The sequence below is a fragment of the Streptomyces sp. NPDC041713 genome (genome assembly GCF_055591085.1).
This window is the reverse complement of the sequence record NZ_JBVIZY010000011.1, coordinates 56,551-111,675: the sequence shown is the minus strand read 5'-3', so window position 1 is coordinate 111,675 and position 55,125 is coordinate 56,551. Positions and strand designations below refer to the sequence as shown.

Genomic DNA, 55,125 nt, shown 5'->3' with positions numbered 1-55,125 from the left:
CACCGGCCCCGGCGGCGTCCCGTCGCCGAAGGGCCGCCCGCCGAGCTCCTCCCGGTGATGCGGCGTCAGCCATCCGGAGAGGTCCGGGCCCAGTGGCACGATGGCGGTCGGGTTGATGCCGGTGTGCACCTGGTAGTAGTGCCGCTTGATGTGGTCGAAGTCGATGGTGTCGCCGAACCCCGGGGTCTGGAACAAATCCCGGGCGTACGCCCACAGCACCGGGTCCTCGGACAGCTTCCTGCGGTTGCACTTGAAGTGGCCGTGGTAGACCGCGTCGAACCGCACCAGCGTGCTGAACAGGCGGATGTCCGCCTCCGTGATGGTGTCCCCGACCAGATAGCGGCGGCTCGCCAGGCGCTCCGAGGTGAGCTCCAGACGGCGGAAGAGATCGCGGTACGCCGACTCGTACGTCGACTGGTCGGGGGCGAAGCCCGCGCGGTACACGCCGTTGTTGACGTCGCGGTAGATGCCCTCCATGACGGTGTCGATCTCGTCGCGCAGCGGCTCGGGGTACAGATCGGGCGCCCCCTCGCGATGCAGCGCTGACCACTCCGTGGCGAGGTCCAGCGTGATCTGCTGGAAGTCGTTGGTGACCAGCTTGCCGCTCGGCACGTCTACGATCGCCGGGACGCTGACCCCGCCGGGATACCCGGTCTCACGGGCCTCGTACGCCTCGCTGAGGAAGCGGATGCCGAGGATCGGGTCCCGGTCGTCCGGATCCAGCGTGAACCGCCAGCTGCGGTCGTCCTGCACCGGGTCGGTGACGCCCAGGGAGAGGGCGTCCTCCAGGCCCAGCAGCCTGCGTGCCACCATCGCGCGGCCCGCCCAGGGGCAGGCCCGGCTCACCACCAGGCGGTAACGCCCCGCCTCCACGGGCCAGCCGTCCGCGCCGTCCGCGGTGACGCGGTCCGCGAAATGGCTCTTGGACCGCTTGAACTCCTTGTGCCCGTACGAGGCGTTGCCCTGCTCCGAACTCATGACTGGCTCCCGTCTCGCGCGCAGGACCGGGTCATCGGTACCCGCTGATGACGAGTGTCCCCGCCGGCGGCGCGCGACGGCGGAGGCGGGGCCAGATCGTAGATGCGGTCGATCAGCACCGCCTCGTTGCCCGCCAGGCCCGCGCGGCGCAGCGCCTCGTCGGCCTCCGCGATCGGGCCCGCCAGCAGCGTCGCCGCGGCCACGGGGGAGACCGACGCGGAGTCGGAGAGCGCGGCGCGCGCCGTGTGCAGCAGACGCAAGCAGGCCTGGGCGGCGAGCAGTTCCTCGGACGTCGTGCCGGTCATGTCGTGCGACTCCTCTGCGCTGGGTGGCGTGTACGGCATTGCGGGATGCCACCACCACTCTCGCGCACGGGTCTGACAACGGCGCTCTACGCGGCCGGGGCGCGGCGGGTGAGCCGCAACGTGAGGCCGTCCGGCATCAAGGTGAGCCGCTCCGCGACGCGCAGCCGGTAGGCGGGATCGGCGTGGAGGTCGTAGCGGCGCAGCAGCAGACCGAGCACCAAGGTCGCCTCATGCAGGGCGAACTGACGTCCGATACAGGCGCGCGCGCCGGTGCCGAACGGCTTGAAGACATGGGCGGGCCGGGCGCGCACCGCCGCGGGGGCGAACCGGTCGGGGTCGAACTCCTCGGCGTTCTCGCCCCAGGCCGCCGGGTCCCGGTGCAGCATCGTCGCGAGCACCAGCGCCCACGCGCCTCGGCGCATCGGATGGACGCCCCCGAGAACGGTGTCCCCGCGCGCCTCGCGGGCGAACGCCGGCGCCGTCGGCCACAGCCGCAACGACTCGTCGAGCACCCGGCGTACGTACCGCAGTTTCGCCACTTGTTCGTACGCGGGTTCGCCCTCGGCGCCCCAGACCTCGTCGACCTCGGCCCGCGCGCGGGCGAGCACCTGCGGGTGGCGCGACAAGTAGTGCAGCGCGAACGACAGGGCGCCCGAGGTCGTCTCGTGCCCGGCGACCAGGAACGTGATGACCTGACGGCGGATGTTCTCCGGGGTGAGCCGCTCGCCCGTGTCGGGGTGGGCGACCTCCAGCATGCGGTCGAGCAGATCACCGTGGCCGCCCGCGCCGGCTGCCGCGCGGCGGGCGGCGACCACCGCGTCCACGGTGCGGTTGAGGTAGGCCATGTCGGCGTCGTTGCGCCGGTCGGCGCCGCGCAGCAGCAGCGGGGTCAGCAGGGGCGGCACGACGTTGCGCCGCTGCGCGAAGGAGAGGGTGCCGACCATAGCCGAGACGAAGGGGTGCGGCGCGGACCGTTCGAAGGAGCCGAAGTCGTGCCCGAAACCGGTGCGGGCGATCGTCTCCAGGGTCAGCTTCGTCATGTCGCCCGGCACGTCCACCGCCCGGCCCGCCGTCTCCCGCTCGTCCCAGCGCGCCGTCAACTGCCGGGCCACGTCCAGCATCAGCGGGTGGTAGCCGGCCATCGCCTCACGGCTGAACCCGGGGGCGAGGATGTCGTGGGCCAGCTGCCAGTTGGGCTCGTGGTTGTACGCGGTGAAGAGCCCGTCGCCCGCCACCGGCCGGAGATTGGCCACGCCGAGGCCCACGTGCTTGGCGAACCGCGATTCGTCGGCCATGTCCGCCGCGAGCTCGGCGCCCCACACGAACACGAACTCCTTGCCGAACGCCTTGCGCCGGAAGATGGGCCCCAGAACACGCGCCATCTTCATCGAGTCCTGGAGGGGCGTACGGACGTCGGCGCCCAGGATGTCGCCGAGCAGCGGGGCCCGGCGCGGCGGATGCGGGATCCGGTGCAGCTCGGGCCAGCCCAGCTCGGCGCTGCGGAACCCCTTCTGCGGGGCGGCGGGTGCCCCCTGCCCGCCCGGTCCGCCGGAACCCGGTGCCGCCGCGGACCGCGTCGTCTGCGCCATCTGCCCATCTCCCTTGTCCGACGGGCCCGTTGGGCCTGTTGTACGTGGATTCAACAGGAGATCCCAGTCTGGTACCGCTATTGAATTCGCGTCAAGTAAAGTGCCCGCATGGCCGCGAACCCCCAGGAGCGCACCCGCCGCAGACTGAGCACCGAAGAGCGCCGTGAGCAGCTGCTTTCGGTCGGGGCGCGGTTGTTCGCGCAGAAGCCCTACGACGACGTGTGGATCGAGCGGGTCGCGGAGATCGCGGGCGTCTCACGCGGGCTCCTGTACCACTACTTCCCGACCAAAAGGGACTTCTTCGCCGCCGTCGTGCACCGCGAGAGCGAGCGCATGCTGCGCCTGACCGAGGCCGAACCCGGCCGTCCGGTGGACGAGCAGATCACCGCGGGCCTCGACGCGTTCCTCGGCTACGTGGAGAGCCACGCCGAGGGGTTCCGCGCCTTCCACCGGGCCGAGGCGGCGGGCGACCCGCTGGTCCGCGAGGTCTACCGCAACGGCCTCGCCGCCCAGGAGCGGCAGATCCTCGCGGCCCTCGCCGCGGACCCGGGCGCCGCGGACCACACCCAGGACGTGCCCGCGCTGCGCCTGGCCGTGCGGGGCTGGCTCGCGTTCATGGTGGCGGTCTGCCTGGAGTGGCTGGCGGAACCCGCCGGACTGACCCGGGAGCAGGTGCGGGACCTGTGCGCCAAGGCGTTGCTCGGCGCGATCACCCGCTGAGGGCGGGCGCCGGCGGGCGGAGCCGGGGTCACGTCACGGTGGGGCGAAGCCCGTCAGGAAGTGGTCCAGGAGCGTACGACGGGACGCCTCGGTGGCCAGGCGGTCCGCCGCCCACAGGAAGAAGTCGTCGGCGACCGCGTCGAGCCAGTCGTAGGCCGGATCGAAGGGGCCCGGATCCGGTGCGGGGTAGGGGAGTTCGCACTGCGCGGCGCCGTCGGGCCCGGTCACGGTGAACCGGCGGTCGCCGTCCGGAAGGGAGAGCTGCCGGACGGTCACCGTCGCGCAGTCCCAGCGCCGCGCCCCGTACTGCAGCCAGAGCGCGCCGGCGCCGGGGCCCGTCGCGTACACGGCGGTGGCCGCGTGCTCGTCGTGCCCCGGCAGGTGGACGAACCCGTGGCAGTGTCCGCCGGGCGCGGGGGAGAGGAGCCCCGTCACGGGGGCCAGGTCCCACACCCGGCCGTGCCGGTCGTAGTCCGCCACGAGGGTCATCGGCCGCGGGGCGCCAGACCGAGTTCCTGGTCCACAGCCGCGCTGCTGCGGGTGGCGGCCTCGATGACCGCGCCCCAGCTGCCGTACCGGGCGAACTGCTGGTCCGCCGTCGGGCCCAGCGGGTTGCCGTACTTCTTCATGTTCCGCTCCTCCAGGGCCTTCACCGCCTCGGGGGACATGCCCGCGCGGGTGATGTCCTTCGCGTCGTTGCGCATGTCGACCAGTCTGCGGGCGATCTCCTCGTCCGAGGCGCCCGCGGCCCGCATCTCGTCGGCCACGCGCTCCATCTCGTCGAGGAGCCCGTGATAGCGGATCCGGACCTCACGCGCCTGCTCGCGCTGTTCCGGGGTCATCTCCCGGATCATGCAGACGGCCGGGTCCTTGCTGGTGCAGGGTTCGTCGACGACGGCCGAGACCGTCGACACCCGGTCCACGGCGGGCGCCTGGGCGGCGTGCGCCTGTCCCGGGGCGACGAGGAAGCCGCTCGCCGCGGTGAGCAGGGCGAGGAGGAACAGGGTCAGGGAGCGGGTCAGCGGGGCCACGCGGTGGGCCGGGGGTCCGGCACAAGCGGGTACACATGAGGGCATGGGGGAGGGGTCTTCCTTCGCCTGAGTCACGATGGCCGGGGGAACGAATCGGACGTTACGGCGGGAAGGCGTGGCCCCGCGCGCGTGTCGAGCGGGGCGTCCGGGTGACCGTGTGACCTCGGCAAAGAACGTGCGGCCACGGCGGACGCCGCCCGGCCCCGGGAGGCGGGGGCCGGGCGGCGTCCGCCGTGGGCCGGCCGCTCAGGCCGCCCGGGCCGCGCGGTGGCGGTGGGACCGGACGAGGTCCGCGTAGTGGCGGCCGCTGGACTTCACCGTGCGGCGCTGCGTCGCGTAGTCGACGTGGACCAGGCCGAAGCGCTTGTCGTACCCGTACGCCCACTCGAAGTTGTCCAGGAGCGACCACGCGAAGTACCCGGCCAGCGGGGCACCCCGGCGGGCGGCGCGGGCACACGCCGCCAGGTGCTCGCGCAGGTACTGGGTGCGCTCCTTGTCGTCGACCGTGCCGTCGGCGCCGACCACGTCGGGGTAGGCCGAGCCGTTCTCGGTGACGTACAGCCTGCGTGCGCCGTACTCCTCGGTCAGCCGCATCAGCAGGCTCTCCAGGCCGCCCGCGTCGATCTCCCAGTCCATGCCGGTGTGCGGCACCTCGGGCCGGTACACCTGGCGGGCGAACGGCGCGGGGCCCGCCGGGTCGTGGGCGACCACGGCCGGGAAGTAGTAGTTGAGGCCCAGCCAGTCCAGGGGCTGCGCGATGGTCACCGCGTCGCCCGCCCGCTCCGGCAGGTCGACGCCGTACACCTCCCGCATGTCGGCGGGGAAGCCCAGCCCGTGCAGCGGGTCCAGCCACCACCGGTTGGTGTGCCCGTCGACGCGCCGCGCCGCGGCGATGTCCTCCGGCCGGCCGGAGGCGGGCCGCACCGGGGAGAGGTTGTTGACGATGCCGACCTGCGCGCCCGGGGCGGCCGCGCGGATCGCCTGCGTGGCGAGCCCGTGCCCGAGCAGCAGGTGGTACGAGGCGCGCACGGCGGCCGTCAGATCGGTGAGCCCCGGCGCCATGCGGCCCTCCAGGTGCCCGATCCACGCGGAGCACAGCGGCTCGTTGAGCGTGGCCCAATGGCCGACCCGGTCGCCGAGCCGCTCGGCCACCACCGCGGCATAGGAGGCGAAGTGCTCCGCGGTCTCGCGCTCCGGCCAGCCCCCGCGGTCCTGCAGCGCCTGCGGAAGGTCCCAGTGGTAGAGCGTCGCGCTCGGGGTGATGCCCGCCGCCAGGAGGGCGTCGACGAGCCGGTCGTAGAAGTCGAGGCCCACCGCGTTGACCGGTCCGTCGCCGCCCGGCACGACACGCGGCCAGGCGAGCGAGAAGCGGTAGGCGTCGACGCCCAGCTCCCGCATCAGCGCGATGTCCTCGGGCCAGCGGTGGTAGTGGTCGCAGGCCACGTCGCCGGTGTCACCGCCGTCGACGGCGCCGGGCACACGGGAGAAGGTGTCCCAGATCGAGGGCGCCCTGCCGTCCTCGTCGACGGCCCCCTCGATCTGGTACGCCGAGGTGGCCACGCCCCACGCGAAGTCCTGCGGCAGCGCGGAGAGGTCCAGGGACGAGGGCTCGGTGAGGGCGGAGGGGTCGGTCACGGAATTCCTTTCGGGGAGGGTCACTTGACGGCTCCTGCGGTGAGTCCGGCGACGAGGTAGCGCTGCAGCAGCAGGAAGCCGGCGACGACGGGGACGCTCACGACGAGCGAGGCGGCCATGACCTGGTTCCAGTACACGTCGTTCTGGGTGGCGTAGCCCTGCAGGCCCACGGCGAGCGTGCGCGTGGTCTCGTTGGTCATGACGGAAGCGAAGAGCACTTCTCCCCAGGCGGTCATGAAGGCGTAGACAGCGACGGCGACGATGCCGGGGATCGCGGCGGGCACCACGACGCGGAACAGCGCGCCCAGCGGCCCGCAGCCGTCGACCAGCGCCGCCTCGTCCAACTCCCGCGGCACCGAGTCGAAGTAGCCGATCAGCATCCAGATGGAGAACGGCAGGGAGAACGTGAGGTAGGTGAGGATGAGTCCGGCCCGCGAGCCGAACAGGGCGATGCCGGTGGCGTCGCCGACGTTGACGTAGATGAGGAACAACGGCAGCAGGAAGAGGATGCCGGGGAACATCTGCGTCGACAGGACGGTCACCGTGAACACCCGCTTGCCGCGGAAGCGGTACCGGCTGACGGCGTACGCCGCGAACACCGCGACGACCACCGAGCACAGCGTCGCCGCGCCCGCCACGATCAGCGAGTTCACGAAGTAGTCCGCCAGCGGCACCGTCTTCCAGATGTCGAGGTACGGCCGCACGGTGAACCCGCTGGGCATCCAGCGGAACGACCCCGACACGTCCTCCAGCGGCTTCAGGGAGCTGCTCACCATCACGTACACGGGCAGCAGGACGAAGCCGGTCAGGAGAGTCAGGAAGATCCGCCGTGACCACACAAACGAACGGGGCGCGGCCATCGGTGAGCGGCTAGACATCGGCGGTCTTCCTTCCCCGCGAGGTGACCAGCAGATAGCCGGCCGTCACCACGAGCAGGAAGAGCAGCAGCAGGACCGACATGGCGGAGCCCGTACCGAAGTTCCAGGTGACGAACGACGACTGGTAGATGTGGATGGAGATGAGGTCCGCCGCCTCGGGCGCCGACTTGCCGAACAGCACGTACGGCGTGTTGAAGTCGTTGAACGTCCACAGGAACAGCACCAGGACGAGCACCTGGTTCACCGGCCGCAGCGACGGCAGCGTGATGCGCCGCACCTGCTGCCATATCCCGGCGCCGTCGATCGACGCTGCCTCGTACAGCTCCCTGGGGATGTTCTGCAGCCCCGCCATGACGATCAGGAAGGCGAACGGCCAGCCCTTCCACACCGAGACGGTCAGCAGGGCGACGAAGCTGTTGTCGCCGATCAGCCAGAACGGCGGGCTGTCGGTGAGCCCCAACTGGTCGTGCACGACGTGGTTGATCAGCCCGGTGTCACGCTGGAACATGAACGACCAGGTGATGACGGCGGCGTACACCGGCAGGGCGTACGGCGTGAGGAAGATGGCCCGCAGCAGGCCGCGGCCGCGGAAGTTCTCCTGCATGAAGACGGCCGCCGCCGTGCCGAGCAGCCAGCACAGCCCCACGGACAGGACGGTGAACGCCACGGTGACGAAGAACGAGTGCAGCAGCGCCTCGCCGACCGGGGCGTCGAAGTCCACCGCCATCTCGTAGTTGTCCAGGCCGCTCCACGGCGCGGAGCCCCAGTCGCGGATGAAGAACTGGGTGAGCTCCTTGAAGCTCATCACGATGCCGACGCCCATCGGCACGAGATGGACGACGAGTTCGAGGAGCAGCGCGGGGAGCAGCAGGAGGTAGGGGAGCGATACGCGGCGCAGCCGGTCGGGCAGCCGCAGGCGCTTCGGGCGTCGGCCGGGGGGCGGCGCGGCGCCCTCCTCGGCCGTCGGGGGAGTGGTGAGCGTGGTCATGGAGCCGCTCTCAGCTCTTCGGCATCTGCTGCTGGGCCTTGGTCAGTTCGGCCGTCACGGAGGCCGTGGTGACCGGCCTGCCGGCCGCCGCGTCGGCGAACAGCGCCTTGATGGCGGTGCCCACCGTCGTCTCGAACTGCGACTCGTTGGGCACCTGCGGCAGCGGCGCCGCGCTCTTGCGCAGGGTGTCGCGCAGCACGGCCGTGTCGGCCCGGTCGAAGGCGGCGTCCTGCTGCGCGGTCTTGACCGGCGGGATCGATCCGTACGCCTTGTTGAGCAGGGCCTGTTCGGCGTCGCTCGTCATGAACTTCACGAACTTGCGGGCGCCGTCGAGGTTGTCGGTGTTCTTGAAGACGGCCATGTTGATGCCCGCGACCATCGAGTTGACCTGCCGGTCCGCGCCGGGCTTGCCGGACGCCACCGGGACCGGGGCGACACCCCACTCGTCGGGCTTCATGCCCTGCGCCGCGAAGGTGGTCGCCGCGGCCTGCCAGAGCACCATCGCCGTCTTGCCCTTGGCGAAGTCCCGCAGCGACTGGTTCTGCGCGTACTCGGCGTTGCCCGGCGCGATGATCTTGTCCTTGGCCATGAAGTCGACGTACTGCTTCACCGCGGCCACCGCCCCGTGCGAGGTGAACGTCGGCTTGCCCTGCGCGTCGAAGAAGTCGGCGCCGTGCTGCTTGCCGAGGGCGAAGGCCTGGTGGATGTTGTTCACCAGGTTCGAACCCTCGGCCCCCAGCGCCCACTTGCCGCCCTTGGAGAGCTTCTTGCCGGCGGTGACCAGCTCGTTCCAGGTGGCCGGCGGCTTGCTGATGCCCGCCTCCTTGAACATCGCCTTGTTGTAGTAGAGGGCGTACGACAGGGAGTACAGCGGCACCGCCGCCGGGTCCTTGCCCGCGGCGCCGGTCGAGCCGAGCGCGGCGTCGACGAAGCGGTCCCGGCCGCCGATCGCCTTGAAGTTCTCGGCGTCCCAGGGCAGCAGCGCGCCGCTGGCCTGGAGCGAGGACGACCAGGTGTTGCCGATGTTGAGGACGTCGGGGCCCTGGCCCGACGTGGTCGCCGCCAGGATCCGGTTGAGCAGATCGGACCAGGGGACCACCTCCAGCTTCACCTTGATCCCCGTCTCCTCCTCGAACTTCTTCAGCTCGGGGGTGAGGATCTTCTTGTCCGCGGTGACGCTCGGACCTTGGTTGGAGGCCCAGTACGTGAGGGTCTTGGGCGAGGCGTTACTGCCCTCGCCGCCGCTGGTTCCGCCGCCGCAGGCCGTGAGGGCGGCACCGGTGAGAGCGGTCACGGTGGCAAGGGCTGCCACGGCTCGGAGTCTGCGCATGGCGGATCCGTCCCTTTCGTGGTGGATGACAGGGAATGAACGGGCATGAGAGAGCGCCGAGTTCGGCGTCCGAACGGATTCACGACTTAATTTAGGACGTGAGTTAAAACCTGAGAGATAGTCGCGTCAAGAGGTGGCGCACGGGTATGTTGCCGAGCGGAGAGGAGCCACATGGCCGAGCGGAGCAGCAGAACGGTGCGCGACCTGCGCGTGGGCAACCGCGCCTCGGTACTGCAACGGTTGTATTTCGACGGCCCGATGAGCCGTCAGGCGCTCGGACCCGCGACCGGACTCAGTTCGGGTTCTGTGAGCAACGTCGTCGCCGAACTCACCGCGGACGGCATCCTGGAGGAGGCGGGCAGCGTCGAGTCCGACGGCGGACGCCCGCGCACCCTGCTCCGCGTCGCGCCGTCCAGCGGACGCCTCATCGGCGTGGACGTCGGGGAGACCCGGGTCCGCGTGGAGGCGTTCGACCTGGCCCTCACCGAACTGGCCCGCACCGAACACCCGTTGACGGAATCCGGCTACGACGTGGCGACCATCGTCCGGCACATCGGCGAGGGTGTCGCGCAGGTCGCGGCGGAGGCGGGCATCGAACCGGACGCCCCCTACGGCTCCCTGATCGGTGTGGGCGTCGGCGTGCCCGGCATCGTCGACCGCGACGACGCGGGCGGCACCGTGGTACACGGGCAGACCATCGGCTGGGACGCCGTCCCGCTGGAACGCATGCTGCGCGAGACGATCGAACTCCCCGCCGACACCGCCTACTTCGTCGACAACGGCGCCCGTGCCCTCGGCCAGGCCGAGATGTGGTTCGGCGGCGGGCGCGGGGCACACGACGCGGCGATCGTGCTGATCGGTTCCGGCGTCGGCGCCTGCGTCGTCACCGGCGGCGTGATCCACGGTGGCGCGCGCGGCGGGCCCGCCGAGTGGGGCCACTTGACGGTCAGCGTCCGCGGCCGCCGCTGCCGCTGCGGGGCGCGGGGCTGCCTGGAGGCGTACGCGGGAGCCGAGGCGCTCCTCGCGCGGTGGCGGGAAGAGGGCGGCAGGGTGCCGGCGGGCGCGGACGAGGAGACGGGCGTGAGCGCTCTGCTGGCGGCGGCCCACCCGCAGGACGGCACCGCGCCGGACCCGGTCGCGACGGCCGTCCTCGACGAGACCGCCGAATACCTCGGCGCGGGCATCTCCGACCTCGTCAACCTCTTCGGGCCCGAACGTGTCCTCGTCGGCGGCTGGGCGGGCCTCCAGCTGGGCCCGCACCTGCTCCCCGCGATCAGGCGGTACGCCGACGCGTACTCCCTGCGCCACCCCGCTGCCCGCGCCACCGTCGCACTGGGCCAACTCGGCCCGGACGCGGTCACCGTGGGTGCGGCGACGCTTCCGCTGGCCGACTTCTTCGCCCGGGGTGGCCGCCGGCGCACGGTTCTGGCCCGGACGGAGTCCTCGGTGGCCGGGGTGCCGGACTGGCAGGCGGTGCTGGAGGGGCGGGGAGCGCGCTGAGTCCTCTGCCATAGGCCCTCCCTATACCCCCTGCTGAATTTACGTCTTTGTCCCGCCCTGTTTCCCGGACGTACCGTCAATACATCGCAGCGGGAACACATACGGAATTGAGAGGGCCGGTGGCATGACCACAATGGAAAGCGTTGAGCGTACGCAGGAACTCGCGGGAAAGCGGGCCTTGGTCACGGGCGGCACTCGCGGAATCGGCGCCGCCGTGGTACGTCATCTCCTCGACGCCGGCGCCGAGGTGCTCACGACCGCCAGGTCGGAGACGAGCACGCTGCCGCAGGGGGCCGGCTTTGTGAAGGCCGACGTAGGGACGCGGAGCGGCGTGGAGGCGCTCGTCTCGGCCGCGGAGGAGAAGCTCGGCGGCATCGACATCGTCGTGCACAACGCCGGCGGAGCACGGCCGTACGAGGGCTCCGTGACCATCCCGGACGAGGAGTGGCAGGGCGCACTGGACCTGAACTATTTGGCGGCGGTGCGCCTGGACGCCCTGCTCGCGCCGGGGATGCGGGAGCGGCGGTCCGGGGCGATCATCCACGTGTCCTCGGCCGCGGTCCTCACCCCGCTGGGACCGTTCCTGCACTACACGGCGGCGAAGGCGGCCCTGGAGAACTACAGCAAGGGACTGGCCCTGGAGCTGGCCCCGTTCGGCATCCGGGTCAACACGGTGTCTCCGGGCAGGACCGCCACGCCCGGCGGCGAGGAGACGCGGGGGCAGTGGGCGGAGGTGTCCGCGCGCACGGGCGGGGGCCCGGCCATGACCAACGCCGACGACAGCACGCCGCTGGGACGCGACGGACTGCCCGAGGACATCGCCCAGGCGGTGCTGTTCCTGGTGTCCGACCGGGCGAGCTGGCTGACGGCGAGCAATCTCGTGGTGGACGGGGGTGAATTCCCCCGGGGGTGAATTCCTCCAGGGGTGACGGGGAGAGGGCGATGGGCGTCGCCGGCATCCCTCTGGATTTTTTGTCCTCAGGAACGAATCCCTATTTGGATGCGGCCATGGCGAATCGGAATTCAGGGGACGAGCGAAGAACTCGGCGACGCCCGCCCGCCTTTCGACCCTCAGGACACCGATGACAAGGAAACCGGAGCGGACGGGGAGCGGGACTCGGACCAGTTCTCCGCACGGAGGAGTTCGAGCAGCGCCGTCTCCGCCGGGCCCGCCTCCTGCCGCAGTACGGCGATGACGGGCTGGAACACGGCCGGCGCCGCCGGACGCACCAGGTGCTCGTACCCCTGCGGCACCGCGGAGGCCGGGACCAACGTCACCCCGAGCCCGTGAGCCGCCCAGCGCACGGCGGTGGCCGTCTGGGAGACACGGGCGGCCGTGACCGGGGCCAGATCGTTGTCCCGCAACACGCTGAGCAGGACGCCGTCGAGCGCGCTGTCGCGGTCGAACCTCACCCAAGGCTCACCGCCCAGGTCGCGCAGCTCGACCCGGTCCGCGGCGAGCTGCGCGTGCCCGTCACCCAGCACCACCACGAACTCCTCCTCGCCCAGGCGGTGGGCGTCGGCGGGGGTGCGCTCACAGGCGGCCATCAGGGCCAGGTCCAGCACACCCTTGCCGCACAGCCGGTCCAGCTCGGCGGAGCTCTGCTCCTCGAAGACGGTGACCTCCAGCCGCGGATAGCGGCGCCGCAGCGCCGCGAGCGCGCCCGGCAGCTGTCGCGTGCCGAAGCCCATCTGCACCGCGACCGTCAGCTCGCCCGTGAGCTCGTCGGCCCCGGCCCGCGCCGTGGCCCGCGCCCGGCGCGACGCGCTCACCGCGACCTGCGCCTCGCGCAGGAACGCCCGGCCGACCACGGTGGGCACGAGGCCCGTCGGCGTGCGGGCGAACAGCTGCACACCGAGCTCCCGCTCCAGGCCGCGGATCTGCTGGGACATCGACGGCTGGGCGACGTGCAGCAGCTCGGCCGCGGCCGTCACGGAGCCCGCCTCGGCGACGGCCAGCGCGTACTCGTACTGACGAAGGCTCATCGGGCTGCCCGCCCCTCTCGACGCAGTGACCTGCGGTGCTCCCGCACCCACGTCGTCATGATAGGTCGAAGGCGCCGAGCGCCCCGGCGGCGCATCCGTGAACCGGCGGTGGCGCGTCCGCAATCTCTCAGCGGCGCATCCGCATTCCCTCGGCGGCACGTCCGCATCGCGTCGGCGGCACCTCCTCAACTGCCGCTGGAGCGCGCCCGGTACCCCGCGATCGGTGGTTTACCGTGACGTCATGACGCGTCCGAGCCCCGCCGCGGCCCACGACCGCTACGCCGACCGAATCATCGACCAGACCGCCCTGTTGACCTCCGCCGTCGCCGACGCCGAGGCCACCGCCCCCGTGCCGGGGTGCCCCGGCTGGACCCTCGCCCACCTGCTGCGCCACGTGGGCGGCGCGCACCGCTGGGCCGAGACGGTGGTGCGGACCCGGGCCACCGAGCCCGTCTCCGACGAGGAGGTCAACGCCGTCACGCCCGACGCGGACGACGACATCCCCGGGCTCTCCGCCTGGCTCACGGAAGGCGCCGCCCGTTTCGCGCAGACGCTGCGCGAGGCGGGGCCCGAGGTCAAGGTGTGGACGGTCGCCCCGGGCGGCACCCCGCTCTTCTGGGCCCGCCGGATGACGTACGAGACCGTCGTGCACCGCTTCGACGCCACGGCCGCGGCGGGCGTCCCGTACACGCTCGACGCGGACGTCGCGCTGGACGGCCTCGACGAGTGGATGGAGTTCAGCACCCTGCCCCAGGCCTACGAGTCCGAGGAGGCGCTCCGTGCGCTGCTCGGCCCCGGCCGCACCCTCCATCTGCACGCGACGGACGCCCCCGAGGGGACGGGGGAGTGGCTGATCGACCTCACCGGGGAGCCGGTCACCTGGTCCCACGGCCACGCCAAGGCCACCGCAGCGGCCCGAGGCACCCTCGCCGACCTGTTGCTCCTCCTCTATCGGCGCCGCGGCGCGACCCTCGCCGACGGCATCGAAGTCCTGGGGGACGAGAAGCTGTTCACGGACTGGGTCTGGGGTGCGGGGGACTGGCTGAGGGGCTGACCCGGGCGCCCGTCCCCTGAGAGTGGGGTTATCCGTACCGCCGCTCAGGGGGGTTCCTCCATGGCCGTCGGCCGCCGCCTCGTGGGTCAATGATCTTCAGGTGGCCACACGGCCGACCGCTCGTACGACGGCCCCAACTCGGCCTGTCAGATGCTGAGTTGGTGGGGGTCGTGCGCCTTCCAGCGATGTGAGGAATCCGCCATGACGCAGCCGCGAAGCTCCGCACCCGTCGCCGACGGCACCCCTGCCGCCCGCCCCCGGCCCGCCCCCGTGCGCCGCCGGCTCGCCCTCGGATCGGTCGCGGCGATCGCCGTCGCCGCGTCGCTCGCGATGCCGGTCTCCGGCGCGTGGGCCCAGTCGGGCCCGGTCGGGGGCGGAGGGTACGGCCGGGCGGAGCTCCAGCGCGGCCTGGACAACATCGTCCGCAAGGACGGGGTGGTCGGCGCCGAGGCGGCCGTCGTGGACGGCGGCCGCCGTACCTCGGTACGGAGCGGGAGCGCCGAGCGCGGCACCGACCGCCCGATGCCGCGCCAGGGCTACTTCCGGATGGGCAGCAACACGAAGACCTTCGTCTCCACCGTCGTGCTGCAGCTGGTCGCCGAGGGGCGCATACGGCTCGACGACACCGTCGACCGGTGGCTGCCCGGAGTGGTGGAGGGCAACGGCAACGACGGCGGGCGCATCACCGTACGCCAGCTGCTCCAGCACACCAGCGGCCTGCCCGACTACGACGACGACCTGCCCCTGACCGACGAGAAGGAGTTCCAGAAGCACCGCTTCGACCCCTTCGAGCCGCGCGACCTCGTCGGCATGGCGCTGCGGCACCGGCCCCTCTTCGAGCCCGGCAAGGGCTGGGGCTACTCGAACACCAACTACATACTGGCCGGGATGATCATCGAGAAGGTGACGGGGCACACCTGGAGCGACGAGGTCCGCCGGCGGATCATCGAGCCCCTCGGCCTCCGGCACACCTTCTCCGCGGGCACGCGCACCGGACTGCCCCGGCCGCACGCCAAGGGCTACCAGCAGTTCAAGCCGGGCGGCCGGCTGGTCGACAGCACCGAGGTGAGCATGACCTGGGGCGGCTCGGCGGGCGATCTCGTCACCACCTCCAACGACCTGACCCGCTTCTGGCGCGCTCTCCTCGGCGGTGAGCTGCTTGCGCCCCGGCAGATGGCGCAGATGCTCGACACCGTGCCCGCACCCGACGACGGCAGCAAACTGGTCCAGCGGATGGGCCTCGGCATCTTCTGGACGCAGCTCAGCTGCGGAGGGGGCTATTGGGGGCACGGCGGCACCACCCTCGGCCACCTGAACTCCAACGGCTTCGTCGACAAGGGTCGGCGCGGCGTCGTCGTGATGCGCTCCACCAATCTCGCGTCGGACGACCGCGACAGCCGCACCGACCGGCTCGTCGACGACGCGCTGTGCGCGCGGAAGTGAGCGCGCCGCAGACAGCCGCCCGCGCGCGCCGCAGGCAGCCGCCCGCGGCCCGGTCGGCCGTCTGGGCGAGCGCGGGCCGGGAGCGCGGGTCACAGTGGATCCGTGAGCGGTCGAGGGACCGCCGGCCCACCTCCGCCCCGGCAACCGAAGGAAGGCGCATGCAGCACGTCACCCTGAACAACGGCGTCGAGATGCCTATCCTCGGATTCGGCGTCTACCAGATCCCGCCGGAGGACACCGAGAGGGCCGTCACCGAGGCGCTCGCCGCCGGCTACCGGCTGCTCGACACCGCCGAGGCCTACGGCAACGAAGAGGCCGTGGGACGGGCGATCAGAAGCAGCGGCATCCCGCGCCAGGAACTGTTCGTCACCACCAAGCTGTGGGTCCAGGACGGCCCCGCGGAGGAGAACACCCGGCGCTCCTTCGACGCCTCACTGAAAAGGCTCGGCCTCGACCACCTCGACCTGTACCTGATGCACCAGCCCTACGGCGACGTGTACGGGCAGTGGCGCGCCATGGAGGCCCTCACCCGGGAGGGCCGGGTCAGGGCGATCGGCGTCGCCAACTTCTACCCCGACCGGCTGCTCGACCTCATCCTCAACAACGAGGTCACGCCCGCCGTCGACCAGATCGAGACCCACCCGTTCTTCCAGCGCTCCGCGGACCACCACCTCATGCGCGAGCACGGCGTCCAGCTCCAGTCCTGGGGCGGCTTCGCGGAGGGCAGGAACGACCTGTTCTCCACCCCGCTGCTGCGGGAGATCGGCCGGCAGTACGGCAAGTCCGTCGCCCAGGTCGTCCTGCGCTGGCTGACCCAGCGCGGCATCGTCGCGATCCCCAAGTCGGTCCGCGCGGAGCGCATGGCGGAGAACATCGACGTCTTCGACTTCGAACTCTCCGACCACCAGATGGCCCAGATCAGCACGCTCGACGCCGGGGAGTCGCTGTTCTTCGACCACCACGACCCCGAGATGGTCGCCCAACTCGCCCGGCGACGCATGGACGGCTGAACCGGCCATCGCCGTTCCGCCAGCGTTTAGGCTTCGAGCATGGAGCAGCGCGAGATCATGCAACGAGTCGTCGGCATCCTGACCGAGGCGCTGGAAATGCGCCGCCAGGCCCGCGAGAACCCGGACGGCGAGATCGAGAACAGCGGCGCGGTGGGGGCGATGCTCGAGGAGATGCTGCCACGCATCGAAATCCCCTCCGACGCGACCCCCATCGAAGTGGCCGCGGTGGTGGGGCAGGAGCTGGGGCCCGTCATCGAACAGATCACGTCCGCCTTCGCCCTCTCCTTCGCCCAGCTGGCCGAGGTCCACGACGAGGGGCACACGGAGGTGTCGTCCGCGGACGTGCTCCGGTCCATCGCCCTGCACTTCGAGCACGAGGAGAACGACGAAAGCGACGAGAGCGAGGAGTAGGGGGAGCACACGCCGACGGGGCGGCCGCGGAGAGATCCGCGGCCGCCCCGTCGGCGCGTTCCGGTCGGCCCTTGGGCCGGGCCGCGCGGGGTTCAGGGGCGGGGGCGCGCCGCCGTGTCGAGGTAGAAGGCGTCGATGCTCTGGACGGCCGTCTCGAATTCCTCGAGGTTGACCGGCTTCGTCACGTACGCGTTGGCGTGACTGCTGTACGCGCCGGTCACGTCCTCCGGGGCGGTGGACGTGGTGAGGACGACGACGGGGATGGTCTGCAGGTCCTCGTCGGCCTTGAGGACCTTCAGCAGGTCCCGGCCGTTCATCCGGGGCATGTTCAGGTCGAGGACGATCAGGTCGGGACGCGGCGCACCCGGTGTGCGCAGGTGCTCCAGCGCGGCGACCCCGTCGGTGACCTGGACCAGGTTGCGCGCCCCGCGCTCGGAGAGGGCTTCCTCGATGAGCATCGCGTCGGCGACGTCGTCCTCGACGAGCAGGACGTCGAAGGGGCGGGCGGGGGTCGTCATCATGGAACGCTCCGTGCGTTTCTCGTGGGAGTGGTTGAAGAGCCCCGGCCAGCGGCGTCGTGCGCCTTGGCGGGTCATGCCGCATGCGGCGCCGATCTGGGGGTATCCGGCACCGGCTTGGGCGGCGGCCCCGGCCGCCTCCCGCTGGAGTCGCTCGGTGGCCTGCTGAAGGTGGTCCAGCACGTGGAGCAGCAACAGGGCCTGCGCCGGGTCGTCCGACGCGGGTTGTGCGGGGCCGTCCAGCAACTGCCAGGCGAGGCGCTGCGCGACGTCGCCGACCGCCGTGTCCGCGATGGCGGCCGTCTCTTGCGGGGTCGCCCGCAACTCGAAGTGCTTGCCTGACATGTCAGGCACTCTAGGTCCCCGGGACCGCTGGCGACAACAACTGTTGTCAACCCTTAGAGTGTGCGGGCCGCACATCCGGCGCGGCTTTCGCAACAAGGAGTCCACAGGATGACCGGCGAGGAAAGGCAACCGGGCATGCGGACGCTCTCTACGTGGACGACCCGAAGGTGGCTCCGCGTGGGGGTGGCCGCGTCCCTGGTGGTTCTGGCGCTGCTCGGCGTCACGGGAGCATGGGTTCTGGCGCGTACCGCGGCCATCAGCGAAGATCTGGTGGACGTGCGCTCTCCCACGTTGACCACCGCGATCCGCCTCGAGGCGGCCATTCTCAACCAGGAGACCGGCATACGGGGTTACGGCCTCACCGGCACGCCCGCGTTCATCGACCCCTACCGGCGCGGGGTCGCCGAACAGCGGGAGAACGCCCGCCGGCTCGAAGCCCTGCTGGACGGCGACACCGCGGGGGAGAAGGACCTCAAGGACGTTCAGGAGGCCGTGGCGCGCTGGCAGAAGAGGATCGCCCGGCCGGTCGCCGCCGAACCGTCCGGCGCGCCTTCGGAGTTGGCGAAGGACCGGGCGACGGAGGGCAAGGAGTCCTTCGACCACGTGCGTACGGCCCTTGATCACCAGCAGGAGCGGCTGCGCGCGGAGCGCGCCCGGGTCAGGGACGACCTGATGGCCAACACCACCCTGCGCAACTGGGTGTTCTCCGCCATCGGCCTGGTCATCCTGCTGCTGACCGTGCTCATCTTCGAGGGACTGCGCCGCGGCATCAACCGGCCGCTCGAACAACTCGGCACCGAGGCCCGCACCATCGCCGGCGGTGACTTCGACCACCCCATCACCCCGACCGGACCCGCCGACCTGCGCCACCTCAGCGGCGAGATCGACTTCATGCGCCGACGCCTGGTGCGGGAGCTGGCCTTCAGTGAGGAGGCACGGCTGCGCCTCGACGCACAGGCCGCGGATCTGCAGCGCTCCAACGCCGAGCTGGAGCAGTTCGCCTACGTGGCCTCCCACGACCTGCAGGAGCCGCTGCGCAAGGTCTCCAGTTTCACCCAGCTCCTGCAGCGCCGTTACGCCGGACAACTGGACAGCCGGGCCGACCAGTACATCGACTTCGCGGTCGACGGGGCGAACCGCATGCAGACCCTCATCAACGACCTGCTGGACTTCTCCCGGGTGGGCCGGCTGCACCACGCCCACCAGAGTGTCGACCTCGACACCGTGCTGGAGCGGACGCTGTCCGCGCTGAGCGTGAGCATCGAGGAGTCCGAGGCGACGATCACCCACGATCCGCTGCCCACGCTGGTCGCCGATCCCACCCAGATGGGCATGCTCTGGCAGAACCTCATCGGCAACGCGGTCAAGTTCCGCAGGCCGGGAGTGACGCCGGAGATCCACGTCACGGCGGCCGAGGAAGGCGGGCTGTGGCGGTTCACCGTCACCGACAACGGCATCGGCATCGAAGAGGAGTACGCCGAGAAGGTCTTCGTGATCTTCCAGCGGCTGCACACCAAGGACACCTACTCCGGCAGTGGCATCGGCCTCGCGATGTGCAAGAAGATCGTGGAGTTCCACGGCGGCACCATCGGCGTCGACCCCGAGTACACGAAGGGCGCACGCATCACCTTCACGCTGGCGCCCGAACCGCCGGAGAACCACGGCCCCTCGACCCTGCCGGAGGCGACCCGCCGCACCGACGCGGAGCCCGCACGATGACCGCAGTCATGCCGGCCGCCCCGGACGGGCAGCTGTACCGGATCCTGCTGATCGAGGACGACCTGGGGGACGCCCTGCTCGTCGAGGAACTCCTCCACGACACCGGGCTCCGGGTCGAGCTGACCGTCCGTACGACGCTGAACGAGGCCCGCGCCGACCTGGCCGGCGGATCGGTCGACTGCGTCCTCCTCGACCTCCACCTGCCGGACGTGTCGGGCATCGACGCCGTCACCGCGGTCCGTGGCCTGGCCCCGCACACCGCGGTCATCGTCCTGACCGGGCTGTCCGAGGCCCAGGCGGGCGCGGACGCGATGGCCGCCGGAGCCCAGGACTATCTCGTCAAGGGCAAGGTCGACGGGGACCTGCTGCACCGCACGGTGCGCTACGCCGTCTACCGCAGCCGGACCGAGCGGACCAACTCCGAGGCCCAGGCCGCCCGGCTGCGGGCCGAGGAGAACGCCCGCCTCGAACGGGGTCTGCTGCCCCAGCCCATCCTCGACACCTCCACGGTCAGGGTGACCACCCGCTACCTTCCCGGCGCCGCGTGGGCGCTGCTCGGCGGGGACTTCCTGGACGTGGTGGAGGGCGAGGACGGGCTGCTGCACGCCGTCGTCGGGGACGTCAGCGGGCACGGCCCCGACGCGGCGGCGCTGGGCGTCTTCCTGCGCATCGCCTGGCGCTCGCTCGTGCTCGGCGGGCATCGCGGCAACGATTTGCTGCACCTGATGGAGCGCATCCTGATCGCGGAACGCGGCAGCCAGAACCTGTTCGCCACGTGCACGATCCTCACCCTCGACCAGGGCGCCGCCACCGCCACCCTCCACCTGGCCGGTCACCACGAGCCCCTCCTCACCACGGCGGACGGAACGCAGGAGCTGGCGGCCGCGCACGGCATCGCCCTCGGCGTCGTCCCGGGGCTGCGCAAGTGGCCGTCCACTGTCGTCCCGCTGCCGGCCTCCGGCGCCCTGACCCTGTACACCGACGGGCTGACCGAGGGGCACAACGGCGCGACCGGCGAGCGGCTCGGCGTGGACGGTTTGCTCTCGCTGATCGGGAACCTGCCGACGGCGGACCCGGAGGCCCATGTCGACCTGCTCATCGAGGAGACGAACGCGCTGAACGCGGGGCGGCACTCCGACGACCTCGCGGTGCTCCGCCTGGACTGGGGGAGCCGGCCGGGCCCCCGTGCGGGAGCGGGCCCGGTCCGTTCCGGTGTGACCTGACCCGACGGCCGCCGGGGCGCGGCTACTTGGACTCGACCCGGCCCCCCGCGTCGGGTCCCGTGGTCAGCGCCTCGGCGGCGGTCCGCCAGGTCGGTGCGCCGGGGTGGAACCGGCTGTGCAGGTAGGCCGCGGTGAGCCGGGCGACGGCGGCCACCCGTGCGGGGTTCTCGTCGGTGGTCTCGGCGGCGTCGTACCCGGAGATCCCGCCGAGGCCGTGCTCCGCTTCGAACAAGGTGAGCAGGGTCTTGGGGCCCGGTGCGAGCGTGTAGGGGTCGGCGTGCCAGTCAGGGCCCATGTCCGTGAAGTGCCGGGGGTCGTCCTTGTCGCCGGTGACGACCAGGGCGGGCGTGGTCATGGTGGAGAAGTCGACGGCCCCGATGACCGGCCACTGCGCGGCCGCGGGCCCGTTGTAGACGTCGCCGCCCCTGCCGGGCGGGGCGAGCAGCACGCCCGCCTTGATTCGGGGCTCCGCGAGTCGCACCAGCTCCCTGGTCTCGGGGTCGGTGAGACCGGCGCCCAGGAGGAGGGAGGCGGTGAAGCCGCCGAGCGAGTGCCCGGCGAGGGCGATCTTGTCGGGGTCGATGCGGCCCGCGAGCTGGGGCACGGCGTTCACGACGACGTCGAGCCGGTCGAGGATGTCGCTCATGTCCTCGGCGCGGGAGCGCCAGAAGTCGGGGGCTCCGGGGGCGTCGGCGACCAGCTCGGTCAGGGTGCGTGAGGTGAGGTGGGTGGGCTGGACGACGACGAACCCGTGGGCCGCCCAGCGCTCGGCGAGCGGGGCGTACCCGTGCAGTGAGGAGAGGTGGTTCGAGGGGCCGTGGCCGTGCGAGAGGAGGATGACGGGCAGGCCGGTTCCGGTCGCGGGTGCGGTGACGCGCAGCTGGAGGTCGACGGGGCGCCCGGGTATGGGCAGGACGACCGGGCTGAAGGACAGCACCGGAACGGTCGTGACCTGGACATCGGCAAGAGTGGATGTGCTCACGAGGTGGCTCCCTTTGGGTAACGCCTGCCGCCTTCCGGTCTCCTGGACCGGTGGCGGGCACGGCGGACAGGGGGTGCCGTTTCGGCTAAGCTGAAACGGAACGCCGCTCCACTTAGTATCCGGAGCGCTGTTCCGTTTTGTCAATCGGCATCGATCGATGTCGACCGACGCCTGTCGATGGGAAAGGGGTGCGTGGTGGCCACCGATGGCCGTGCGGAAGCGGTGACGGAGGACGGTGCGGGGGAGAGCGGTACGGGGGAGAGTGGTACGGAACCGACCCCGCCCCGGGGCAAGCGGGCGGACGCCCAGCGGAACCGGCAGACGGTGCTCGACGCTGCGGCGGAGGTGTTCGTCACGGCCGGGGTGGACGCGCCGATCCGGCAGATCGCGGCTCGGGCGGGCGTCGGAATGGCGACGATCTACCGGCACTTCCCGACCCGGGCGGATCTCGTCACCGCCGTCTACCGCCATCAGATCGAGGCGTGCGCACAGGCCGGTCCGAGCCTGCTGGCCGGCGCGGACTCACCGTTCGACGCGCTCCGCCAGTGGATCGATCTCTTCGTGGACTTCCTGGTCACCAAGCACGGGCTCGCCGACGCCCTGCAGTCCGACAGCGACCGCTTCGCCGCGCTGCACGCCTACTTCCTCGACCGGCTGCTGCCCGTCTGTGCCCAGCTGCTCGACGCCGCGGTCGAGTCCGGCGACATCCGGTCCGGCACGCAGCCCTACGAGCTGATGCGTGGGATCGGCAATCTCTGCGTCGGGCGGGACAACGACCCCCGCTACGATCCGCGCCGCCTGATCGCCCTTCTCCTCCGGGGGCTTCAGGGGTCCTGACGCCGGCGCGCGGCGTCACGTATCGGCGCGGGTACTTCTTCCGGACGGCAGTGGCCGCCGGTCACGACCAGCCGGGGTTCTCCGTCAGCGCGATCACCGCGGTGATCCGCTTGCCCACGGGCTCGCGGTGCACCGAGAAGCTCTGGCACAGGGCCATGACGATCTCGAGCCCGTGCTGTCCCACCCGGCTCGGATCCGGCGGCAGGATGAGGGGCAGAGCCGTGCTGCTGTCCCACACGCTCACCTCGATGGCGTCGCCCTGCACGTCCAGGGTCAGCAGCGACGGCCCCGGCGCGTACTTGCGGGCGTTGGTCACCAGCTCGCTGACCACCAGCTCCACCATGCCGACCGCCCGGCCGGACACGGGAAGACCGTGCACGGACTGCGCGTCCGCCAGGAAGCCGCGGGCCAGATCGCGGGCGGCACCGATCTCCTCGCTGTCCTCGAACGCCGCAGACACCGATAGGAACTCGCTCACCAGCGACTCCCGGTCGCCCTCGCCCGCCGCCCGGTCACGGACGGCCTTGTCATCCAAGCACTCCTGTTTCACAGGACCCCGCCTACCCGGAAATCGTCGGGACAGTGGTCTCGGCACGAGGTGATTTTCACGGGTTTTCTCGCTCCCTCCGCGGAGCCCCGCCCCTCCGCCCGCATCGGCCGGATGCGGCCCTGTTCATCGCGCGGGAACGCCAATAGCCTGTGCGACTCTCGCGTACCGGTCTCGCGTACCGGCGCGTTCTGGGGGGTCTCGTGAACGGTCTCCGTGCGGTCATCGTCTGCCTCGTGCTCGCCTGTACCGCTTCGGTGTCGCCGGCCGTCGCCGCGACCCCCGGCTGGTCGGCGCTCCCGGTACCGGCGGCCGCCCCGCCCGTGACGGTGTCCGATCTCGCCGCCCGCGATCCGGCCGAGGCGTGGGCGACGGGGTACGAGCACACCGCCGACGGCCTGCTGCCGATGCTGTACCGGTGGAACGGCACGGCGTGGAGCCGGGACACGACCTTCCCGGGGGCCGGTGAGCCGGGCTGGCTCGGCAGGGTGCAGTTCGTCGGCGACGAGATGTGGGTCCTCCACAACCACGCGGGGGAGGGGGAGATCCTGCGCCGGTCGGCGGGCGCGTGGCGCACCGTCCCGCTGCCGCGGACCCTGTGGACCTACCAGGACTTCGCCGCGGTGCCGGGTGCCGCATGGGTGGTCGGCGAGGACGACACCGGTCTGAAGGTGCTGCACTACGACGGTTCGGGCTGGACGGCCCAGTCGACTCCGGACGGCGTGCTCTACCTGATGGGGATCACCGCGCGCACGGCCACCGACGCCTGGGCGTGGGCCGACACCGACACCGGCCCCGCGATCCTGCGCTGGGACGGCACGGAGTGGCGGGACGCGAAGGTGCCGCTGCCGTCCAACAGCAACGTGCACACGATCCTGCTCGAACCCACCGGACGGGCCACGATCGGGGGCAGCCAATACGTGGACGGGTCGGCCCGCACGTACCTGATGACCTGGGACGGGCGCGCCTGGCGCACCAGCTATCCGCCGCTGGGCGACACCTACACGGAGGCCATAGTGCGCGGCCCGGACGGCGCTCTGTGGCTGCCGGTGCGCAGCGACCGCGCTTTCCGGTCCCGGTACGCGCGCCTCGACGGTGACCGCACCACCTTCTCGTACGGACCGAAGCGCACCAACGCGATCGACGTCGCCCCGCGCGCGCTGGCGAGGACCGGGACCTCCCTGCTGTCCTTCGGCACCGTCGAGATCTACGGCTCGAAGCCCAACCTGATGAGCGAGCGGCTGGGAGGCCGACCATGATGCGAAGACTTCTCGTCGCGGCCCTCGCCGTCGCCCTGACCGTCGTGACCGTCCTCGCCTCGGCCGCGGCGGAACCCCGGACCTGGCGGCACGTTCCGGTCCCGGCCCAGGTGCGCCCGCAGGCCGGGCTGAACGAGGCCGTGGCGTTCGGAGCGGACCGGGCGTGGGCGGTGGGCACCGACGCGGTGGGGCGCGAGGCGCCGGGCTTTCCGCTGCTGCTGCGCTGGGACGGAACGAACTGGCGGCGCCAGTCACTGCTCGGCACCCGGTGGCAGGGGGAGCTGCTCTCCATCGCCGCGACCTCACCCACCTCGGCCTGGGCGGCGGGCCGTGACGCGGCGGGCGCCGCCCGTCTGCTCCGCTTCGACGGCAAGGCCTGGCACGAGAGCGTGCCGCCGGTCGGTACCGTCCTGACCAGGGTCTTCGCGGGTGGCGGCGAGACCTGGCTGATGGGTTCGCGCGGCGGCGCGCAGGTACTGTTGCGCCGGGCCGGGGGCAGCTGGCAGGACGTGCCGGTGCCGCCGGGGGCCGTGTACGGGCTGCACGTCCTGGCGGCGGACGACGTCTGGGCCGCGGGCGACACCGCGTCGGGCGCCGCCGTGTCGCACTGGAACGGGCAGGCGTGGCAGCAGAACATCGTGGACGGATTCCCGCGCTCGTCGGTGGGCAGCGTCCTCGCGGTCTCGCCGACGGAGGTGTGGGCGGGCGGCACGGCCGGTTTCGTCGGCGGCCCGCCGGGCAAGCCGATCCCGCCCCTGCTGGTCCGCTGGGACGGGACGTCGTGGAGCCATGTGGACGTCCCCACCGACTTCGGCTCGGTCAGCTCCCTGACACCCGCCGCCTCCGGCGGCCTGGGCTGGGTGTCGGTGGCCCGCTCGCAGAAGCTGGGCGCGCCCGGGACCTTCCCGCCGATCGTGCCGGGGCCGGACTTCCTCGCCTGGGACGGGCAGTCGTTCACCCCGTACAGCGAACCGGCGGTGGCGGGGGAGGGCGAGTCCTCGATGCTGCGCCTCGCACCGGTGCCGGGCACGGAGTCGGTGTGGTCGGTGGGCAGGGCGGACGGCCCCGAGGGCACGTTCGCGCCGCGCATCCTGCGGTTCGAGTGAGAGCGGGGGCCTGTTCGGCGGATCGAGGCGTACGGGAGTGACGCACGCACCCCGGTCCGCCGGAATCCCGGGACGACGGCCGCCGGCACGACGGGGCAACCCGCCCCGCGGCGCGCGGCGCCGTCGAGGGGCGCGCGGGGACGTCGCCGTGTACTCCGGGGTGCGCCCGGGCAGGTAGCACCGCAACGGTCGCGGCGCGACGGGCCGCGGCCCGGGACGGCAGGAGGAGTCGGAGATCATGGCACAACACACGGCCCGGGAATGGGAGTTCACCGACGACCGGAACCACCTGGTCAGGACCGCGCGCCGCCCGTCCCGGCCGGTCGCCTACCTGCCGACCGGCGCGGCGCTGCACGACCACGGCATAGGGCTGGCCGGACTGTTCGGTTCCGCGCACGACGATCCGGCCGTGCCCGACCCCGCGAAGGCCGGCAGCCTCCCGATCGCGGACCTGCCCTACTTCGGCGCGGGCTCGGCGCTCGACCTGGACGCCCTCCTCGCTGCCGACCCGGACCTGATCGTGGCGCTCACCTACGGCACCGGCCAGGTGTACGGCATCGACCCGGAGGCGGCCAAACACCTGGAGGAACAGGTGCCGTTCGTGGTGCTCGACGTCGGCGGCGGGCGCAGCCTCGCCGGGATCAGGGACCGGCTCACCGCACTCGCCCGCAGCCTGGGCGCAGAGCCGCAACCCGAAGCCGATGCCGAACTCGCCGCAGCGGAGCGGCGGTTGACGGACGCGGCCGCGGGCCCCGCACGGCCGCGCGTCCTCGCCCTCTCCCCGGCGGGGCCCGACTCCGTCCACCTGGCGCGGCCGTACGCCTGGCCGGACCTCGCCGCGCTCGCCGGTGCCGGGGTCGGCCTCGTGGACCCGGAGCCGGGACAGGGCGCCAACTGGTCCACCACGGGCTGGGCGGAGGCGGCCGCACTGGAGCCCGACATCGTCCTCACCGATGTGCGCAGCAACGCCGCGGTGCTGGGCGACGCCTTCGGGCCGGGCGTCCCCGTCCTGCCGTGGAACCCCGAACTGCCGCCCAGCGCACGGGAACACGCCCGCTACCTGACCCTGATCGCCGAGGCCCTGGAGGCAGCGCAACCCCTGCGTCCCTGACCCGGCACGCCGAGCCACGGTGCCGGGTGAAGGCCCGCACCGGGTGTGCCGATGTGCCTCGGGCGGCACGTACCGTTGATCCATGACGCGAGTGCTGCACATCACCGAGCGTGCCCTGTGGGACGCCGCCCGGGAATCGGGGACGTACGAGAGGTCGACGCGCGGGAAGACGCTGAACGAGGTGGGCTTCATCCACTGCTCGACGGCGGCCCAACTGCGCGGCGTCGCCGAGTTCCTCTACGGCGACTACGACGGCCCCGACGAACTCGTGGTCCTCACCATCGACAGCGACCGCCTCACGGCTCCGCTGCGTTACGAGGCCGCCGAGCCCGGAGGCGCCGAATTCCCGCACATCTACGGCCCGTTGCCGGTCGACGCGGTGACGGAGGTGTCCCCGTGGCCGTCGTCACCGGGCGTCGGTGCTGGGGGCACACCCGTGGCGGCACCCTACGACCCGGAGGAGGCGGACGGCTCCTCTCCCGAAGGGCGGTCCGCGAGGTAGTCGTGCAGCTGGGCCGCTCCCTCCAGCATGGCCCGCGCCCGCAGGTTCAGTGCTCTCTCGCGCTGCGCCAGGGCCGTACGGAGTGCGCCGACGCCGCCGCTGCGCCGCAGGTCGTCGAGGACCGGGCGGATCTGCGGCAGCAGGTGGTGGCTCTGTCGGAGCAGGTGGACGATGCGGGCGTCCCGGACGTCGGCGGGGAGGTAGGAGCGGTAGTGCGTGCCCAGATCGCGCGACGGCGTCAGGAGCCCGGCGGCCTCCCACACCCGCAGGGCCGACGTGCGTACGCCGAGGTGGGCGGCCACCTCACCGATGCGCAGCCGGGTACGCGGCAAGGGCGGTGCGGACGGCCCGTCCTCCGCGACGGCCCGCAGCGCCTCCCCGGTCGCCCGCAGGGATCCGCGCTGCTCGTGCAGCTCGGCGTGGCCGGCGTCCAGCAGCGCCAGCGCCCCCGGCACGTCACCCGCGTGCACGGCCCGCATGACCGCCCGCGCCGCGCCCGAACCGTACCCGCGGGCCAGGGACCGGTAGGCGACCAGCGCCGCCCGGTGTCCCGCGTCGAACCTGCGGTACCCGGCGGGGGAGCGCGGGGCGGCCGGCAGGATGCCCGCGTCGGCGTAGTTCCGGATCTGCTGCGGGGAGACGCCGACCGTACGGGCCAGATCGACGGACCGGAGCGCGCCGGCGCCGGGTGTGGAGTCCTTGTCGACGGTGCCGCTCGGAGCGTCCTTGCCCGCTCCCGCGCTCCCGGCGACCGCCCCCGCCCGTCGCCCCGTGCTCTGATCGCTCATCGGTGACCCTCCCGGCGACGTTCTCCCGGCCGGTCGGTACCGGGGCTGCATCACGTCCCCGGAATCCTATGAGCAAGGTCGTGGTGTGCCGCAGTGCGGTGCGCTCCCCCCCCACGGGGCCACGAGGTCGGGCCGGGCCCGCTCACTCACTCCCCTCCGAGCGGCGAGCGCGCAGTGTCCGTACCTTGTTGCGATTGCCGCAGTGTTCCATCGAGCACCAGCGGCGGCGGCCGGGGCGGGAGGTGTCGACGTAGATCAGGGCGCAGTTCTCGGCCGAGCACATCCGGATGCGGTGGGCGAACGGGCCGGTCAGCAGGTCCACGGCGTCGCACGCGACCGTGGCGAGCAGCCGGGTGCCGTCGGCGCCGTCCGCCCAGCCCCGCTCGCCGCCCGGCGCGATCGTGGGGATCAGCGGAGCGTGGGCGGCCGCCTCGTTCAGGGTGTCGATGTCGGACGGTTCGGCGGCGCCGCCCGAGGCTCGCGCGGTCGCCACGCGGAACAGCGCGTCGCGCAGTCGCCGGGCGGATGCCACCTCCGCCCCGGTCACCTTCAGCGCGGGCGTCGGCGTCAGACGCGACCGCTCCGCCCACGCCACCAGATCGCCGGGAGCGTGCAGCACCTCGTAACGCCGGAACTCGCCCGGGCCTCCGGTGGTCAGCAGCTCCAGGCTGAGCGTGCCGGGGTCGAAGCGGTACGTGGAACCGCTGCGGGAGCGCATCGTGATGCCGGTGGGTTCCATGTAACCAATATAAGAGGTTACGTACCCTCGGCCGAGGTCCGGGTCCGGCGGCCGGGGCGCCTGGCTGGGGCGCGCGGTCGGGTCCGGGGCGGTCCTAGACTCTCGGCATGGTCGACACTCTGCTGACGCAGCTCAGCGCCGGAAAATACCTGCTGGTCAGCAGCTACCGGAAGGACGGCACCCTGGTACCGACCCCGGTCTGGGTCGTCGCGGACGACGACGGGCTCGGGATCTGGACGCCCGGCGACTCGTGGAAGGTGAAGCGGATCCGCCGCCGCGCGGACGTCATGGTCGGACCGTGCGACCGCCGGGGCAACCCCACCGGCGAGCAGGTGCCCGCCACCGCTGAGATCTGCGAGCCGGACGTCACCGCCCGCTACCGAAGCCTCATCCTGCACAAGTACGGAATACTCGGCTTCCTCACCCTCTTCGGCAGCCGCGTCCGGCGCGGCCTGGACGGCACCGTCGGCATCCGTATCACCCTCACACGCTGAGGGCGGCGGGCGCCGCCGTCTCGGCGCGGAAGGCGACCACCGTCTCGCGGGCGTGCCGCAGGCCCATCCGCCCGAAGTCGGCCTCCAGCTCGGCCAGTTCGGCGAGTGTCGCCTCCCGGTCCCGCCCGAGCCTCGCCCGGGACTTCGCCAGGCCGAGCCGCGAAAGCGCCGAGCCGCGCGGTTCGCCCATCGCGTCGAACTCCGCCAGTGCGACGCCGTACGTCTCCTCCGCCTGCGCGTAACGCCCGGCGCGGTAGAGGACGTTGCCGCGCATCTTGTGGTTGTAGGCCAGCGCGCTTGCCAGGTTCATCGCGCGGCACACCACCTCGGCCTCGGACAGCAGCTCCAGCGCCCGGTCCGGTTCGCCCCGCAGCGACAGCACGTCGGCCACGCCCCGCAGCGACCAGGCGCGCCCGCGCGCGTCGTCCGCGTCGGTGGAGATCCGTACCGACTCCTCGAACAGCTCCAGAGCCTTCGCGTGGTCGCCGCGGTTGCGGTGCATCTGCGCTATCCCGGTCATCGCCCACACCATGTGCCGCGCCTCACCGTGCGCCCGCCCCTGCTCCAGCAACTCCTCGTGGAGCGCGGCGACGGCCGCGTAGTCCCCCTGGATGCGCCCCGTCTCGGCGAGCCCCGCGAGCGCGTACCCGTGCGCGAGCCGGTCGCCGCCCCTCCTGGCCAGCTCGACGGAGTGCGCGAGGAGCCGACGGGCCAGCGGCAGCGCCCCGCACTGGCGCGCGAGAGTGCCGCCGCTCCACAGTGCCCAGGCCATCGGGCCCGCCTCCCCGGTGGCGCGGGCGCTGCGGTAGCTCTGCCGCCACGCCGCGCCCGCGTCGTCGACCCGGCCGAGGCGCCGGTTCGCCTCGGCGAGCGCGAGGGCGGCCCGCGCCCGCTCGGCGGGGCCGTCCGCCCGGGCGAGCGCGCGCCGGGCTGTCGCGCGCACGTCCTCGTACGAGGAGTTGACGGTCAGCTCCGAGCCCAGTTCGCCCTGGTACTCCGGCGCGAATGCCTTGACGTCCATGGATCCGAGGCCTCTCGATCGGTGGCGATGTGACGTGATCAAGAAGCTACGAGCCGGGACGGGGGCGGCGAATCCCTCCCGCTACGGGTCATCGAGTACGACTCGAGTGCTACACAGGGGGACCGTGATCAACCTCGGGACGTACGGGACGCGGGCGGCCGGACGCCGTCAGGAAGCGCTCTGCTCCTGCGAAGCGTCCTGCTCCTGCTGGCCGGGTCCCGACTGCTGGGCGGTCGCGGTCTGCTGGGCCGTGGCCGTCTGCAGGGCGCTGATGCACGCGCCGATCGCCTGCTGGAGGTCTTCGAGGCGGCGCACCATGTCGTCCTCGTAGATGTCGTCGATCTCCTCCACGTCGTCGAACGTCAGCTCCTCGAAGACCTTTGTGGCCTTCTGCAGGCTGCTGTAGAACTTCGCGCGCCGCTCCTGCACGCGCAGCTCCGGGTCGCTCTGGACGGTCTGCGCGACCATGTCCCTGACCGTGTCGTACGCCTCGCGCGCCCACTCGCCGGACTCCTCGCCGTCGTCCAGCTCGTCGATGAGGGACAGATGGCGCTCGGCCTCCTCGCGCAGCTCGGCCGGTGCGTCGATCATCTGCCCTGCGGGCGTCTTGACCTGGCCCTTCTCCACGATCTGGCGGACGTAGCCGACCCGGTCGCCCGCCTTCGCCTCGGCCGCCACGGCCTTCTTGAGGTCGTCGGTGCGGACGATGTCGCGGACCAGCTCGGTGCGCAGGGCCGGGTCCTCGTCGAGGCGGTCCATCAGGGCCTTGCGGGCCGCTTCGGCGGTGCCGGGGTCGGCGAGGATGGCGGCGCGCAGCGCGGTGGGGTTCTCCGCGACCTCCAGGGCCTTGGTGGGGCGGATGCCCTCGGCCTCGGCCGCCTCGGAGATCGCCTCGCCGCGCTGGGTGAGGGCGCTGGAGCGGGCGGTGTAGTACGACAACCAGACGTCGGCGTCGGGGAGTTCGACCTCCATGCCGGGGGAGAGCGCCTCGAAGTGCGGCACCATTCCGTCGTCGGCGGCCTTGTCCCAGGCCTTGTAGTAGCGCATGACGCGGTCGGCCGAGCAGCCGGCCAGCTCGGCGAACGCCTTGGCCGAGACCTTGGGCGTCTCGTCGGCACCCTGCCCGCCCGGCCGCACGCTGCGGGCGACCTTGAGGCCGAAGGCCCAGCCGCCGGTGCGGGCGTAGACACCGAAGTCACGGGCGTCCTCGGCGATCAACTCCGCCGCGTCGGGCTCCGCGGACCACATGGCTTCCTCGGGGGCGGCGCCGGCCTCGGAGGCGGTGGCATCCTCGGAGGGGGAGAAGGCTACGGTCACGGGGGTTCTCCTGGGTGTCACGGGCGTACGGAGGTTGACGCAATACCTTATCTCTCCTATTGGGATGGTTTGCGCGTGAGTTGGCGTGCTCCTGTGACTGCTGCCGGGCACCCGCACTCCTCCCGGCCACCTGTGACTGCTGCCGCTCACCCGTGACTCCTCCCGGTCGCCGCCAGGATCGCCGTCGTGCCGGGGCGGCCGCTCGCATAGGCTGCCCGGATGAGCATTCTGGATGACGCCCGCCCGGGCATGAACCCCGAGATCCGGCCGCAGGACGACCTCTTCGGCCACGTCAACGGCGTGTGGCTGGACACCGAGAAGATCCCCGATGACCGCTCCAGCTGGGGCCCCTTCGTGCAGCTGGCCGACACCGCAGAGCAGCAGGTCAAGACGATCATCCAGGAACTGGCGGCGCAGGCGGCGGCCGATCCCGCGGCGGCCTCCGAGGACGCGCGCAAGATCGCCGCGCTCTACGCCTCCTTCATGGACGAGGAGACCGTCGCCGCCCGCGGCCTGGCGCCGGCCCAGCCCCTGATCGACGAGGTCGCGGCGCTGCGGGACACCCGGGAGCTCGCCGCCTTCCTCGGCCGCTTCGAGCGCGTCGGCGGCTCCGGCCTCTTCGGTTCGTACATCGACACGGACGACCGCGACTCCGACCGCTACCTCTTCAACGTCCTCCAGGGCGGGCTCGGCCTGCCCGACGAGTCGTACTACCGCGAGGAGAAGTTCGCCGAGATCCGCGAGAAGTACCTCGCCCACCTCACCGAGCTCCTCACCCTCGGCAAGCACACGGACGCCGCGGGCGCCGCACGGACCGTCCTCGCGCTGGAGACGCGGCTCGCCGAGGGGCACTGGGAGCGGGCCGAGACCCGTGACGTGCAGAAGACCTACAACCTCACCACCCTCGACGAACTGACCGCGCTGGCACCGGAGTTCGACTGGCGCGGTTTCGTCATCGGACTCGGCGGCTCGGACGCCACCATCGCCGAGACCTGCGTCCGCCAGCCGTCCTACCTCGCCCACCTCTCCACGGTCCTCGCCGAGGTGCCGATGGAGCAGTGGCGGGACTGGGCGATGACGCGGGTGCTCCGCGCCTGCGCGCCGTACCTGTCCGACGAGTTCGTCCGGAACAACTTCGAGTTCTACGGCCGCACGCTGAACGGCACCCCCGAACTGCGCGCCCGCTGGAAGCGCGCCGTCGCCCTCGTGGAGGGGGCGATGGGCGAGGCCGTCGGCAAGGAGTACGTCGCGCGGCACTTCCCGCCGTCCTCCAAGGCGATCATGGACGACCTCGTCGCCAACCTCCTCGAGGCCTACCGCCAGTCGATCGCCCGCCTGGACTGGATGACCGACGAGACCAAGGAACGGGCGTACGAGAAGCTCGCCACGTTCCGCCCCAAGATCGGTTATCCGGACACCTTCCGCGACTACTCCGCGCTGGAGGTCTCGGCCGACGACCTGCTCGCCAACGCGCAGGCGGCCGCCGCGTTCGAGACCGACCGGCAGGTCGCCAAGGTCGGCGGGCCGGTCGACCGCGACGAGTGGTTCATGCTGCCGCAGACCGTCAACGCGTACTACAACCCGGGCACCAACGAGATCTGCTTCCCCGCGGGCATCCTGCAGAAGCCGTTCTTCTCGCCCGACGCCGACCCCGCGGAGAACTACGGCGGCATCGGCTCGGTCATCGGCCACGAGATCGGCCACGGCTTCGACGACCAGGGCGCGCAGTACGACGGCCAGGGCAACCTGAACGACTGGTGGACCGCCGCCGACAAGACCGCCTTCGAGGCGAAGTCGAAGGCGCTCGTCGAGCAGTACGACGGCTTCTCGCCGCGCAACCTCCCCGGCGAGTCCGTCAACGGCTCGCTGACCGTCGGCGAGAACATCGGCGACCTGGGCGGCCTGACCATCGGCCACACCGCGTACCTCATCTCGCTCGACGGGGCGCCGATGCCCGAGAGCGACGGCCTCACCGGCTCGCAGCGGCTCTTCATGAACTGGGCGTACTGCTGGCGCGCGAAGCGCCGCACGGAGCAGGAGCAGCAGTACCTCACCATCGACCCGCACTCGCCGCCGGAGTTCCGCGCCAACATCGTGCGCAACCTCGACGAGTTCCACGAGGCGTTCGGCACGGCGAAGGGCGACGGGCTCTGGCTCGACCCCGCGGAGCGCGTGCGGATCTGGTGACGCGCCCGCAGTGATACGCACGCGGTGGCGTCGCGGGGGCTTGCCCCGCGGCGCCACCGCGTCGTTCAGACGGTGAGAGCCGTCTGCGGCCCCGCGACGGGGGCGAGGTCGTGACGGATGTACCACTCCACGGAGAACAGCCGCTCCCGCTCGCCTTGCGGCAGAGCGGCGACGATCCCCGGCAGGGCTCCCCGCTCCACCTCACTGCGGTGCGCAAGGACCGCGGCGAGCTTCCGCTCCAGCCAGGCGCCGACGTCCACGGCCGACGTGACCTGGTCGTCCGGCACGGCGTACACCGCCTTGCGCGCGCCGGCCACGTCGCCGAGGGCCGCCACGGCCGAGGCCGGGAACGTGGCCAGGTAGAGGGCGTCCGGCTGCCAGGGCTCACCGGCGTCCGGATAGAGCTGTCCGAGCCCGGCGGCCTGGGCGGCGAGCACGGTGATCCGGTGGGTGTGCACGTGGTCCGGGTGCCCGGTTTCCCTGATGATTGAGCGTGTTCAGGCACCAGGGGAGGCGCAGGTTGAGTACGTGGCATGTGGTGCGGGTACCGGATCCAGAGCGGTGGGGGACGCTCCCAGTTGGTGGTGTGCTGGGGGTACAGGACCTGCCGACGGCGGTGTCCCACATCCGGTTGATGCCGGGGGACCCTGTATTCGTACGACCGGACGGCATGGTTGATTCGGGCCTGCTGGATTTTGTCCGCTCCAAGGAATTCCGGAACCTGGAACGGGAATCCAAGCGAAATTACGCGACGGATATTCGCATTCTTCTTGACTTCCTGTCTTCGCGCGGGGTGTCGTGGCAGCGGGCGACCGAGCAGGATCTCGCGGACTTCCGTGACTGGCGGTGCCGAGCTCAGGAGAACCCCCAACGGGTCGGTGGTACGAAGTGGAACCGTGAGGCGGCGGCGTTCACCAAGCTGTTCAAGTGGGGCAAGGTCTATCCTCTGCCGGTAGACGTGTCTCGGCGAGAGGACCGGGCCGCAGACTCGGTCAGTGCGCGGGTGTCGTGGCTGACGCCGCGGACATGGGGCCTGTGGTCGGACGTCGGGCTGCGCGGCCACACCCGGGCTGGGGTGGCGGCGCCGGGGTGGGATTCGCGGACGGAGATCCGCAACACCAGTTTCGTGCAGCTTCTGCTGAGTTCGGGCCTGCGTCGGCAGGAGGGTGGTTCGCTGCTGACGTTCGAGTTGCCGACCCAGCACCTGCGGCACGGCCGCTACTTGCATGGCCGGATCGCGGGCGCGGTGACGAGGGCGAAGAACACCCGCACGTTCTACGCATCCAGGGACGCTGTCGGCCAGGTCGAGGCGTATGTCCAGTCGGAGCGGGCCTGGGCCGTTCAGCGGGCCCAGGCTGCGGGCTGCTACGACCGGCTGACGACGATGCGGCTGGTCACGAGCGTGACACGCGGGATCAAGCCGAAGGTGGAATGGGTGGACGCCCACGGCGTCGTCGGCGGGCAGGAGCTGAGCCTCTTGGGCTGGCGCGAGCGACGGTCGTTGTTTCTGGAAGGGCCGGACGGGCCGGAGCCGGCTTGGTTGTGGCTGACTGAGCAGGGCCTGCCCATGGAGCCGGATCGCTGGAACGGCGTGTTCAGGAACGCGAACCTGCGCTGCGAGAATGTCCTGCTCAACGAGGAGGAACGGAAGGTCGACCGGAACTTCCGGTTGTCGAACGTCCGCGGCAAGAGCCCATACGCCACCCCACATGCCGCCAGGCATTCCATGGCGCTCTACATGCTGATCCTGCTGAACGAGCTGTTCGAGTCCCGGTACGGTCTGACGAAGGCGGACCTGCGTGACTTCGCCATGCTGTTCGGCGATCCGTGGTGGTTGGTGAAGACCCTCCTGGGGCACTCCGACGTGGAGACCACGAAGCGGCACTATCTCGCACCCGTTTCGCACCTGCAGATGGAGTCCATCCTGGCGGCCGCGGAGACCACTGCCGACGGCCAAGACGTCGAAAGCCTGGACGACGTCTTCGCGCGCCTCGCTCGGGAGACGCAGGGCATCCAGGACATTGACAGCCTCCTCGAGGTGGCTTCGTGAGCCCCCGCGGGCGTCGTGCTGCCCGGCCGCCATCTGGACACCGCGCCGAGGCCCCGCTGGCTCAAGGCACACTTGTGGTGACCGTACTGAACAAAGCTGGCCACGCGAAGGAATTCGACTTTGCGCAGTTGGCCGTAGCTGCGCCGATGCAGCAGTCCCTGGCTGTCCTTTTCGCCGCCCAGTCCGCCCGGTGGACGAGCCACGGAACAGCGGAGAGTACGTGGAAGAAACTGCATCTGTTCGCGCGGTTCCTGTCCGAGCTGGAGAGACCGCCGCCGGACTTGGATGGCTTGACCGTGGCCATGCTCAAGCGTTGGCGCACGCGGCACATCGGTTCCAGCGCGGGGCGGAACACGCTGCAGCTCGTCCGTGCCCTGCTCTGGCGGGATCCGCGACTGGCTGACGGACCGGTGGCCGAGGAGCTCGCCCGGCGCATTCCCAGCTCCAGTCCGAGTAAGCAGTCGTACGACGAGGAGGAGCGAGAACGGGTGCGGCTGGCCGCGCAGAAGCAGTTCCGGGCGGCCCTGCTACGGATTCGGGACAACTCTGAGCTGCTGCATCAGTGGCGGTCCAGCACGCTCGATGAGGGCAGCCGTGAGTGGCGGATTGGGCAGATCCTCGACGAGGTCGCCCGCACTGGTGACGTCCCTCGCAAGGTCGGCCCGCAGGGCAGAGTCTTCATGAGGAACCATCGTCTCCTGGGCGGGAGGAATCCCGAGGTCACCTGGGGGCGGTTGTTCCTCACCCGCGGCGAGCTGACGGCGCTGGCCGTCCTCCTTACGGACAGGTTCGGATGGAATCTGTCCGTCTATGACCGCATGCCCATGCCCACCACTGCGCCCGCAGTGGCAGAGACAGCAGCCAAGACCTACCAGGTCCAGATCGAGAAGCGCCGCCGGGGCGGCGGACGTTGGTACTCAACGGAGAACATCACCGACTCCGGGGCCGGCTCTCGCGGGCGGCTGATCGCCCAGGCCCTGGAAGCGACCGAGCACGGCCGTCATCTGGCCGCGCGCTTGGCCCCAGGCACTGATCTGCTGATGGTCGCCCGCACAGGCCGGATCGGTCAGGAGCACCAGGACCTGGATCGTCCTATGCCGGTCGGTCCGCTCGCCTTCGGCGTCTCGGGCACCGACGGCAGGCGGTGGGCGCGGGCACACCAACTGGGCGGATCGCCGTTCCAGCGGACGCGCAGGACGACGGTGACTCGCGAAGGCCGCCCGTTGCAGCAGGCGCAGGGGACACACGAAAGCGTCTACGTCTTGCCGGACAAGCACGTCCAACGAGCCGCCCAGAGCGTCATCGCAGACGGAGCGGCCGAGGCCCTGGAACAGGCCCAGGACGTCGTGTTCAGGGGCAGCCTGAATCCAAGGCGAGTGCCCGGGCACCAAGAAACGGCAACGGCCGACTGCGAGGACGCAACGGCCAGTCCCTGGCCGGCCGCGGACGGCGACTGCGGGGCGGACTACCTACTCTGTTTGGCCTGTCCCAACGCTCACGTTCACCCTGGCCACCACCCTCGCCTGGCCCATCTGCACCAACGCCTCCTCAGTCTGCGATCCGCACTGCCCGAGAACCTCTGGAACAGGCACTGGCAAGATCACCTGCTCCGGCTGGACGACCTGCGCAGCAAGTTGGGCCCGACGGCCTGGAGTGCCGCCCTGGGCCAGGTCGACGAGGGCGACCACCTCGTCATTAATCTCCTGCTGGAAGGGAACCTCGCTCCATGACCAGCGCCCTCGGCCTCCAGGACGACCCCTACACCTTGCCCATGCCCGCAGGCGACACACTCGTGGTGCTTCCTCAGTGGATTCGGCCCGGCAATTCGCACCACAACGCGCGTTTCCGGGACGCGCTGTGGCCGCTGGCACCGCTTATCGACAACCCAGGGGTGGACCTCACCGCGATCAACTGGGAGAAATGCCCACGAGACCTCCACGGCCAGGTGAAACTCGCCGCCTGGACCATGATTAACGGGCGACTGCGATCCACGTATCTACAGACCCGCGGTGCACGGGCCCGAGCTCGCCGCTCCGCCGGCGTGCTTCAGGTCACCTGCCGTGAATGGATGCGGCTGGCCCGCTGGCTTCACACGCATGGGATCACAGATCTCGCTGAATGCGACACCGTCGCATGGCGGCGGTACATTGCCCAGCGCTGGACGGACAGGAGCAGCCGGACAGAAGCCGAGATGGTCCTCGGGCGGCTGACCGACCTGTGGCTGTTTGACCAGCTCAGCGCACGTCCTGCCGGAATCGACCGTCCCCCGTGGGACACCGAGGGCGCCGACGACTTCCTTCCCCCAGCCGGCACCGCCAGTGCCGGGGCCGAGAACTCGACCGAGCCGCTCGATCCTCAGGTCATCGGACCCCTGCTGGTCTGGGCCATCCGCATGGTCGAAGACTTCGCCGACGACATCCTGGCCGGGTGGGCTGAACACTGTCGCCTGCGATCTCTCGCCACCACGAACCGGACAACGCTCTCTGGGCGAGTCGCACTGGAGGCTCTGGTGCTGCCCCTTCTGCACGAAGGAGCCCAGCTGCCCGCCATGGGGAGGCAGGGGACCCGCAAACTCGCTCGCGCCTACCTTGCCGGCACAACCGGATCTAGCCTCGCCCAGGTCGACCGGCTGAATGTACGGCACGGGCTCACCTCGCTCGCCGCCCAACGGCCTGGCCCCTGCCCCATGCAAGTACCGATCACCGGCCGGATCAAAGGAAGCCCCTGGCGCGAACGCCTTGATTACCACGAAGCCGCCGAATTGATGCGGCATCTCGGAACCGCCGCCTTGGTGATATGCCTATACCTGACGGGAATGCGTCCGCAGGAAGTTGCAGCCCTGCGGTCAGGCTGCTGTCCTGACCCGCAGCCCGCTTCGGATGGCACAGTCCAGCGCCACCTGATCCGCAGCCGTCACTTCAAGAACGTCACCGATGACGACGGCAACCACGTTTCCGCTGGTGAACAACGCGCTGTCCCCTGGGTTGCGATCACCCCTGTCGTCCGGGCGATCCGAATCCTCGAACGCATGGTTCCCCACGGTGAGCTGCTGTTCAGCGCCACCCATCACGACTTCGTGGGACGACGAGGCCGCCATGGAGCGTTGAAGAAACACGCCCTGAACCTTCGGATCGAGGACTTCATCGTGTGGGTGAACCGGGAGGCCCAAGTGCAAGGGCTGCCGGACCAGTCCATCCCCCAGGATCCCCACGGCGCGCTCGGCATGTCCCGGTTCAGAAGGACCCTCGCCTGGCACATCGCCCGACAGCCCGGAGGGCTGGTCGCCCTCGCGATCCAGTACGGACACCTGCGCACCATCTTGGACGCCCGGACCTCGAGCGGTTACGGCTCCCGAAGCCGCGGTGGCATCCACTCTGTCCTCGACATCGAGACGGCCCTGGCGGCCGCTGACACCGCCGCCCACCTGCGCGACCGTGTGGCTGCTGGGGACAAGGTCTCCGGCCCGGCCGCTCGCCGGGCGTTGACCGCTGCTGCGATGACGCCGCGGTTCGAGGGCCGGATCGTCCCTACGACGTTCGCGAAGAAGGCCGCCAGGTTCCTCGCTCGGGACGGCGTCGTGCTTTACGACAACCCGGACGCCTTTCTGATCTGCGCGTTCAAGCGGGACAACGCGCTCTGCGAACCTGATCCGGGAGCGACCGCGCCGAGGCAGTACGCCTGCCAGCAAGGCTGCGGCAACGCCGTCCGCACCGACGCCCACGCACAGCAGATGCGGGAAATAGCCGACGAGATCGATCTCAAGGCCAGCCTCCTCCCGGAGAAGCTCGCCAACCGGCTGCGTCGTAATGCCGACAACTTCCGCAAGATGGCCGACGCCCATGACGCCACCGCCCAGACCGCCGAGGCTCTGAAGTGAACCAGCAGAACCAGGACGAACGCACCTTCATCCGCGAGGCGATGGACCGGCTGCTGGCTGGCAAGGCCACCGCTTCCAACGGCAGCCTCACCGCCGCCGCGCTCGCCGCCGAGGCCGGCGTCCACCGCATGGCTCTCTACAAGCGGCACGCAGACCTGAAAACCGAGTTCGAAGAACGCGTCCGCACGGAGACCAAGCAGGTCCCGGAGACGGAGAAGCAGCTGCGGGCGGCCGTCGCCAAGCTCAAGAAGTCGGTCGCGAACCAGAAAGCGGAGATCGACGATCTCCGTCGGCAGGTGACCGTGCTCGCCATGGCCGGCGCCGTCCTCGTCGACGGACGAGGCACCCCGTCCGCCCCTGAACTGCCTCCCGTCGATGCCCCGGACAACGTCATCCCGTTCCGCCCGCCAACCACCTGAGCTCCTCGACTACGTAGCACGTGAGCGCAGGGCTGCCAGGTTGCCCTACGTCGTCGGGGGTGGGGCGTCAACCGAACCGACCCCTAGGTGCGTGTCAATAAGGCCAAGAACAAGAGGGAGTTCGCCGATCAGGTAGTACTCACGTCCTCGAACTGGCTGCTTCCCATGAGCTTTGAGTTCCCGTAGCAGGGTTTTCTCCAGGAGGGGTGCGTCGTTCCCAGGTAGGTTCGTGAGCAAGCGCACGAGTCGATCGAACCCGTCTGATTTGTGGAATCTCAAGCGCTGTCGTGGGTCACCGGAAGTAATGCCAAACTTTAGGTGCCCATCGGACTCATTCACGACCACGTAAAACACGTTCCATTCGTATCCTGCGCAGAACCTGCAGATTCCCTGCCCTTGCTGCACGCCAGCGGGCCTAACGGTGGTTGTGTGTCCATTCCTGCATTGCACGAGATGTGGGACCTGGCCACCCAGCCAAGATTTTTCCTTGACTCTACCTCCGAGTCCGGCTACCGTCTTCTTGAAATTCTCCCAAGCAGTCTTCGGGTCTTTACCTGCACAGCTGCGGCACATGGTATGACCTTGCTGTATATCGTTCGGCCTCGGCGAGGCTATGTGGCCTTTAGGGCACAAAACTTGGTGAGATGCATTAACCCCCTTCCATGCCTTGTAGATGGCGACCCCGCCGAGCTCCTCTATGGCGTTTCGGAAATACGCCTCGGCAGTTTTTGTGTCCAGGCCGACGCAGATTCTACATATACCCCTACCTTTCCCTGCCCCGCTTGGCCAAACTGCTACTTCATGGCCGCCCTTACAGCGAACCTTGTGTGGCGTTCCGGATCCTAGCCACTTTTCCTCTAGGACCTCTGCCCCCAAAGCGGTCATTCTACTTACGAAACTTTCCCATGCTCTTACTGAGTCATTTCCAGAGCAGGTGAAACACATTCCCTGACCGTTTTTTATGGAGCACGGCCTAGGGCTGCACGTGTGCCCTTTTGGGCACAAGCATCGGTGAGGGGTCTGCGCCCCCAGCCAAGCCTCTTCCAGAACTTGACCGCCCAAGGTGTCGACCAGTTCCTTGAATTCGCTCAGCATCTCTTTTCCGCGGGCTGCCCTATTGCAGACTTTGCAGATCCCTTCCATCTTCAGGAGGTTGATTGGTTTGATTGATGACTCATGCCCTTCTGCGCAGCGGACTGAATACGATACCTTAGTGCCTGCCCACGGATTCAGAACCTCTCCGCCATGGTCGTCGATCTTCTCTTCGAAGTCTTTTTTCATCTGACTTGAAGAGCCCCTGCAGGCCGCACACGTGATGCGTCGTGCCTGCTGCACCGAATTTGGAACTAGAAATATTTCATGCCCTTCCTTGCATTTCGCACGATGTTTTCCCTTAGATCCCAAATATTCCGATTCGATGACTTCGATGCCGCAGGTAGCAGCCTTGATTCTAAATTCCAGCCAAGAGCGCGCCCGGACTTCATTCATGTTCCCGGTGGGCATCAGCTACCCTCACCCCTCCCCTGTGGATCACTTTCTAGGCGATTATCGCCTAGAAAGTGATCCACGAGGGCCATTTCGTACTGGGCTCCAACTCATGATGTCGGGGGGCGCCTCTATGTCCTGATCCGAGACCGTCGCGCCTTGGACCTGCTTGCACCAGACCCGCCGCCGCTCCATCGACCGCACGCTCACCCGCAGCACGTCAGTGATCTCGCTGTTCTTCTGCTCGCCTTCAAGTCGCTTGACGGCCGCCGTCGTAGTCGCTCCCGCATGGCTCTGTCAGCGTCGGTCAGCCCGTCACCCTGCGCCTACCTAGCGCCCCTTGCCTACCAAACCCAAGCAGACGTAGCCAGGTGAACGTCCATGACATCACTCAGTCAAGTTCAGTAGCGAGGCCGCTGGAGCCATCACGCTGTGGCGGCCGCGCCTCGTCCCAGGGCCCTTCGAGTAGCCAAAGAATCTGAACACAAGAACTTGACAGGGAAGCCGGTGGGCCCGCCGTACGCGTCGTGGGTGACCAGGATCCGCGGGCGGAACTCCCGGATGTGCGCCACGAGGCGCCGTACGGTCTCGTCGAGCGGCGCGTCGCACCACCGGGGCGCGCCGGGGGCCGACTCGGGGACGCGCGCGTCGGCGTAGCCGAGCAGCCGCGGACCGCCCGCGCCGAGGATGCGCAGCGCCTCGGCGAGCTCGGCCGGGCGGTGCGTTCCTTCGGCCCAGGTCGCCGTCACGACGGCGGTGCGGGCGGCGGCGGCCGCGTGCCGGGCGAGCACGCCGCCGGCGGCCAGGGACTCGTCGTCCGGGTGGGCGAAGACGGCCAGCAGACTCGGTTCGGCGGACATGGGCGAGGCTCCTCTCCGAAGGGAGTGCGCAGCATAGGCGGGTTCCGGCGCCCGTGCCGGTGCGGCGGCGCGGTCGCCGCCGGAAGGCGGCTCGTAGGCTGAAGCCAGGAGTCGAGGTACGGGAGGAGGCCGACATGGCTGATACGACGGTGGCCGAGGTCGGCGAGGTCATGGCCGAGCTCGCCGAGCTGGAGGACCCGAAGATCCGCCGGGTGAACGAGAGGCACGGCGACGATCACGGGGTGAACCTCGGCAAGCTGCGCGCACTCGCCAAGCGGCTGAAGACCCAGCACGAGCTCGCCCGCGCGCTCTGGACGACCGACGACACGGCGGCGCAGCTGCTCACGACGCTGATCTGCCGCCCGAAGCTGTTCGAGCGCGCCGAGCTGGACGGCATGCTGCGCGCGGCACGCGGGCCGAAGGTGCACGACTGGCTCGTGAACTACGTCGTGAAGAAGAGCCCGCACCGCGAGGACCTGCGCTCGGCCTGGCTCGCCGATCCGGATCCGGTGGTGGCCGCCGCGGGCTGGGCGCTGACCACCGACCGCGTGGCGAAGCACCCCGAGGGCCTCGACCTCGCCGGGCTGCTCGACACCATCGAGGCGGAGCTGAAGAGCGCCCCCGACCGCCTGCAGTGGGCGATGAACCACTGCCTGGCCCAGATCGGGATCGAGCACCCCGAGCACCGTGACCGGGCGGTCGGCATCGGTGAGCGCCTGGAGGTGCTCAAGGACTACCCGACCCCTGCGGGGTGCACGTCTCCGTACGCGCCCACCTGGATCGCCGAGATGGTGCGCCGACAGGGGTCCGGCTGAGCCACCAGCCGACCGGCCTGAGCAACTCGTACAACCTTTCGACATCGGTGTGTGTCTTGTCCATGCCGCATCTGTCGTACCGAAGAGCATCAGGACTTCGGACGACCGCCGTCGGCGCACCTACCGACAGAGAAGGGTCCATGCACAACCGCCACCTCCACCGCACCGCTCCCGCCCTCGCCGTCGCTCTCGCGGCCGGCCTCTTCGTCGCCGTACCCGCCGCCCACGCCGCGCCCGCCGCCTCCCCCAGCGGCCGGAGCGACGTGAACGGCGACGGCTACGGCGACCTGGTCACCGCGTCCGAAGCGACCGTGTCGGGCGTCGAGGACGCCGGCGCGATCGTCGTCAACACCGGATCGTCCGGCGGGGTCTCGGCCGATCGCGCCCAGATCGTCACGCAGAACTCGGCCGGCGTCCCCGGCGCCGCGGAGAAGGGCGACCGGTTCGGATCGGCGCTCGCCACCGGTGACCTGAACGGCGACGGCTACACCGACGTCGTCGCCGGCACGCCGCACGAGAAGGTCGGTGACGACGTGGACGGCGGAACCGTCGCCGTCCTGTGGGGCTCCCAGTCCGGACTGTCCGGCGGCACGACGCTCGCCGACCCGGCCCCGGCCGCCCACGACCTCTTCGGCAACCGTCTGGCCGTCGGCGACTTCGACGGCGACGGCAGCCCCGACCTGGCCGTCGGCACCGGCAGCAACGACGTGTGGATCCTCGGCGGCGTCACCAAGTCGGGTGCCCACGCGCAGCGCCAGCTGAAGACCGCGATCGTCGCGGACAGCTCCGAGTACTACCGCTCCCTCGCGGCCGGTGACTTCGACGGCGACGGCAAGGACGACCTCGTGGTCTCCGGCCGCTACGACGAGGACGGCAGCTACGACGGGGCCTCACTCGTCTACCCGGGGGCGGCCGGCGCGTACACCGCCCTGCCGGACGAGGGGCACTCGGCGGCCGCCGGGGACTTCGACGGCGACGGCCGCGACGACCTGCTCCTCGGCTCCCCGGACGCCGACGCCGTCACCGCCTACGCGGGCGGCGCCGAGGGCCTGACGGTGTCGCACCGCCGCACCCTCACCCAGGACAGCACGGGCGTGCCCGGCGTCACCGAGGACGGGGACGCCTTCGGCGAGGCCGTCGCGGCCGGCGACGTGGACGGTGACGGGCGCGCCGACGCGGCCGTGGGCGTCGAGTTCGAGACCGTCGGCTCGGTCGCCAACGCCGGCGAGGTCGTCGTCCTGCGCGGCTCGGCCGACGGACTCACCGGCACCGGCGCGCAGGTCGTGCACCAGGGAAGCGCCGGAGTGCCGGGTGCGAACGAGGCGTACGACCGGTTCGGCTCCGCCGTGCGGCTGACCGACACCAACCGGGACGGCCACGCCGACCTGGCCGCCGCCGCGCCCATGGAGAACACGAGCAACGGCGCGCTGTGGAGCCTGCGCGGCTCCGCCTCCGGTGTGAGCTCCGCGCACGGCGTCAGCTTCTCGGCGGCGACGCTGGGCCTCTCGAAGGCCCCGTACACGTACTTCGGCCGGTCCATGCCGACCAGTGCGTACGGTTCCTGACGTCACTCGGCGGTGAACGAGAGGATCTCGCGGGTCACCGCCGCGGGATTCTCCTCCGCCAGCCAGTGCCCCGACTCGGGGATCTCCACCGCCCGGACGACCCTGCGCAACATCGGCGCCAGGGTCGGCCGGGTGGCGGCGAGTGAACCCGTCGCCGTCAGGAGCAGCGTGGGGGTGTCCACGGGCGTTGCGGCGGTGTTGTCGCGCTCGTCCTCGTCCAGCGTGCGGTAGAGCTCGAATCCCGCGTGCCGGGTGTCCGGGCGACCGTAGGTACGGACGTATTCGTCGGTCTCCGCCCCGCTGAAGGGCGGCCGGGTCCGCGTACCGCCGAACGCCGAGCCGCCGTACGCGACTTGAGTGGAGAACGCGGTGAGGTAGGCGCGCATGTCGCCCCGGTCGTCGACGAGCTTCTCGGGAATCGCGGGCTGGCTGTTGAAGGCCATGTGCCAGGAGAAGGTCCGGTACCGCGCGGCGGGCAGCGCGCCGCCGGGAAGCGGATAGTCCATGTGCACATAGCGGTTCACCTCGCGGGGGAACTGCGCGACGTACTGCGCCCCGACACCGGCGCCGAGGTCGTGTGCCACCAGGTCGAAGTCGTCGAGGCCGATCCGGTCGCGCAGCAGCCCGTGGACGTAACGGGCCAGCGTCTTCTTGTCGAAGCCCGAGGGGCTTCCCTTGCTGTCGCCGAGGCCGGGCAGGTCGAGGGCGTACACGGTGTGCTCCTCGGCGAGGGCGGGCATGATCTTCCGCCACTCGTACCAGGTCTGCGGCCAGCCGTGCAGCAGCACGAGCGCGGGGCCCTTGCCACCCGTGACGTAGTGCATGCGCACACCGCGCACCGTGGCGAACTTGTGCCGGAAGGTCGCGTTGAACTTCTTGTCGTGCTTGGTCGCGGCGTCGTACGAGGCCGCCGCGCCGGCGGACTTCACCGCGGTCGCGGGAGGCACCGCCACCGCGGCGGCGTCATCGAAGGCGTTCCACCCGGCCGTACCGCCCACGGCGAGGGCAAGGGCCAGGGCGCCCGCGCCGAGGGCAAGGCGGCGGCGAAGGGGGCGCTTCTTGCTTCGGGTCGGTGTTTTGCGTGTCATCGATGTCATCGGGGTCATGGCGCGATCCTCAGGGGAGCCTTGCGGAACGGCGCGGTTTTTTGCAGGGTTGCAAGAGGCAGCGTGTGCGGGCCAAGGACATGCGCGGACCAAGGGCTAGGGAGAGCGTCGGCAGTGACGGATGACCAGACGGTCCTGCGGAACGTCGGGCCGAGGCTGCGCGGTTTCCGCCGGGCCCTCGGCCTCACCCTCGCCACCCTGGCGGAGCGCACCGGACTCTCGCAGAGCACCCTCTCCCGCCTCGAACGCGGCCACATGCGCCCGACGCTGGAGCAACTCCTGCCGCTCGCACGCGCCTACGCCGTGCCGATCGACGAACTCGTCGCCGCACCGGCCACCGGCGATCCGCGCGTCCATCTGCGCCCCTTCCGCAAGGACGGCCTGACGTTCGTGCCGCTGGGCGTCAAGACGGGAGGCATGCGGGCGTACAAGGTGATCTATCCGCCGCTGTCGAAGCTCCCGCCGCCGCAGTTCCATGTGCACCCCGGCCGCGAGTGGTTCTACGTGCTGCACGGCACGGTCCAACTCGTCCTGACCGACACCCGGACCGAACTCACGGCGGGCGAGGCGGCGGAGTTCGACACCGAGACCCCGCACTGGATCGGCAACGCCCGCGACGACATCCCGGCCGAGACCATCGCCCTCTACGGTCAGCAGGGCGAACGGGTGCATGTGACCGACGTCTGACCCGAGGGCACGGCGACGCGTCGTCGCCCGGCACGTTGATCGTTAACATGTGTCAGATGGGCGTAAACAAGCAGGAATCGGGCGATCAGGTCGAGACGGCCGCGGCGCGGGTGCCCGGGGCGCGGCTCTCCGACGAGCAGGTGTCGGTGGCGCAGGTGGCCGAGGCCAAGGCGCGGGCGGCGCGGCTGCTGCTCGCGTTCCGGCACGGGAACCAGGTCGCGTACGACGCCCTCATCGCGGAGCTCGACACCGACGAGCCGACCACCGATCTGATCTCCGCGCTGTGCTGGATCGCCAATGAGGGCGTGCGCAAGGCGTACTTGCCCGAGGCCGGCGACCGGGTGCTGCGGCACATGGCGCGCCGGGCCGACTTCGGCGACCGGTCCGTGCTCACGGAGGAGGGCACGGGACCGGACGCGGCGGAGCTCCTGGAGGCCGTCGCGGCCGGGAACGTGACGGAGGTCCAGGACATCGTGCGCAGAACGCCGGACACCACCTTCCTGCTGGGGAAGTTCGTGCTGGCCTTCGCGATGCTGCTGCCGGACGTTCCCGCCCCCGTACTGCGCGAGGTCGTCGCGGAGCTGCGCGAGGCGTGAGCCGCCTCAGGCCCCGCGCGCGGCCGTCGCGCCGCTCTCGTCGGGCAGCGCGAGCTGCACCCCGAGCGGGCGGGCCAGACCCACGATCCCCTCGTCGAGCCGCTGCAGATGCCGCAGCACGCGGAAGGCCACCGAACCGGTGCGCAGCACCTCGTGGCCGCCGCTGTCCAGCATCGACGCGATGCTGGCGCCCGACTCGATGGTGCCGTCGGTCTCCTCGTCGCGCACCCGCGCCGCGATCAGATCGATGTTGTGCGTGATGCGCCGCCCGGCGAGCGCGAGCCGCGCGTCGGCCGCGACGCTCTTGCTGGAGGGCACCAACTCGGCCGTCGCCGCCAGCGAACGGGCGTGGTACGCGCAGGTCTCCAGGAGCGCGACGATGTAACGGGCCGTCTGCCGCCGGGCCCGCAGCGGGGCGATCGGATGCGTCAACGGCTTGGTGGACTTGCGCAGATCGTCCAGTGCCGTGTCCAAGTCCCGTGCCAGGTCCACGAGGTCGATCGCGGGGCCGCCGCTGAGCTGCGACACCGCCGCGGACACCACGTCGCGCAGCCGGGCGAGGACGGTGCCGAGCTCCTCGTCGGTGCGGTGCGAGGTGCGCACCGGAAGCACCACGAGCGCCGCGATGATGCCGCAGGCCGCGCCGAGCGCCGTCTCCTCGATCCGCAGCACGAGGACGTCGAGGCTGTAGGTGTTGAGCAGCGTGTAGAGCAGGCCCAGCATCGCGGTGACGAAGAACGACATCAGCGCGTAGGACAGCGGCGCGGTAAAGAACATCCCGAAGACGCAGAGCAGGACGAGGGCGAACGCGGCCCACGTGTGGTTCCCGACGGCGCCGGCCAGCGCCACCCCGGCCACCACGCCGAGCACCGTGCCGACCAGGCGGCGGTAGCCCTTCACCATGATCTCGCCGGTCGACGCGGTGTTGAGGAAGACCACCCAGCAGGTCAGGACCGCCCAGTACCACCGCTGCGTGGACAGGAACTCGCCCCCGACGATGGCCAGCGCCGAGCCGACCGAGACCTGTACGGCGGCCCTGGTGGTGGGGCGCCGCAGACCGGTGGGCTCCTCCTCCTCGGCCTCCGCCGCCTCGCCGGAGATCGAGATCTCCTCCGCCTCGAACTCCTCGCGGGACCGGGCCGCCTCCGGGCTGTCGTACTCCTCGTCCTGCGCCCCGTCGACGGCCAGGCGCAGACCGGAGATGGCGCGGGCCGCCTCACCGACCGCGCGGAAGCAGTCCTGGATCGCCGGTGACCCCTGCGGCAGCCCCTGCTCCTCGCGGTAGCCGAGCAGCCTGTTGCGTACGTACGGCAGTGCGGTGCCGTGGTCGTCGGGGACCAGGCGGACCACCAGCAGGTGCAGCGCCCGGAGGTCGCGGCGCAGCGCCGTGCCCGCGTCCTGCCCGATCTGGGCGCGCCGCGGCATGGCGAGCGGGGCGCTCGGCAGGTGCAGGGTGAGCGTCTCCACGCGCTCCGCGCTGCGTGCGTTGAGCAGCAGGACGCCCAGTCGCTCCGCGGCGATCTCGGCGTCGGCGACCCTGCGTTGCAGCAGCGCCGCCGCGGCCGCGTCCCGCGTGCCCTCCTCCAGGCGGCCCTGGATCATCAGCGCCGCCTCGTGCAGCCGGGCGGTGCTGCGCCGCAGGTCGTCCAGGACCTTCTCGGGCGCGTCGGAGGAGCCGGCGTCCGCGTCCAGGAGGTCGATCTGGTGGGCGATCAGCTGCGCGAGGCGGGCCCGGAACGCCTCGCGCAGCCGCGCCAGGGTGCGCTCCGGCGTCTCCGGCACGACGGCGAACCGTACGACCGCGCTGCACGCGAAGGCCACGGTCAGCGTGAGAAAGAGCTCGGGCAGCTTGCCCGCGGTCGCGCTCACGAAGAGCGAGACGAAGTAGACCTGGAAGCCGATGAGCCCGAGCGCGGTGCCCCGGTCGCCGAACCGGCGGGAGTAGACGGCGCCGAAGATCAGCAGGATGAAGAAGGCGTCCCCGGCCACCACCCGGTGGTTGAGCAACGCCCCCAGCGAGATCGCCGCGAGGGCCACCGGCAGACCGAGCGCCAGCGTGATCGCCTGCCCCCGCGTCTCCTTCTCCTGGATCGCGAAGGTGGCCACCATGGCCGTCATCGCGCCCGCGACGAGATGGGTCACCGAGGTGCCGAGCAGCGCGAGCACGGCGAGCGCGAGAAGGATCGCCCCGACCGTGCGCAGCCCCGCCATGAGCCGCAGCAGTCCGGGGTCGGATGCCGAGTAACGGTCCCAGATGCCCTTCGCCGTCCGTCGTACCACTGCCATCGTGATGCCGTGCTCCCCGTCGTCGCTCTCGTCGTGCCCCTGGCGTTGCCCAGCATCGCACGACGGCATTCGAAGGGATCAAGCCTGGTCGGGAGGGCTGTGGAGGGGTGGCCCCGGCCATCGAGTAGGGTTTCGCTCCCGCCACTGGAGGAGGCACCGTGTCGCCGATGGACCGTACGTCGCAGGGGAGTCGGGCATGACGGCGCGCGTGGCGGTCGGTGACACCGTCGAGGACTTCACGCTGCCGGACGAGACCGGCACGCCCCGGCGGCTCTCCGAACTCCTGGCGGACGGCCCTGTGGTGCTGTTCTTCTACCCGGCGGCCCTGACGCCCGGCTGCACGGCGGAGGCCTGCCACTTCCGTGACCTGGCCGCCGAGTTCGGCGCCGCGGGCGCGCGGCCGGTGGGGATCAGCGGCGACGAGGTGGACCGACAGCGCGAGTTCACGGAGCGGCACACCCTCGGGTTCCCGCTGCTCTCGGACCCCGAGGGTGAGGTGCGCGGCTGGTTCGGTGTGACGCGCGGCTTCTCGCTCGCGCCCACCAAGCGCGTCACCTTCGTCATCGGCCCAGGCCGCGTCGTCGCCGAAGTGGTCCGCAGCGAACTGCGCATGAGCGCGCACGCCGACCGAGCCCTGGCCGCCGTGCGGCGCCTCGGCGAGGGCTGAGCTACCGGGTCGTGGCGAGCCAGTCCTCGTAGCGGGTGGGCGCCACGCGCGCGTCCCGGCCGCCGACGAGGACGGCGCCGTCGACGGCGGCGAACATGCCCGCCTTGTCGTCGACGACGACCGTGCGGTCGTCCTTGCGCGCCGCCAGCGTGAGGCGGCCCATGTCGTCGAGGGTGAAGGTGTCGGGGCCGACGACGTCGAGCGTGCCGTTCAGCGGCGCACCCGTCGTGACGTCGGCGAGGGCGGCGACCACGTCGGCCGTCGCGATGGGCCGGACCGGCGTGGCGGGCAGCCGGACGGTGCTGTCGTCGGAGGTCCACGACATGACCGCGTCCATGAACTCGAAGAACTGCGTCGCGCGCACGATGGAGTACGGCGTGGGCCCCTGCTTCAGGAGGTCCTCCTGGAGCGTCTTCGCGCGGTAGTAGTCCAGCTGCGGCACCTGGTCGACGCCGATGATGGACAGCGCGACCTGATGGCGGACGCCCGCCCGCTCTCCCGCGGCGAGCAGCTGACCCACGGTGGTGCGGAAGAACTCCGGCGAGGCCTCGTCGAAGGTGGGCGAGTTCGACACGTTGACGACCGTCTTCGCGCCGTCGAGCGCCTGGTCGAGCCCCGCGCCGGTGAGCAGGTCCACGCCGGTCGACGGGGACGCGGGGGTCACCTCGTGGCCGGCCCCGCGGAGCCGGGTGACGAGCTGGGAACCGATCAGTCCGGTGCCGCCGATGACCGTGATCTTCATGAGGGGGACCTCCTGTGAGCCTTCAAACTCGGATATCTGATGTCCGAGATGATACTCGGATATTGTGTATCCGAGTCAATCGGGAGGGTGCATGAATTCGGGAGGGTGCATGAATCGGGAGGGCGCATGAAACTGTCCGGCGGCGTCGAGTGGGCGCTGCACTGCTGCGTGGTACTCACGGCGGCGACCGATCCGGTCCCGGCGGCCCGCCTGGCGGAGCTGCACGACGTCTCGCCCAGCTATCTGGCCAAGCAGATGCAGGCGCTCTCCCGGGCGGGGCTCGTGAAGTCGATCCAGGGCAAGACGGGCGGGTACGTCCTGACCAGGGCCGCCACCGAGATCACCGTCCTGGACGTGGTCCAGGCCGTGGACGGGGCGAGCCCGGCGTTCACCTGTACGGAGATCCGTCAGCGCGGTCCGTTCGGCACACCACCCGAGGACTGCACGAAGCAGTGCCCCATCGCCCGCACGATGGGCGCCGCCGACGCCGCCTGGCGGGCGTCCCTGCGGGGCGTCACCATCGCCGACCTCGTGGGATCGGTGCGACGGGACAGCGGCCCCGAGACGCTGCCCCGCATCGGGGCGTGGCTGGACACGGGGGGCGCCTCCGAGGGGGGCGAAAGTGAGGGGTAGCGGCGGGAGGTGGTGACGGAGGGGGCACCGCATCCCGAGTGCGTGACGCGGCATGCCGGGTGCGTGAGCCGCATGCCGGGTGCGTGAGGGCGTCAGATCTCGCTCTCGCGCAGGAAGGTGTCGAGCCGGTCGGCGAAGCCCGGCGCCGCGGCGACGAAGTGCCCGGCGCCCGGGTGCACGGCGCGCTCGCCGCCGAGCGCGGCCGCGAGGGCGTCACACATCCGCTCGTGCGCGGCCGCGTGGCCTCCCGACGCGACGAGCACCGGGACGCCGGTCCGGCGGATGCGGTCGAGCGGTGGACGCGCCTCGCCGGGCAGCCGGGCCCCCTGCGCCCGACGGACCCCGGCGATCACCCCGTCCGGGAGCGGGCCGTCGTCGACGGGGGCGCCCGCGAGGCGGAGGAACTCGCGCAGCTCGGCCGGGTCGGTGTCCATTCCGTGGGTGAGGACGGCGTCGCCGACGCGCAGAAGCCGCGCCACGTCGGGATCGTCCGGCACGAGGTAGGCGAGCGGCGGCTCGATCAGGGTGAGCGAGCGCACGCCGCCCGGTGCGTCGGCGACCGCCGCCAACGCCCCGAGGGTGCCGTAGGAATGGGCGACGACGTGCGGCCGGCCCGCGAGCAGCGGCGCCAGGTCCAGGGCGTCCACCTCGAAGTCCTGCCTCGCTCGCGGCGCGGGACTCGGCGGATAGCCGCGCCGATGCACGTACGCCAGCGTCCACCGCTCGGCCAGCGCGGACAGTCCGCCCCACGTCGTCCGCGGCCCCGCGCCGCCGTGCACGAGCAGGACCTCGGGCCCCGAGCCGGTACGCACCACCGCGATGTCGTCCATCGGGCGAGCGTAGCGGCGCGCGCCGCGACAGTCCCGGCGTTGTCACGGGGTTCGTCGCCGTCTTCGGCGGACGAGGAGCGGGCCCGTCGTGAGCCGTGTCTCACCTGCCCGGCGCGGCTTGTCTATGCAACTAGTTGCATAGAAGGATTCGGGCATGGCGCTTGAGCACGCGATCCTCGTCTCCCTGCTGGAGAAGCCGGGCTCCGGATACGAGCTGGCCCGGCGGTTCGACCGGTCCATCGGCTACTTCTGGGCCGCCACGCACCAGCAGATCTACCGTGTCCTCAAGCGCATGGAGAGCGACGGCTGGATCGGCGCCCGCGAGGTGGCGCAGCAGGACCGGCCGGACAAGAAGGAGTACTCGGTGGCCGCCCTCGGGCGGACGGTGCTCTCGCGGTGGCTGCAGGAGCCGATCGAACCCGAGAGCGTCCGGCACGAGCTCGCCGTGAAGATCCGCGGCGCCGCCTTCGACGACCCGGCCTCGCTCATCCACGAGGTGGAGCGGCACCGCACGGCACACGCCGACCGGCTCGCCCACTATCTCGCGGGGGAGCGGCGCGACTTCACCGGACCGGAGGCCCCGGCCCCGAAGTCGCCGGACGCCGGACGGGAACTCCAGCACGTCGTGCTGCGCGGCGGCATCGCGTACGAACGCATGACGCTCGACTGGCTCGACGACGTGCTCGCCACCCTGCGCCGGCTCGGCGCCGAAGGCTGAACCGGCCCACCCTCAGACCCTCCACTCCGCCCCAGCCGACCTTCGTCCCTCACCCCTCCCTCCCAACGCCCCACATCCGAAAGGCAGATGAGCATGGCCGACGCGCTGCTGTTCAACCCGCACACCTACGACCCGCAGCACTTCGACGCGGAGACGCGCAGGCTGCTGCGCGCGACCGTCGACTGGTTCGAGGCGCGCGGCAAGCGCAAGCTGATCGAGGACTACCGCACCCGCGCCTGGCTCGCGGACTTCCTCGCGTTCTCCGCCGAGGAAGGCCTCTTCGCGACCTTCCTCACCCCGGCCGCCGCCGCGGGGGAGGGGCAGGGCGACAAGCGCTGGGACACCGCCCGCATCGCCGCGCTCAACGAGATCTTCGGTTTCTACGGCCTCGACTACTGGTACGCCTGGCAGGTCACCATCCTCGGCCTCGGCCCGGTCTGGCAGAGCGACAACGAGGCGGCCCGCGCCCGCGCGGCCGAACTCCTCGACCAGGGCGAGGTGTTCGCGTTCGGCCTGTCCGAGAAGGCCCACGGCGCCGACATCTACTCCACCGACATGCTCCTCGAACCGGACGGCGACGGCGGCTTCCGGGCGACCGGCTCCAAGTACTACATCGGCAACGGCAACGCCGCGGGTCTCGTCTCCGTGTTCGGCCGCCGCACCGACGTCGAGGGCCCCGACGGCTACGTCTTCTTCGCCGCCGACAGCCGCCACGAGGCGTACCACCTGGTCAAGAACGTCGTCGACTCGTCCAAGTACGTCAGCGAGTTCCGCCTGGAGGACTACCCGGTCGGCCCGAAGGACGTCCTGCACACCGGCCGTGCCGCCTTCGACGCCGCGCTGAACACCGTCAACGTCGGCAAGTTCAACCTCTGCACCGCCTCCATCGGCATCTGCGAACACGCGATGTACGAGGCCGTCACCCACGCCACGGGCCGCATCCTCTACGGCCGGCCCGTCACCGCCTTCCCGCACGTGCGCCGCGAACTCACCGATGCCTACGTGCGTCTCGTCGGAATGAAGCTGTTCAGCGACCGCGCCGTGGACTACTTCCGCTCCGCGGGCCCCGACGACCGGCGCTACCTCCTCTTCAACCCCATGACGAAGATGAAGGTGACCACCGAGGGTGAGAAGGTCATCGACCTGATGTGGGACGTCATCGCCGCCAAGGGCTTCGAGAAGGACAACTACTTCGCGCAGGCCGCCGTCGAGATCCGCGGCCTGCCGAAGCTGGAGGGCACGGTCCACGTCAACCTCGCCCTGATCCTGAAGTTCATGGGCAACCACCTGCTGAACCCGGCCGAGTACGAGACGGTGCCGACCCGCCTCGACGCGGCCGACGACACCTTCCTCTTCGAGCAGGGCCCGGCCCGCGGCCTCGGCGCCATCCGCTTCCACGACTGGCGCACTGCCTTCGACGCCTACGCCGAGCTGCCCAACGTCGCCCGCTTCCGCGAACAGGCCGACGCCCTCTGCGAGTTCGTCACCACGGCCGCGCCCGACGAGAAGCAGAGCCGCGACCTCGACCTGCTCCTCGCCGTCGGCCAGCTGTTCGCCCTGGTGGTGCACGGTCAGCTGATCCTGGAGCAGGCCCGCCTGACCGATCTGCCCGAGGACGTCCTCGACGAGCTCTTCGCCGTCCTGGTACGGGACTTCTCCGCGCACGCCGTCGAGTTGCACGGGAAGGACTCCGCAACGGAGCAGCAGCAGGCCTGGGCGCTGGGCGCGGTACGCCGCCCGGTCATCGACGACGCCCGCTTCGCGCGCGTGTGGGAGCGGGTGGAGGCGCTGGCGGGGACGTACGAGATGGCGCCGTAATGCCACGACCGTGACCGCCGGTTGATCGTGGTGTCCTCCCGCCTCACAGCGGGGGACACCACGATCGCCGTCCCCTCCTCCTGAAGCGCCCCCTGCCGACAGGCACATCTCGCAGGCTTCCTCTGGGATGCTGAAGGCCGGACTCGACAGGGGGCAGAGGGTGTATACGGAACCTATGGCGAGAGCCGTCGTGGAGCCGGCGGTGCTCGAACTGCTGCGGCAGTACCCCCGTGGCAGGCCGTTCGCCACGACGGTCACCTTCGGCGGGGACGACTTCACCATGTGCGCGCACGTACGCGCGCAGTGGGCGGCACCCGGGCAGGCGAAGATCGCACTGGCCTGCTGGGTCGTCAACATGGACACCGCGCGCTATTTCGGCGACAACCCCCCTGCGAGGGCCGAGTCGCGACTGCCGCCG

At 70.9% G+C, this 55,125-nt stretch carries 51 protein-coding genes and 2 pseudogenes (2 of these 53 cut by a window edge); 29 read left to right on the top strand and 24 right to left on the bottom strand.

All coding sequences use genetic code 11. The features are described from left to right. The 3 genes from ACZ6CV_RS29000 to ACZ6CV_RS28990 all read right to left on the bottom strand — a co-directional run. Positions 1 to 978 carry the 5' portion of a glutathione S-transferase family protein gene (locus ACZ6CV_RS29000; RefSeq protein ID WP_469253717.1) on the bottom strand. Its footprint begins 45 nt before the window's first position, so only the first 978 of its 1,023 coding nucleotides appear in the window; its start codon is at positions 976 to 978; its stop codon lies off the left edge, out of view. Continuing rightward, positions 975 to 1,283 (bottom strand): hypothetical protein, encoded by a 309-nt coding sequence (locus ACZ6CV_RS28995; RefSeq protein WP_469253716.1) that lies wholly within the window; start codon positions 1,281 to 1,283, stop codon positions 975 to 977. The genes ACZ6CV_RS29000 and ACZ6CV_RS28995 overlap by 4 nt, the downstream gene beginning before the upstream one ends. A gap of 86 nt (positions 1,284 to 1,369) precedes the next feature. Further along, entirely contained in the window at positions 1,370 to 2,872 is a 1,503-nt protein-coding gene (locus ACZ6CV_RS28990; protein ID WP_469253714.1) for a cytochrome P450, read from the bottom strand. A gap of 108 nt (positions 2,873 to 2,980) precedes the next feature. On the opposite strand from ACZ6CV_RS28990, the gene ACZ6CV_RS28985 reads away from it, so the two are divergent. Further along, a complete protein-coding gene (locus tag ACZ6CV_RS28985) occupies positions 2,981 to 3,592 on the top strand; it encodes a TetR/AcrR family transcriptional regulator (RefSeq protein ID WP_469253712.1) in 612 nt (203 codons plus the stop codon). Between the two features lie 33 nt (positions 3,593 to 3,625). On the opposite strand, the gene ACZ6CV_RS28980 is transcribed toward ACZ6CV_RS28985, so the two are convergent. The 6 genes from ACZ6CV_RS28980 to ACZ6CV_RS28955 all read right to left on the bottom strand — a co-directional run bounded on the left by ACZ6CV_RS28980 (position 3,626) and on the right by ACZ6CV_RS28955 (position 9,454). Beyond that, on the bottom strand, positions 3,626 to 4,081 hold the full coding sequence (locus ACZ6CV_RS28980) for a hypothetical protein (RefSeq protein ID WP_469253711.1): 456 nt from the start codon (positions 4,079 to 4,081) through the stop codon (positions 3,626 to 3,628). After that, positions 4,078 to 4,623, bottom strand: a complete 546-nt coding sequence (locus ACZ6CV_RS28975) for a hypothetical protein (RefSeq protein WP_469253709.1) — start codon at positions 4,621 to 4,623, stop codon at positions 4,078 to 4,080. Before ACZ6CV_RS28975 ends, ACZ6CV_RS28980 begins: the two co-directional genes overlap by 4 nt. A gap of 246 nt (positions 4,624 to 4,869) precedes the next feature. Then, the gene (locus ACZ6CV_RS28970; protein ID WP_469253707.1) at positions 4,870 to 6,258 is read right to left on the bottom strand and encodes a GH1 family beta-glucosidase; all 1,389 of its coding nucleotides are present in this window, start codon (positions 6,256 to 6,258) and stop codon (positions 4,870 to 4,872) included. Between the two features lie 20 nt (positions 6,259 to 6,278). Continuing rightward, complete coding sequence (locus ACZ6CV_RS28965) at positions 6,279 to 7,136, bottom strand: carbohydrate ABC transporter permease (RefSeq protein ID WP_469253705.1); 858 nt, start codon at positions 7,134 to 7,136, stop codon at positions 6,279 to 6,281. After that, positions 7,129 to 8,124 carry a carbohydrate ABC transporter permease gene (locus tag ACZ6CV_RS28960; protein ID WP_469253704.1) on the bottom strand — a complete coding sequence of 332 codons (996 nt, stop codon included), beginning with the start codon at positions 8,122 to 8,124 and terminating at the stop codon, positions 7,129 to 7,131. The genes ACZ6CV_RS28965 and ACZ6CV_RS28960 overlap by 8 nt, the downstream gene beginning before the upstream one ends. Before the next feature lie 10 nt (positions 8,125 to 8,134). Then, entirely contained in the window at positions 8,135 to 9,454 is a 1,320-nt protein-coding gene (locus ACZ6CV_RS28955; protein ID WP_469253702.1) for an ABC transporter substrate-binding protein, read from the bottom strand. A gap of 171 nt (positions 9,455 to 9,625) precedes the next feature. Here ACZ6CV_RS28955 and ACZ6CV_RS28950 point away from each other — a divergent pair, with 171 nt between their 5' ends. Together ACZ6CV_RS28950 and ACZ6CV_RS28945 are read left to right on the top strand one after the other, a co-directional pair. Beyond that, the gene (locus ACZ6CV_RS28950; protein WP_469253701.1) at positions 9,626 to 10,954 is read left to right on the top strand and encodes an ROK family protein; all 1,329 of its coding nucleotides are present in this window, start codon (positions 9,626 to 9,628) and stop codon (positions 10,952 to 10,954) included. Between the two features lie 124 nt (positions 10,955 to 11,078). Further along, positions 11,079 to 11,867 carry an SDR family oxidoreductase gene (locus ACZ6CV_RS28945; RefSeq protein WP_469253699.1) on the top strand — a complete coding sequence of 263 codons (789 nt, stop codon included), beginning with the start codon at positions 11,079 to 11,081 and terminating at the stop codon, positions 11,865 to 11,867. 158 nt (positions 11,868 to 12,025) lie between these two features. On the opposite strand, the gene ACZ6CV_RS28940 is transcribed toward ACZ6CV_RS28945, so the two are convergent. Beyond that, entirely contained in the window at positions 12,026 to 12,940 is a 915-nt protein-coding gene (locus ACZ6CV_RS28940; RefSeq protein ID WP_469253698.1) for a LysR family transcriptional regulator, read from the bottom strand. Between the two features lie 241 nt (positions 12,941 to 13,181). Between ACZ6CV_RS28940 and ACZ6CV_RS28935 the strand changes: the two genes are divergently transcribed. The 4 genes from ACZ6CV_RS28935 (at position 13,182) to ACZ6CV_RS28920 (ending at position 16,858) form a co-directional block, all read left to right on the top strand. Then, positions 13,182 to 13,994 carry a maleylpyruvate isomerase family mycothiol-dependent enzyme gene (locus ACZ6CV_RS28935; protein ID WP_469253697.1) on the top strand — a complete coding sequence of 271 codons (813 nt, stop codon included), beginning with the start codon at positions 13,182 to 13,184 and terminating at the stop codon, positions 13,992 to 13,994. Positions 13,995 to 14,195: 201 nt separating this feature from the next. Further along, positions 14,196 to 15,437 carry a serine hydrolase domain-containing protein gene (locus ACZ6CV_RS28930; protein WP_469253695.1) on the top strand — a complete coding sequence of 414 codons (1,242 nt, stop codon included), beginning with the start codon at positions 14,196 to 14,198 and terminating at the stop codon, positions 15,435 to 15,437. 158 nt (positions 15,438 to 15,595) lie between these two features. Beyond that, the gene (locus tag ACZ6CV_RS28925) at positions 15,596 to 16,447 is read left to right on the top strand and encodes an aldo/keto reductase (protein WP_469253694.1); all 852 of its coding nucleotides are present in this window, start codon (positions 15,596 to 15,598) and stop codon (positions 16,445 to 16,447) included. A gap of 39 nt (positions 16,448 to 16,486) precedes the next feature. Beyond that, positions 16,487 to 16,858 (top strand): hypothetical protein, encoded by a 372-nt coding sequence (locus ACZ6CV_RS28920; protein WP_469253692.1) that lies wholly within the window; start codon positions 16,487 to 16,489, stop codon positions 16,856 to 16,858. A 92-nt stretch (positions 16,859 to 16,950) separates the two neighbouring features. Here the strand turns inward: ACZ6CV_RS28920 and ACZ6CV_RS28915 are convergent, their stop codons facing one another. Next, positions 16,951 to 17,721 carry a response regulator gene (locus ACZ6CV_RS28915; protein ID WP_358712602.1) on the bottom strand — a complete coding sequence of 257 codons (771 nt, stop codon included), beginning with the start codon at positions 17,719 to 17,721 and terminating at the stop codon, positions 16,951 to 16,953. A gap of 108 nt (positions 17,722 to 17,829) precedes the next feature. Here ACZ6CV_RS28915 and ACZ6CV_RS28910 point away from each other — a divergent pair, with 108 nt between their 5' ends. Both ACZ6CV_RS28910 and ACZ6CV_RS28905 read left to right on the top strand, forming a co-directional pair. After that, complete coding sequence (locus ACZ6CV_RS28910; protein WP_469253691.1) at positions 17,830 to 19,440, top strand: sensor histidine kinase; 1,611 nt, start codon at positions 17,830 to 17,832, stop codon at positions 19,438 to 19,440. Then, positions 19,437 to 20,663, top strand: a complete 1,227-nt coding sequence (locus tag ACZ6CV_RS28905; RefSeq protein ID WP_469253689.1) for a PP2C family protein-serine/threonine phosphatase — start codon at positions 19,437 to 19,439, stop codon at positions 20,661 to 20,663. Before ACZ6CV_RS28910 ends, ACZ6CV_RS28905 begins: the two co-directional genes overlap by 4 nt. A 22-nt stretch (positions 20,664 to 20,685) precedes the next feature. Here the strand turns inward: ACZ6CV_RS28905 and ACZ6CV_RS28900 are convergent, their stop codons facing one another. After that, on the bottom strand, positions 20,686 to 21,645 hold the full coding sequence (locus tag ACZ6CV_RS28900) for an alpha/beta hydrolase family protein (protein ID WP_469253687.1): 960 nt from the start codon (positions 21,643 to 21,645) through the stop codon (positions 20,686 to 20,688). Positions 21,646 to 21,969: 324 nt separating this feature from the next. Between ACZ6CV_RS28900 and ACZ6CV_RS28895 the strand changes: the two genes are divergently transcribed. Further along, on the top strand, positions 21,970 to 22,482 hold the full coding sequence (locus tag ACZ6CV_RS28895) for a TetR/AcrR family transcriptional regulator (protein WP_469253947.1): 513 nt from the start codon (positions 21,970 to 21,972) through the stop codon (positions 22,480 to 22,482). Between the two features lie 61 nt (positions 22,483 to 22,543). Here ACZ6CV_RS28895 and ACZ6CV_RS28890 read toward each other — a convergent pair whose 3' ends face one another. Continuing rightward, positions 22,544 to 23,017, bottom strand: coding sequence for an ATP-binding protein (locus tag ACZ6CV_RS28890; RefSeq protein ID WP_469253685.1), 474 nt, complete (start codon positions 23,015 to 23,017; stop codon positions 22,544 to 22,546). Between the two features lie 215 nt (positions 23,018 to 23,232). Here ACZ6CV_RS28890 and ACZ6CV_RS28885 point away from each other — a divergent pair, with 215 nt between their 5' ends. The 4 genes and pseudogenes from ACZ6CV_RS28885 to ACZ6CV_RS28870 form a co-directional block, all read left to right on the top strand. Beyond that, positions 23,233 to 24,288 (top strand): hypothetical protein, encoded by a 1,056-nt coding sequence (locus ACZ6CV_RS28885; RefSeq protein WP_469253683.1) that lies wholly within the window; start codon positions 23,233 to 23,235, stop codon positions 24,286 to 24,288. After that, positions 24,285 to 25,394 carry a beta propeller repeat protein gene (locus ACZ6CV_RS28880; protein ID WP_469253682.1) on the top strand — a complete coding sequence of 370 codons (1,110 nt, stop codon included), beginning with the start codon at positions 24,285 to 24,287 and terminating at the stop codon, positions 25,392 to 25,394. The genes ACZ6CV_RS28885 and ACZ6CV_RS28880 overlap by 4 nt, the downstream gene beginning before the upstream one ends. Positions 25,395 to 25,632: 238 nt before the next feature. Beyond that, a complete protein-coding gene (locus ACZ6CV_RS28875; protein ID WP_469253680.1) occupies positions 25,633 to 26,505 on the top strand; it encodes an ABC transporter substrate-binding protein in 873 nt (290 codons plus the stop codon). A gap of 82 nt (positions 26,506 to 26,587) precedes the next feature. Then, a pseudogene (locus tag ACZ6CV_RS28870) lies at positions 26,588 to 26,905 on the top strand (DUF952 domain-containing protein); the annotation flags it as partial. Positions 26,906 to 26,952: 47 nt separating this feature from the next. Here the strand turns inward: ACZ6CV_RS28870 and ACZ6CV_RS28865 are convergent. Beyond that, positions 26,953 to 27,795, bottom strand: coding sequence for a MerR family DNA-binding transcriptional regulator (locus ACZ6CV_RS28865; RefSeq protein WP_469253678.1), 843 nt, complete (start codon positions 27,793 to 27,795; stop codon positions 26,953 to 26,955). 142 nt (positions 27,796 to 27,937) lie between these two features. Then, on the bottom strand, positions 27,938 to 28,534 hold the full coding sequence (locus tag ACZ6CV_RS28860) for a CGNR zinc finger domain-containing protein (protein WP_469253676.1): 597 nt from the start codon (positions 28,532 to 28,534) through the stop codon (positions 27,938 to 27,940). 107 nt (positions 28,535 to 28,641) lie between these two features. On the opposite strand from ACZ6CV_RS28860, the gene ACZ6CV_RS28855 reads away from it, so the two are divergent. Beyond that, positions 28,642 to 29,028: a PPOX class F420-dependent oxidoreductase gene (locus ACZ6CV_RS28855; RefSeq protein WP_469253674.1), complete on the top strand. Its 387-nt coding sequence runs from the start codon at positions 28,642 to 28,644 to the stop codon at positions 29,026 to 29,028. Here ACZ6CV_RS28855 and ACZ6CV_RS28850 read toward each other — a convergent pair. Together ACZ6CV_RS28850 and ACZ6CV_RS28845 are read right to left on the bottom strand one after the other, a co-directional pair. Next, the gene (locus tag ACZ6CV_RS28850) at positions 29,018 to 30,049 is read right to left on the bottom strand and encodes a tetratricopeptide repeat protein (RefSeq protein WP_469253672.1); all 1,032 of its coding nucleotides are present in this window, start codon (positions 30,047 to 30,049) and stop codon (positions 29,018 to 29,020) included. The two genes, ACZ6CV_RS28855 and ACZ6CV_RS28850, sit on opposite strands and share 11 nt — an antisense overlap. Positions 30,050 to 30,217: 168 nt before the next feature. Continuing rightward, entirely contained in the window at positions 30,218 to 31,297 is a 1,080-nt protein-coding gene (locus ACZ6CV_RS28845) for a hypothetical protein (protein ID WP_469253946.1), read from the bottom strand. A gap of 288 nt (positions 31,298 to 31,585) precedes the next feature. On the opposite strand from ACZ6CV_RS28845, the gene ACZ6CV_RS28840 reads away from it, so the two are divergent. Beyond that, on the top strand, positions 31,586 to 33,553 hold the full coding sequence (locus ACZ6CV_RS28840) for a M13 family metallopeptidase (RefSeq protein ID WP_469253670.1): 1,968 nt from the start codon (positions 31,586 to 31,588) through the stop codon (positions 33,551 to 33,553). A 65-nt stretch (positions 33,554 to 33,618) separates the two neighbouring features. Here ACZ6CV_RS28840 and ACZ6CV_RS28835 read toward each other — a convergent pair whose 3' ends face one another. Next, positions 33,619 to 34,011, bottom strand: a complete 393-nt coding sequence (locus ACZ6CV_RS28835; RefSeq protein ID WP_469253668.1) for a hypothetical protein — start codon at positions 34,009 to 34,011, stop codon at positions 33,619 to 33,621. Positions 34,012 to 34,223: 212 nt separating this feature from the next. Here ACZ6CV_RS28835 and ACZ6CV_RS28830 point away from each other — a divergent pair, with 212 nt between their 5' ends. The 4 genes from ACZ6CV_RS28830 (at position 34,224) to ACZ6CV_RS28815 (ending at position 39,899) form a co-directional block, all read left to right on the top strand. After that, positions 34,224 to 35,603: a site-specific integrase gene (locus ACZ6CV_RS28830; RefSeq protein WP_469253667.1), complete on the top strand. Its 1,380-nt coding sequence runs from the start codon at positions 34,224 to 34,226 to the stop codon at positions 35,601 to 35,603. Between the two features lie 77 nt (positions 35,604 to 35,680). Next, entirely contained in the window at positions 35,681 to 37,333 is a 1,653-nt protein-coding gene (locus tag ACZ6CV_RS28825) for a hypothetical protein (protein WP_469253665.1), read from the top strand. Then, positions 37,330 to 39,480: an integrase gene (locus tag ACZ6CV_RS28820; RefSeq protein WP_469253664.1), complete on the top strand. Its 2,151-nt coding sequence runs from the start codon at positions 37,330 to 37,332 to the stop codon at positions 39,478 to 39,480. Before ACZ6CV_RS28825 ends, ACZ6CV_RS28820 begins: the two co-directional genes overlap by 4 nt. Then, entirely contained in the window at positions 39,477 to 39,899 is a 423-nt protein-coding gene (locus ACZ6CV_RS28815) for a hypothetical protein (protein ID WP_469253662.1), read from the top strand. The genes ACZ6CV_RS28820 and ACZ6CV_RS28815 overlap by 4 nt, the downstream gene beginning before the upstream one ends. A gap of 45 nt (positions 39,900 to 39,944) precedes the next feature. Here the strand turns inward: ACZ6CV_RS28815 and ACZ6CV_RS28810 are convergent, their stop codons facing one another. Further along, positions 39,945 to 41,402 (bottom strand): GIY-YIG nuclease family protein, encoded by a 1,458-nt coding sequence (locus ACZ6CV_RS28810; protein ID WP_469253660.1) that lies wholly within the window; start codon positions 41,400 to 41,402, stop codon positions 39,945 to 39,947. 479 nt (positions 41,403 to 41,881) lie between these two features. Next, positions 41,882 to 42,244 (bottom strand): annotated as a pseudogene (locus tag ACZ6CV_RS28805) (PIG-L deacetylase family protein); the annotation flags it as partial. A 134-nt stretch (positions 42,245 to 42,378) separates the two neighbouring features. Here ACZ6CV_RS28805 and ACZ6CV_RS28800 point away from each other — a divergent pair. Further along, entirely contained in the window at positions 42,379 to 43,059 is a 681-nt protein-coding gene (locus ACZ6CV_RS28800; protein ID WP_469253658.1) for a DNA alkylation repair protein, read from the top strand. Between the two features lie 140 nt (positions 43,060 to 43,199). Further along, positions 43,200 to 44,624: an FG-GAP and VCBS repeat-containing protein gene (locus ACZ6CV_RS28795; protein ID WP_469253656.1), complete on the top strand. Its 1,425-nt coding sequence runs from the start codon at positions 43,200 to 43,202 to the stop codon at positions 44,622 to 44,624. Between the two features lie 2 nt (positions 44,625 to 44,626). On the opposite strand, the gene ACZ6CV_RS28790 is transcribed toward ACZ6CV_RS28795, so the two are convergent. Then, entirely contained in the window at positions 44,627 to 45,730 is a 1,104-nt protein-coding gene (locus ACZ6CV_RS28790; RefSeq protein WP_469253655.1) for an alpha/beta fold hydrolase, read from the bottom strand. Between the two features lie 114 nt (positions 45,731 to 45,844). On the opposite strand from ACZ6CV_RS28790, the gene ACZ6CV_RS28785 reads away from it, so the two are divergent. Next, a complete protein-coding gene (locus ACZ6CV_RS28785; protein WP_469253653.1) occupies positions 45,845 to 46,417 on the top strand; it encodes a helix-turn-helix domain-containing protein in 573 nt (190 codons plus the stop codon). A gap of 56 nt (positions 46,418 to 46,473) precedes the next feature. Further along, on the top strand, positions 46,474 to 47,013 hold the full coding sequence (locus ACZ6CV_RS28780) for a hypothetical protein (RefSeq protein ID WP_469253651.1): 540 nt from the start codon (positions 46,474 to 46,476) through the stop codon (positions 47,011 to 47,013). Between the two features lie 6 nt (positions 47,014 to 47,019). Here the strand turns inward: ACZ6CV_RS28780 and ACZ6CV_RS28775 are convergent, their stop codons facing one another. Next, positions 47,020 to 49,299: an FUSC family protein gene (locus tag ACZ6CV_RS28775; protein WP_469253649.1), complete on the bottom strand. Its 2,280-nt coding sequence runs from the start codon at positions 49,297 to 49,299 to the stop codon at positions 47,020 to 47,022. Between the two features lie 196 nt (positions 49,300 to 49,495). Here ACZ6CV_RS28775 and ACZ6CV_RS28770 point away from each other — a divergent pair, with 196 nt between their 5' ends. Next, positions 49,496 to 49,966 carry a peroxiredoxin gene (locus tag ACZ6CV_RS28770; protein WP_469253647.1) on the top strand — a complete coding sequence of 157 codons (471 nt, stop codon included), beginning with the start codon at positions 49,496 to 49,498 and terminating at the stop codon, positions 49,964 to 49,966. A 1-nt stretch (position 49,967) separates the two neighbouring features. On the opposite strand, the gene ACZ6CV_RS28765 is transcribed toward ACZ6CV_RS28770, so the two are convergent. Then, positions 49,968 to 50,708, bottom strand: a complete 741-nt coding sequence (locus ACZ6CV_RS28765) for an SDR family oxidoreductase (RefSeq protein WP_469253645.1) — start codon at positions 50,706 to 50,708, stop codon at positions 49,968 to 49,970. A 126-nt stretch (positions 50,709 to 50,834) separates the two neighbouring features. Here ACZ6CV_RS28765 and ACZ6CV_RS28760 point away from each other — a divergent pair, with 126 nt between their 5' ends. Further along, positions 50,835 to 51,341 carry an RrF2 family transcriptional regulator gene (locus ACZ6CV_RS28760; RefSeq protein WP_469253643.1) on the top strand — a complete coding sequence of 169 codons (507 nt, stop codon included), beginning with the start codon at positions 50,835 to 50,837 and terminating at the stop codon, positions 51,339 to 51,341. A gap of 92 nt (positions 51,342 to 51,433) precedes the next feature. On the opposite strand, the gene ACZ6CV_RS28755 is transcribed toward ACZ6CV_RS28760, so the two are convergent. Beyond that, positions 51,434 to 52,171, bottom strand: a complete 738-nt coding sequence (locus tag ACZ6CV_RS28755; RefSeq protein WP_469253641.1) for an alpha/beta fold hydrolase — start codon at positions 52,169 to 52,171, stop codon at positions 51,434 to 51,436. Positions 52,172 to 52,325: 154 nt separating this feature from the next. On the opposite strand from ACZ6CV_RS28755, the gene ACZ6CV_RS28750 reads away from it, so the two are divergent. The 3 genes from ACZ6CV_RS28750 to ACZ6CV_RS28740 all read left to right on the top strand — a co-directional run. Further along, positions 52,326 to 52,889, top strand: a complete 564-nt coding sequence (locus ACZ6CV_RS28750) for a PadR family transcriptional regulator (RefSeq protein ID WP_469253640.1) — start codon at positions 52,326 to 52,328, stop codon at positions 52,887 to 52,889. Positions 52,890 to 52,982: 93 nt separating this feature from the next. Beyond that, entirely contained in the window at positions 52,983 to 54,707 is a 1,725-nt protein-coding gene (locus ACZ6CV_RS28745; RefSeq protein WP_469253944.1) for an acyl-CoA dehydrogenase family protein, read from the top strand. Positions 54,708 to 54,882: 175 nt separating this feature from the next. Beyond that, positions 54,883 to 55,125, top strand: partial view of a hypothetical protein gene (locus ACZ6CV_RS28740; RefSeq protein WP_469253638.1) — the 5' portion only. 138 nt of this gene lie beyond the right edge of the window; only the first 243 of its 381 coding nucleotides appear in the window; its start codon is at positions 54,883 to 54,885; its stop codon lies off the right edge, out of view.

What these genes read in the sequence shown, in the direction of transcription:
- ACZ6CV_RS28765 (WP_469253645.1), bottom strand. Translation starts at nt 50,708, where the DNA reads ATGAAGATCACGGTCATCGGCGGCACCGGACTGATCGGTTCCCAGCTC.
- ACZ6CV_RS28860 (WP_469253676.1), bottom strand. Translation starts at nt 28,534, where the DNA reads ATGGAACCCACCGGCATCACGATGCGCTCCCGCAGCGGTTCCACGTAC.
- ACZ6CV_RS28770 (WP_469253647.1), top strand. Translation starts at nt 49,496, where the DNA reads ATGACGGCGCGCGTGGCGGTCGGTGACACCGTCGAGGACTTCACGCTG.
- ACZ6CV_RS28985 (WP_469253712.1), top strand. Translation starts at nt 2,981, where the DNA reads ATGGCCGCGAACCCCCAGGAGCGCACCCGCCGCAGACTGAGCACCGAA.
- ACZ6CV_RS28995 (WP_469253716.1), bottom strand. Translation starts at nt 1,283, where the DNA reads ATGACCGGCACGACGTCCGAGGAACTGCTCGCCGCCCAGGCCTGCTTG.
- ACZ6CV_RS28840 (WP_469253670.1), top strand. Translation starts at nt 31,586, where the DNA reads ATGAGCATTCTGGATGACGCCCGCCCGGGCATGAACCCCGAGATCCGG.
- ACZ6CV_RS28880 (WP_469253682.1), top strand. Translation starts at nt 24,285, where the DNA reads ATGATGCGAAGACTTCTCGTCGCGGCCCTCGCCGTCGCCCTGACCGTC.
- ACZ6CV_RS28810 (WP_469253660.1), bottom strand. Translation starts at nt 41,402, where the DNA reads ATGCCCACCGGGAACATGAATGAAGTCCGGGCGCGCTCTTGGCTGGAA.
- ACZ6CV_RS28780 (WP_469253651.1), top strand. Translation starts at nt 46,474, where the DNA reads ATGGGCGTAAACAAGCAGGAATCGGGCGATCAGGTCGAGACGGCCGCG.
- ACZ6CV_RS28865 (WP_469253678.1), bottom strand. Translation starts at nt 27,795, where the DNA reads ATGAGCGATCAGAGCACGGGGCGACGGGCGGGGGCGGTCGCCGGGAGC.
- ACZ6CV_RS28925 (WP_469253694.1), top strand. Translation starts at nt 15,596, where the DNA reads ATGCAGCACGTCACCCTGAACAACGGCGTCGAGATGCCTATCCTCGGA.
- ACZ6CV_RS28750 (WP_469253640.1), top strand. Translation starts at nt 52,326, where the DNA reads ATGGCGCTTGAGCACGCGATCCTCGTCTCCCTGCTGGAGAAGCCGGGC.
- ACZ6CV_RS28820 (WP_469253664.1), top strand. Translation starts at nt 37,330, where the DNA reads ATGACCAGCGCCCTCGGCCTCCAGGACGACCCCTACACCTTGCCCATG.
- ACZ6CV_RS28930 (WP_469253695.1), top strand. Translation starts at nt 14,196, where the DNA reads ATGACGCAGCCGCGAAGCTCCGCACCCGTCGCCGACGGCACCCCTGCC.
- ACZ6CV_RS28755 (WP_469253641.1), bottom strand. Translation starts at nt 52,171, where the DNA reads ATGGACGACATCGCGGTGGTGCGTACCGGCTCGGGGCCCGAGGTCCTG.
- ACZ6CV_RS28795 (WP_469253656.1), top strand. Translation starts at nt 43,200, where the DNA reads ATGCACAACCGCCACCTCCACCGCACCGCTCCCGCCCTCGCCGTCGCT.
- ACZ6CV_RS28910 (WP_469253691.1), top strand. Translation starts at nt 17,830, where the DNA reads ATGACCGGCGAGGAAAGGCAACCGGGCATGCGGACGCTCTCTACGTGG.
- ACZ6CV_RS28830 (WP_469253667.1), top strand. Translation starts at nt 34,224, where the DNA reads ATGGTTGATTCGGGCCTGCTGGATTTTGTCCGCTCCAAGGAATTCCGG.
- ACZ6CV_RS28775 (WP_469253649.1), bottom strand. Translation starts at nt 49,299, where the DNA reads ATGGCAGTGGTACGACGGACGGCGAAGGGCATCTGGGACCGTTACTCG.
- ACZ6CV_RS28905 (WP_469253689.1), top strand. Translation starts at nt 19,437, where the DNA reads ATGACCGCAGTCATGCCGGCCGCCCCGGACGGGCAGCTGTACCGGATC.
- ACZ6CV_RS28940 (WP_469253698.1), bottom strand. Translation starts at nt 12,940, where the DNA reads ATGAGCCTTCGTCAGTACGAGTACGCGCTGGCCGTCGCCGAGGCGGGC.
- ACZ6CV_RS28850 (WP_469253672.1), bottom strand. Translation starts at nt 30,049, where the DNA reads ATGGACGTCAAGGCATTCGCGCCGGAGTACCAGGGCGAACTGGGCTCG.
- ACZ6CV_RS28745 (WP_469253944.1), top strand. Translation starts at nt 52,983, where the DNA reads ATGGCCGACGCGCTGCTGTTCAACCCGCACACCTACGACCCGCAGCAC.
- ACZ6CV_RS28845 (WP_469253946.1), bottom strand. Translation starts at nt 31,297, where the DNA reads ATGTGGTCCGCGGAGCCCGACGCGGCGGAGTTGATCGCCGAGGACGCC.
- ACZ6CV_RS28800 (WP_469253658.1), top strand. Translation starts at nt 42,379, where the DNA reads ATGGCTGATACGACGGTGGCCGAGGTCGGCGAGGTCATGGCCGAGCTC.
- ACZ6CV_RS28915 (WP_358712602.1), bottom strand. Translation starts at nt 17,721, where the DNA reads ATGTCAGGCAAGCACTTCGAGTTGCGGGCGACCCCGCAAGAGACGGCC.
- ACZ6CV_RS28955 (WP_469253702.1), bottom strand. Translation starts at nt 9,454, where the DNA reads ATGCGCAGACTCCGAGCCGTGGCAGCCCTTGCCACCGTGACCGCTCTC.
- ACZ6CV_RS28965 (WP_469253705.1), bottom strand. Translation starts at nt 7,136, where the DNA reads ATGTCTAGCCGCTCACCGATGGCCGCGCCCCGTTCGTTTGTGTGGTCA.
- ACZ6CV_RS28790 (WP_469253655.1), bottom strand. Translation starts at nt 45,730, where the DNA reads ATGACCCCGATGACATCGATGACACGCAAAACACCGACCCGAAGCAAG.
- ACZ6CV_RS28760 (WP_469253643.1), top strand. Translation starts at nt 50,835, where the DNA reads ATGAAACTGTCCGGCGGCGTCGAGTGGGCGCTGCACTGCTGCGTGGTA.
- ACZ6CV_RS28960 (WP_469253704.1), bottom strand. Translation starts at nt 8,124, where the DNA reads ATGACCACGCTCACCACTCCCCCGACGGCCGAGGAGGGCGCCGCGCCG.
- ACZ6CV_RS28875 (WP_469253680.1), top strand. Translation starts at nt 25,633, where the DNA reads ATGGCACAACACACGGCCCGGGAATGGGAGTTCACCGACGACCGGAAC.
- ACZ6CV_RS28945 (WP_469253699.1), top strand. Translation starts at nt 11,079, where the DNA reads ATGACCACAATGGAAAGCGTTGAGCGTACGCAGGAACTCGCGGGAAAG.
- ACZ6CV_RS28950 (WP_469253701.1), top strand. Translation starts at nt 9,626, where the DNA reads ATGGCCGAGCGGAGCAGCAGAACGGTGCGCGACCTGCGCGTGGGCAAC.
- ACZ6CV_RS28935 (WP_469253697.1), top strand. Translation starts at nt 13,182, where the DNA reads ATGACGCGTCCGAGCCCCGCCGCGGCCCACGACCGCTACGCCGACCGA.
- ACZ6CV_RS28980 (WP_469253711.1), bottom strand. Translation starts at nt 4,081, where the DNA reads ATGACCCTCGTGGCGGACTACGACCGGCACGGCCGGGTGTGGGACCTG.
- ACZ6CV_RS28855 (WP_469253674.1), top strand. Translation starts at nt 28,642, where the DNA reads ATGGTCGACACTCTGCTGACGCAGCTCAGCGCCGGAAAATACCTGCTG.
- ACZ6CV_RS28920 (WP_469253692.1), top strand. Translation starts at nt 16,487, where the DNA reads ATGGAGCAGCGCGAGATCATGCAACGAGTCGTCGGCATCCTGACCGAG.
- ACZ6CV_RS28990 (WP_469253714.1), bottom strand. Translation starts at nt 2,872, where the DNA reads ATGGCGCAGACGACGCGGTCCGCGGCGGCACCGGGTTCCGGCGGACCG.